A 56,216-nucleotide genomic window follows, 5' to 3' on the forward strand; every position below is an offset into this window, starting at 1 on the left:
CAATCATGACTGCGTGTCCATCACCCTTCTCTGAGCAAGGAGGGGCCTCCCCTCTCGAAAAAGCCATGCTTGGATCCCCTCGGGTTCAGGTGACTGGCCGACAATGACTGCCAGCGGATTCTCGAGGAATTGGGCATTTGCCTGTGCAAAGCGACCGACGCTGCTGATGTCTGTAGTTGAGATCCTGGGTACGCTTTGGGGATGGGTGTGCCAGTGACCGATGAGGCGCATTCCCAAGCTGTTGTACTTCCGGATCTCGTCCTTGCATCGGTTCGGGTCAAGCTCCAGCCAGGTCCAGCCGGCCCGGTCTCGGCCATCTGGTGCTGTTGCCACTGAGAGGACCAGGCCGCGTGGATCTGCTGGGTCAATGAAGAGTTGTCCACCGCGTTCGAAGTTCCACGCGCGTTGGCGATATCTGGCGAGCGACTCCAGGAGGCTTGCCGGTACGAGCACGGAGCCGTCAACGGCGGGCCAACTCCACTCCCAAAGAAGATCATTCATTAGGAACCGCCTCAGGCCACGCGCGGGTCAAGGTCATACTTGTCGCATGCTCAGGAAGGACAGGGCCGATGTAGCTTCCCCCAAGTCCTTCAGCCAGCTGCGGGTTCGACACACTACTAACCCACAGGCGTTCCTCTCCACGGTGAGCCAGGCTAGCAATTCCAACCTGTGCAACCATGCCGGCTACCCCTGACATTCCAATTTCGCCACCAGGGATGAAACTTTGCCCACACGCAGGCAACGGGACACTGCCGCCTCCTGGCCACGTTGTGAATGCGTGCTTGAACCTTCCTTTGTCCGTGAACAGATGGCGGGCATCTGCGGAGCCCGCAGGCGCGACTAGGGCATGACCGACGAGTGCGTTGGGCTCACTCCAGGATTGAATCAGTCGCCAGTTGGCGCCGTCGCTCTTCTTTCGCCAGAGTGCCACCTCTGATGCCCAGTCGGCACTGGTGACGATCACAATGTCAGCGCTTTCGAACACCTCTGGATGCGTCAGTAGCGCGAGTTCGACATGCGCCGGGATGGCGACTACCGAAACAATAGGAACATCTCGCTGTAAGCGGTCTCGCATCGCGAGCGCCTTGTTTCTACCGAGTTCATCCGTCCCCAGGACGTGACGACCCAAGTTGGCTGATGTCAGTTCATCGGGGTCAATGACGGTGAGGTGACCTACACCTGCCCGAGCTAGGTGTAGTGCAACTGGGCTGCCCAGCGATCCTTGCCCGACGATGACAATGCGGGCTTCAGATAGAAGAGGAGCGTCAATGCTCCGATCTCGCGATAGGATCTCGCGCCGATCAAGAACGTTGATGGTGGCCGAGACAATGACTAGGCTGTCCCGACTGGTCCGTGTCGCCTGCCTACGGCCCGCTCTCACCCCTAGCGTGACTCCACGATTCGGAAGCAGGGAGTGATCCCGCAGGTTCAGACAGTAGATGGCAGAGTCGCTGCCACCCGGAAGCTCCAGGGCGACCCATCTACTAATCATCGAGCTCGACTCTCCAAACCAGAATAGAAGTTTGGCGAAGTCGTCTACCGCCACATGGGGCGTGAGCCAGGCAAGCCATCCTTCTGGTGATGGGGCCTTGATCTCCGGATAGCTCGTCAACCTTAGATAGAATGCAGCGCTAGCCGGTGCCCGGATGTTCACCCGGACGCCTGCAACTCTCCTAATGTGTGCGCTGATATCGTCGGCGCTTTCAGCTATCCAGACTGGCTCAATGCCGTCATGTGACCGCATGCGTGGCACAGTGACGGCAATGAGGGATCTTGAACGCGAAGGTCGCTTCAACAGCGAGACGTTCTGATTCGAAACGGACTGCTGATTCTTCCAGTAGGAGATTGCCTCTCGCTGGAACTCCTCACTCCTGAAAGCTGGATCGGCCGTTGGGAGCGAGATTTCTATGATCTTTCCCAAGCGGGAAAGACTGTCTTTGACCACAGTCTCTGGACTTCCGTTTACAGGCTTTTGCTGGAATCCATGCAGGCACAGTCCGGTTTCCATCGCGTGCGGCCAAATCAGCCAGGGCGAAGGCTCGACCCGAAGACTCAAGGTCGATCGTGGGAATGACTGGGGAAATCCAACTCTTAGCCAGCGTTGAACCCCAGCGTAGTCGACGGGCAACGGGAGCCGGAAGACGGCAGCCTCACCAAGCCGTGGTGAAACCGGCTGCAACAGAGAGGCTCCATCGTCACCCAAGTAGGTATGGAGCGCGGCAATGCCGCGCTCCACAGGCGTGCCTGACTCAGCCAAGGCGGTCAAGCGATTCCGCCGCTTCTTGCGATTGACCACTGGACGCACCACTGCCAAACACTGCACCCATGCTCGCAATGTTCCGAGTATGTCCGGCCTTCCGTCCTGGCATGGTCCAGTCGTTCGGAATTTCGTTGTTCACTGCCGCAACGAAGGTTCCGCCAAGGGCAAAGCGTTCCTTGACTGCGTCATTGAAGGCTTCCGCGGACGGGAACTCCTGAAGTCCAATAGACATGGACTCTGTAGCGCTCGCGTGCCACTGATAGAAGGCTTGGACGTAGGCTGAGCCCTCATCGGCCCGATTCCACTTCTCGGCAAAGTTCTCGCCGCTGTCTTGCGGATTGCAGACCTGATACTGGCCATCCTCATAGCGGATGTACTTGGCCATGTTTCCCACGATCTCAAGTATTGCTTCAAGAGGCTTCCGCGGCCGCTGGTGCGAGTCTGCAGCGACATCTTCATATGCGCGTGTCGCCAGCGTTGTAATCACAGCGGAGATGGGGCGATGCTTGGGATCTCCGCTTCTAACCGCCCACTCATCGCGATGGCGCTTGAGGAGCTTGATGGCAGCACGCAAGGGGTCACTGTCGATGTACTGCTCATACTCTGGTAGCGGAGCTTGGGTGGCGGCATCCATCACCAACGCCTTCCTGGACAGCGCAGCGATGCTCTCCAGCGTGATCTCCTTCTTGGTCGCGGCATCGAGCCAGTGCATGTAAGGGATCGGGCTACTGGCTTTCCAAGCCATCAGTTCGCGATCAGGAACCTCAAGCTTTCCTTGCCCATCGGCTTCAGTATTGCCCGGCACTGCCCGAGCAGGAGTGACATCGATGTGGAAGCCCGGGTTTGTATCTGCATAGATGATTCGGACACCACGGCGGAGGAGCTTAACTTCCGCTTCCACGCGAGTTCCTTCAGAGATTCGATCATAGATCTCATCCAGTACATCTTGGGCGGACGCGCCGTCTGCATTTGGGAGCCACACAATCGCATCTGCATCCACCGTTCCAAGATCGGCTGGGGCACCTGCCAGGGGCTTGATCGTGGTTCGGAGCCCGATGGAGCCCTGAACGAAGATGTGAGCGTTACTCAGAATTGGATTGGAGGAAGCATTGAGGATCCCTTCCAGAACTCCGTAGCGGTCATCAATTTTTTCGTACTGCGCCTCGCTCAGGGAGATGGATCTTGCCGCACGAAGCAAGAAGTACTCCCAACTATCGCGCTTCGTATCGTGGTCGGTAGGCAGTGTCATGCACGATCTCCGGGGGTGATTGTGAAGGCTTCTACGAAACGTCCGTCCTGGGTCTTTTCACGGTCATAGACTACGTAGGGGTGCTGATGCTCGGTTGTCATCAGTGCGCCAAGTTCAACGCAGAAAGCGGCCGGTGCGGCGATGAACAAATGAATGGGTTCGGGGCTAGAGGCTTCAAGATGGCTCATGAGTATCTGCAGAGCATCTCTGAACGCGGAGATGGCGCCGCGGTTGCTGACAATCGAGTAACGAGGATCTTCGATCGTGAGCGTCGCAATGCGTGCGTTGGGTACTACCAGGAGCACATCCCGCTCTGGAATCTTCGCTGAGATGGAGACGACGAGTGCAACTGGCTCCGCCCCGTCATCGGGGATGTGAAGCTGGTATTCCGGTGGTGCAGCAGACGGATCGGGCCAGCGTAAGCCGTAATCGCGGCTCTTAGAGAACATCACCCGGTTGGATCGATCCCCGATAGTCTGGCCGAGCATGATCAACGCGGGGATGTCCGCCAAGCCCACCACAGCCAGAGCAGGTTGATCTCCGTAGCGGCCGCCGCGTCTCTCTAGTTGTCGCTCTAGATGATGCCGCACTTCGTCCTTGATGTTTGCCCAGTAGCGTTGATCTCGCCCATCTGCACCAGGAGACTTGAGCGTGATCTTGATGATGTCGCCAAAGGCGGACAGCCCTTCAGCAGACATCGCCATCGCGAGGTCTCGCTTGGAGATGTCGGCATTGGTGACGAAGTTGCTACCCTGGACAATCAATCCGATGGCGCGTCCGGCATCCGGCACGCTCGCCGCCAGTCGAATTCGCTCCTGAAATGCTTGATGCAGCTCTGTAAGGTCTGAAGTGGGGTAGCCATCGGCATCCCTGTCTACCCTATCGTGGCAACCAGGGCAGAGAAGCATCAAGTTGTTCGTATCGTTGGTGAGATCAGCTGCCTCCTGCGCTCCATGGCTGGGGTCAGCTCGAGGACCCTTCGGGCTAGCAGGCATGATGTGAGCAACTTCACCCCATGCCATTTCCTGGCTGACGCGGAAGTCGCAAGTAAGGTCTTGGCCGCAGAGCTCACAGTGGCCGGCGGATCTCACCCAGACAAGCTTCTTAATGTTGCCTGTGGTGTGAAATCGGCCGCTTCCGGCCGAAGCGTCTGGCGATGTTACTTCTGCGTCTTCATGAGCCTGTTCCATGTGATCCCTCCTTGACGACCCCTTCATTCTTTGGGGTGCCAAGGTGTGATTCAAGTCTCATTTTTTATGTAATCGATTACAGCGCATTCGAAGCATCAAACCCAAGGCTCACAGTAGGCCAGCGCCCTCTGCAAGCGCGATCAAATCGGCAACGAAAGATTGAATGTGATAGTGGCCTGATAGTCATTGGGAGCTGTTGAACAGGCCCCAGCAACTTCAGTCATCGTTCGCCGCTGTGGCTGGCCATTTGACCGACACCGGCAGTCGTGCCTGGGCACTTCGCCGCGCTCGCTTCCTTCGGCGGGGTCTGGCCCGAGCTTCGGCTTTGTTCTGGGCCCGAATGATGATGATGATCGTGATGACAATGGAGATTGGAAACAGTAAGGCGATGCCAGAAAATATGCTCATCTGGGCAAAGGTACTCAAATTGTCCATTCGCGATTTCCTTCGTGAGAGCTAGCGTCTCACTGCATCAAAGTCTCGGTTCCCACGATGGGCGCCTCTAGGCCGGTCGGTGCTGTGCGCGATGCAGGTGAGCTCCAAACAAGAGTCGAGAGATATGCTTCGCCGGTGGCGCAGAGCAGAACAACTGGTCTAGGTAGGCTTGTAGCTCACCTGCTGACAATGTTAGCCAATGAAAGCGCCCGCGAGTGCGGGCGATATGGCTGCATTAGGGGAAAATTTCGTGCCAAAGAGAGCTGCAATCTCCCAAGTGCGGGCAGTGTGGCTGCATTACTACTCAGGCCTCGACAGATCCTGGTACTACCTGTGAACTGCATTTCACTCTGCGCGGGCATCCATCAATTTGGTCGGTCTCATGTTGGCCGAGTCATCACCCTTCGCAGCAATCTATAGACTCCCACTTCGGGGCAGTGATCTGATTGTCCAAATCTCGCAGGAAGGGGCGACATCCTTTTGCCGACCACAGGACACGGTATTCATCCTTCGGTGTTCGGGCAATGAGTCGAAGGCGGCCCTAACGAAATTTAAGGGGCTAAGGCAAGCTCCGGTTTGAGCATTTCGAACCCAAAGCACACGATTCAACTGCGCAGAGGGTGACGACGACTCTATCGCTTTGTTCGAGCGCTAATCAGGACTCCAGCCAAAACTACGGCGGCGGCCAGCCCCTGGAGCGAAGTGAGGTGCTCAGACAAGATGGTGGCTCCCATTCCTGCGGCAAGGACTGGGACCGTAAGCTGCAGGCTGCCTGCGGACATTCGGCTGAGAAAGCCGCGAATCCAGTACCAAAGCGCGTAAGCCAAACCTGATGCGAGTGCACCCGAGCACACGGCATAAACGGTGCCAGTCAAGTCAAGCTGAAGCCCGTCAAACACGAAAGGGACAATCGCCAAGCAAAGGACGCTTGCCATCAAGAAGTTCTCGGCCGCTTGTGCAGTTACATCCTTGCGTGGGGCAATCAACGAATACGCACCCCATGCAAGGCCGGCGACGGCCATCAGAGCCGCGGGCACCATGGGAGGCGCACTCACCGATGGTCCAAGGAAGAGGATTAGTCCAGCAAGGGCCAAGGTCGGTCCCCACGGGCTTGATCTTTCGCCGCGGAGGTAGCCTGCTCCTACCATCAGGAGCTGCGCGCACGCAAAGAGGATCAGTGCGCCGGTGGCTGCGCTGATTCCTCTGTATGCGTAGGAGAACGCCAGCGCGTACACCAGTAGAAGTGTCCCGTGCCACAGGCTGGGTCTGCGCAACGACCATCCTTTGCCATGAGTGCAAGCAATGAGGATGAGTACAGCCGCACCTGATGCAAGGCGAATGAGGGTGAAGCTGGTTGGATCAATGGTGGTAGTGGTGAGCGCGAGCCTGGCCAGTAGCGAATTGGCGGCAAAGCCAACCATGGTGAGACATGCCAGCAAAATAATCACCGAGGCACTGGGCCTCCTGGATCCATCCAATCCATCGCTTCTCAAGCAAACCTCCTGTACCGCATCGGCGTCAGGCTGGTGAGCCACCAAACAGACAGACTCCAGCTAGGGTGGCGGGCCGAACTCAGCCTAGCTGAACCAGCTGGGACGAGCCAACCCCGACCAAAGAAGCAGACACCACCGGTCTCCACGTATGGCCGAGAGCGGACATCGATAGGGACAAGCAAAGGTTGAGCCCAGCGCCATCGTGTAGGAGAAGAGGAGGTCGCGGCGTGCGTTGATCTATCGCCGCGACCAGACTTCGCCATCAAGTGCAGGCAGTCAGACCGTGGAGCAAACAGAACTCGTCTGAATCATTCCTACGAAAGCATCCACCGCCGGGACTTCGTATGCCCCCTCACGACGGATGATGCTGAATGAACGCTCGATCGCAAGCGAATCTATAGGAAGGCGAACCAAACTTCCGTCCTGCAGGTCGCGCGTCACACTGATGCCTGGGAGCCACGCAATTCCTCCCCCGTGTATCGCTGCCTGCTTCAGTGCCTCGGTATTGCTGAACTCAACGATGCTACCGGCGGTGGCATTCAACTGCCGCAGCAACTCGGTGATCAACTCACGCGTTCCCGAGCCAGGCTCGCGCATCAGCAGTGGCAGTCCATTGATGTCCGAGGGCGTGGCCCGCTTGCGCCCTGCCAATGGGTGCTGGGCTGCTACCACTGGAACAAGCTCGTCACGGCTGAACTCCTTCGCGACAATGCCTTCAACGCGGATCGGCCCTTCCACAAACCCCAACGTGAAACGCAGGTCAGCCACGCCTTGTGCCACCTGCTCGGTGTTGCCCACGAACAGCGAAATTCCGACCTGGGGGAACGTTGATCGGAAATTGGCCACGAGACGGGGAAGCACATAAGTCCCGACGGTATTGCTGGCACCAATGGACAGCTGCCCAGTGCGAGCGTCGGCAAAGTCACGCATCGCTGCCTGCGCACTGTCGGCGACGGCGAACAGTCGCGCCGAATAGGCATGCAGCACCTTGCCCGGCTCGGTCAGGCGCATACCACGCGGCAGCCGCTCGAACAGCACCACCCCGAGACGCCCCTCGAAATCCTTCAGCTCTCTCGACAGCGCCGGTTGAGATACGTGCACGCGGCCGGCTGCGGCCGAGATGCTGCCGGTCTCGGCGATAGCGTGAAATATGGCCAGATGATGGAGGTTCATACGCATGGGCTGAGCTCAGAGCTGTCCGATGAAGTACTGGACGATGAGGCTGCTGGTTGCGACAGCCACCCACACGCCCAAGCCAAGGGCGATCGGGCGGATTCCGGTGGCTGCCATTCGCCGCAGGTTGGCGGAGAGACCGATGGCAGACAGCGCGAACACGATCAGCACTTCAGCCAGCATATGCAGCACCGGAAGTGCGGCTTCCGGGACCAAGCCAGCGGTGCGCAGGCCAGATGCAACAAGGAACCACAGGATGAACCACGGGAAAATCGCACCGAGCTTGAAGCCGCTCGCACCAACTGTACCGGCGCTGCGCCTCTTGGCTATGGTGGCCATCACCACGGTTAGTACCAGACAGATCGGGATGATCAGCGTCGAGCGGGTGAGCTTGACGATGGTGGCGTATCCACCAGCCAGATCACTGTAGGCGTAACCGGCCGCGACAACCGATGAAGTGTCGTTGATGGCCGTGCCGGCCCACAGGCCGAAGCCCTGGTCACTCATGTTCAACAGATGGCCCAACAGCGGGAACAGCAGCACGGCCACGAGGTTGAACAAGAAAATGGTGGAGATGGAGAACGCCGTATCATGATCGTCCGGCTTGAGGATGGGCGTGACCGCCGCAATCGCCGAGCCGCCGCAGATCGCCGTGCCTACGCCAATCAGCACTGTCATTTTTCCTTCCACGCGCAGCCAGCGGCCCAGCAGCCAGGCGCTCAGAAATGCAACCGTCATAGTTACGAGGGTCACTGAGAGTGATTCCATGCCGGTCTTCAGCACCTCAGTCAGGCTGAGCCCAAAGCCCAGGGCAATGATCGACCACTGCAGTACTTGCTTGCCGCCAAAGCGGATTCCCTCATCGAATCGGCTGCTGGGCGCTATCAGATTCTTCAGCAGGATACCGAGCACGATGCCGAAGACTGGGCCTCCCACCAGCGGCAACCAATGGCCCAGCATAAGGGCGACCGCCGCGATGCCTGCAGTCAGCAGCAAGCCAGGAAAGTTGCGTTGGATCCACGATGGGGCATGCATGAGAGGGCGGTTCATTTCAGCAACTGCATTGGAGGAGAGTGCAGTTTCGCCTTTGCATTCCCATGCATCTAATACAAATAATCTAACGCACGCATATCGAAAATGCATATATGGGGCCGTATGTTCTCCGATTGGATTGCCATGCCAACAGAGCATGGCGGCCATACTGAAGATGCATTTGTTGCACCTCCGCCAACGGCAAATACTGATCGTAACAGGTGAACTCCACCTGCAGTAGCGAGCAGAGCCGCACAAACGCGGCAAGTCCGAAGGAGGCAATCCATGAAACCCCCCATTGGCATCGTTCTGGCCCTGAGTCTTGCCGGAACAGTGCTGTCAACCGGCGCACAGGCGGCCCCCCCCTCCTGTGGTGCGCCGGATTTCACACAGGCGGCTACCCCCGCTCGTGGCGCGCAAGGTATGTCAATTCAGCTGCTTGGCACAGGGGGCCCTATCTCCGACGACGGCCGTGCCTCGTCCGGTGAGGTCATCTGGATCAACGGAAAGTCACGCGTCCTGATCGATGCGGGCGGAGGTACATATTTACGATTTGGCCAGGCAGGTGCTCGTCTTGAAGACCTCCGGTTCATCGGCATCTCGCACTTCCACACCGATCATAGTGCCGATCTTCCAGCCCTCCTTAAGGGCGCCTTCTTCGTGGGCGAGCGCAGCGAGATTGAGCTGGTAGGACCCAAGGGCTCTAAGGCATTTCCTGGCATGGTGGGGTTCTACGAGGCGATGTTCGGGCAGGGCAAAGGAGCCTTCGCTTATCTATCAGGGCTGCATGACGGCAGCGATGGACTGCAGATCCGTGTGCGTCCCTCTGAAGTCGACAGCGCCAAGGCCTCGCCGTCATTGGTCTACCAGGACGCTGAGGTCCGTGTGACGGCACTGGGCATTCCGCATGGCGATGTACCCACGTTGGCGTTCAGGATCGAAGGAAAGCAGGGAACCATCGTTGTCTCGGCTGACCAGAACGGACACCGTCCAGAGTTCGTGACGTTCGCAAAGGGGGCTGACCTGCTGGTAATGCCAGCGGCTATCGATGACGACGCAGACAGCGAGTCCAGCTTCATGCATGCCACCCCGCGGACGGTGGGTGAGCTAGCGGCTGAGATCAATCCGAAGATCCTGGTGCTGAATCACTTCATGGGCAAGTCGCTGCAGGACAAGGACAAGAACATGGCCGAGATAAAAACCATCTTCCATGGCGAGGTCCATGCCGGTCGCGACCTGTCCTGCTACACCCTCGACGCGAGCAAGGAAACCAAACCATGAAGCACTCGAACATTACTCTGTCCATCGCACTGGCCTCACTGGGATGCATTGCCGGCATGGCCGAGCACGCGACCGCTGCGGAGTCCGCCGACGTGTCCGTCGCCAAAGGCGCCGTATCGCACGGCGGGAAGTGCGCAAGCGGAAAGTGCGGTACGGAGAAGAAGTATGGAAAAGCAGACGTGCAGGGGACGCCACAGGGTCGTCTGGTGCGCGCCCGTGACGGTAAGTGTGGGCTGACCGGCGAAGGTCACGCGGTTGTTGAGACCGCTGCCCGCAAGCTCGCCGAAGGTGTCTGCGGGCAATGAGCTTGCTGCGGAGAGGCTTGGGTCTCCGTCGAGAGCATGCCAAGCAGCTGTGCCAGCGAGGAAACATGCCGGGTGTGGATTTCCTGGAAGTTGTCCCGGACAACTGGATGGGTTTGGGCGGTCAGTCGGCTGAAACCTTGCAGACACTGGCTGGCCACTACCCAATGGTTGCCCATGGCCTGAGTCTGTCGATCGGCGACGCGCAGGACATCGACTGGGGCTACCTCCGCCGGGTGCGTGAGTTCCTGGATGCATATCGCATTGATGTCTACAGCGATCATCTCAGCGCCTCACGCGATGACCAGGGCTATATGTACGAGCTCGTTCCGGTCCCGCGCTCTGCCGCAAGTGCCAGGCATATCGCAGACAAGGTTAGAAGAGTCCAAGAGTACCTGGGCCGCCGACTGTCTCTAGAGAATGTATCAAGCTACTACCGAGATCCGCATGAGATGGCTGAGGGCGAGTTCATAGCAATGATCTTGCAGATGTCCGGCTGCGCATTGCTTCTGGACATCAACAATGTCTACGTAAATTCAATCAACTTCAACGAAGACCCTAACGCCTTCCTGCAGTGCATTCCGGAAGACGCGGTGAGCTACTACCACATCGCCGGGCACGCTGAATCCGCTGGCTGCATGCCCTTACTCGACACCCATGGCAGCGACGTGTGTGAGGAGGTAGTGGATCTGGGAAAGTCAGTAGTAGCTCGTTTTGGCATGAGGCCGCTTGTGCTGGAAAGGGACAACAACGTACCGCCATTGCCAGCGCTGTGCGATGAACTTCAGCGGATATACGCCAGCCTGCTTCAGCAGGAAGGGAGTGGTTCACGATGAATCCACCCGTGTGGCAGGAATCTCTCCGTGATCGATTTGCCGCCATCAGGGCTGATCGTCTGCACCCATATGCATGGATTGTCAGAGACAACGTCCGTGAAGCTGTGCAGAGCTGCTTTCCAGAGTTCTGCAGGCTACGGGGAGGCGACGAGCTGCAGAGGGATGTGGAGCATTTCATTCGCCATCACGCTGCATCGCGTGCGCCCTACGTGGATCTGGCAACTGAGTTCATGCTCGCAACCAAGGATAAGCTCAATGAGAAGCAGAAGGTTGCTATTGAGTACGAGTGGTGCCTGATTGACTGCGATATGGACGCGCGTCATGTTCCGCCACCGCCCGCTACATCGACTGCGGTGCTGCAAGTCACAACCAATCCCACCCTGCGCCTCCTGGCCACGCCCTTCGATCTACTTGGTGGTGCTTGGTCCACCAATTCTGCAGCCGGGCCATCCTCACCGTACGTCTACGGAGTCTTCCGCGACCACCGGCACACGGTAATTACCTCCGCACTCACCCGGAACGATGTCAACCGCATGCTGTCGCTTGCGACAAGCGGAAATTGCACGCCGCCTGACGACTGGACAAAAACAAAACTCGCGCTTGGACTCCTGGTTCCTGGCCGAAGTAACAACGGAGAAACATCATGAAAACCGCTCCAACCCTGCTGAACCGTGCACTTGAATGGACCCGCAAGTTCGACTTCATTGCGCCGCTGTCGATCCGCCTCTATCTCCTCCCGACGCTCTACACCGGAGCACACGCAAAGGTCACGGGCTTCAGTGGCGTGGTCGACTGGTTTGGCGCTTCGGCAGCCAATGGGGGGCTTGGATTGCCGTTTCCCACGCTGATGGCAAGCCTGGCGGCAGGCACCGAGGTGGCCGGCGTGATTTGCCTTGCCCTGGGGCTGTTCACTCGCGTGATATCAGTGCCACTTCTTGTGCTGATGACCGTTGCAGGCCTTTCGGTGCATTGGTCACACGGTTGGGCAGCCATTGCCGACAAGACCACTGAGGCGAGTCTTCGAATGGACGGCCTGATGGCTTGGTTGGCCCATGATTTTCCCGGTCGATTCAACTACGTCACCGAGCTTGGCGATCCGGTCATCCTCAACAACGGCATTGAGTTCACGGTGACCTTCTTGCTGATGATCCTTGTGCTGTTCTTCCACGGCGCGGGTCGCTATGTCAGCGCGGACTACTGGCTGGCCCGAAAGTTTCCACGGGTCTGGCCGGCCTGAGTACCAAGGCTACCTCTAACCATCTTCTAGTGAACCTGCCAAAGAAGGAGCAATATGAACAAGCAAAGACGTAACCGCACCCTGACAATGCTGCTGCTGGCAGGCATTGTTCCGGTGGTATGCGCAGCCCCAGCCGAACCGTCCAACGTGCACGCACAGGGAGACAGACTGGTTGATGGAAAAGGGATGACGCTGTACATCTTCGACAAGGACGTGAAGGGTAGCGGAGAGAGTGCCTGTGACGAGTCCTGCCTGAAGCTGTGGCCAGCAGTCGTGGTGGACGCTGCGAGCTCCATGGATCCTCCCTATGGATCGATCTCTACTGCCAATGGCGTACGGCAATTGACCCACAAGGGGCGACCCTTGTACTACTTTGTCAAAGACAAGAAACCTGGTGACTCTCAGGGGGATGGGGTTAAGGACGTGTGGCACGTCGCACGGCCTGGATGATGTCGAACAACGGGAGGTCTAGAGTTCCTCCTGTGACTTCTAAGTGATTCCATCTGCGTGGCCATCGTGAAGGGGCGCGGTAGAACACCGCGGCCCTTCATTAGCTGGCAGACAACACATCATGTCTCCAGCCGACTGGCGAGCTGTAGTCATTCATCCAGCTCGTTCTTCAGTCTGATCGCGAGCATTCTTGCGGTCGCGAAGGTTGTACCATCCCTGCCCATCTCCAGATCAACGAAGACCTTTCTGCCCTCGCTGTGATGCAGCTTTCCGACCAACGAAAGTTCGACCTCCAGAGGAGTCGGCTGCAAAAACTCTACGGAGAGCGAGGCCGTGACATAGCGGGTCGCTATGGGACGGTCGTCAAGAACTGTCCCTTCGTCTGCGCAATGAAATGCAGCAGCGGCCGCTGTCCCGTGACAGTCAAGCAAAGAAGCTACTATGCCTCCATAAGCAAATCCGGGGACCCCGCCGCAGTAGATCTTCGGGATTGTGAACGTCGCTTGCACCTGCTTGTTGACATACCAGCTCTTGAGCCGGTGGCCATGGGGGTTGGATTTCCCGCAGCCAAAACAATGAGAGAACGCTTCCGGGTAGCGATCCTGGATGGATAAGAGACTCACAGGGATGCCTTCGTGAATTCTTGTGGATGGTCTATCTCGACAGATCGAAAGGTCAATGTTGCCTTCAATCCGCCACCGGGTACTGCAGAGTACTGAAGCCGACCGCCGAAGCGACGGCAGATTGCATGCACGATTGATACCCCAAGACCTGCGCCCTGCGTGGCATCTCGACCCATGTCTCCTCGCCAGAAGCGCCGCCCCAACTGTGCAGCCTGGTCTTCGCTGATTCCCGGTCCCTTGTCCAGGATGCTCACTTCGATGACCGAGTCGTCAGAGAACGAAAGGCGAACATCGACCATGGACTCGGCAGGTGAGTAGCGCAGCGCGTTGTCCAGGAGATTGCGAAGAGCGGTATCCAGCAGCGCCGCCGATACATCGGTCGAGCGATCATCGTCGGGCAGCGAAATTCTTATCCGATGATACTGCTCGTCGCAGAAGCGACCAACGACCTCCGAAACCACCCCGGCAACGGAGATACAAGGATCTATCGGTATGGCGACCGCCTCAGCACGAGCCAGGTTCATCAGTTGATCGAGAGTTCGATGCAGGCGTGCCGCGCCAAGCTTGGCCCGGGCTATGGAACTTGCCGCCGAGTCGGTCGACTTGTCCTCGGCCAACTGAAGGTGTGTGACAACGGCAGTCAGTGGTGTTCTCAACTCATGAGCAGCGGCATCGGTGAATGCCCTCTGGTCACTCAGCGCCTTGGACAGCCTGAAGATCAGGCCATTGAGCGCGTGGACGACCGGGCGAAGTTCAGGAGGCACGCGGCTATCGGGAACTGGACTACTGTCGTCCGGAAGCCTCGACTGAAGGTGAGAGCTGAGCGAATGCAGTGGCCGAAGGGCCTGTCCGATGCCAAACCAAAGCGCAGCAAGAGCTCCGAACAGCGCTATCAGGAACGGGATGCCCGCACCGACGAGAACCTCACGGCTGATTGCTAAACGCTGATCCATGCGGTCAGCGGTGGTGATCTGGTAGCCGCCCTCACGGAGGGTGTATACCCTCCACTGCTCGCCGTCCACGCTCTGCGTCGACGCGCCTAGCGGAAGATCCTTCAGCTCACCGCCAAGATGAGGATCGGTTAGGGCAAGAAGCTCGCCATCCAATGAACGGATCTCGCATGCAATGCCATTCCCTCCGCCAACACGGATCGCATCCACCCAGTCCTTTGAGAACGTTCGTGGTGTCAAAGATGACCGGAGCATTAGACCAGAAGCCATTCTGGCAGACATCTCCAGGCGCTGATCCAAGGAAGCATCAACCCTATCCCGCACATCTCGAATGATCCATCCTGCCGAGACAAGCCAGAGCGCAATAAGTGAAAGACCGGCAATAAGCACCGCACGAACGCGAAGGCTCATTGTCCAATCCCCCAACCAAGGCGATATCCGAGCCCGCGACTGCTCTCGATTGACTCAGCTCCGAGCTTGCGCCGGATGTTGTAGATGTGAACATTCATGGCGTTCTTGCCAACATCCTCACTCAGCCCATAGAGCTTTCGATTGAGGGATTCAACACTCGTCCACCGCCCGCGACCATTTGCGAGGTGGCTGATGAGATCTACCTCTTTGCGTGACAGGGAAACTGGAGCCCCATGGATCCAAGCGAGACCAGACTCGGGCTCAACCTTCAGCGGCCCAGCAATGATCTCGTGCACTCCACGTCCAGCCACACGTCGGATGAGCGCATGCAGCCTTGCCGAAAGCTCCCGCATGTCGAAGGGCTTGACCAGATAGTCATCCGCGCCCTTTTGCAGACCGCTTATCCGATGATCGACTCCATCACGTGCTGAAAGGATCAGCACTGGAACTTCGCCATCCATTCTTCGCAGGACGCTCAGTAGATCAAAGCCGTCGCGGTCTGGAAGGCCAAGATCAAGCACGATGGCGTCGTAGACGTTATCGACAAAGCGCGCCTCCGCCTCCGAAGCACTGGAGGCCAGGTGAGTGATGAAGCCGTGCGGCACGAGCCCTTCCTGGATGCCACAGGCAATCAGATCGTCATCTTCAATAAGCAGCACACGCATTCTGGAAGGTACCTTTGAGGTGCTCGTCATTCTAAGAGCGAAGCACCTCGACGGCACTTAGTCTGGCTTTAGTGCGATTCGTCAGGATGACCTTGTTCATGTTCCCGTCCCCCGCGCACAGCTGCGGCTTTCGAGCGCTTGCGGACATCCCCCATCAGCAGGAGCAAATCATGTTTCCCACGACCCCTCTCGGGCGAATCGTACTGGGAGTAGCCGCCCTGAGTCTGGCTTCATGTACCCAGGCAGAAGGTGCTTCAAAGCCTCCCGCAGTAACCCGCCCTGCTGTACTTGCCGCATTGGAGCGGCAAGGCGTCTCCGTAGCGGCTGAGTTTGATGCCTCGTCCGAGGTTCGCGCATACGCTGGCTCTATCAACCAGCAGCCGATGGCCATCTATGTGATGGGCGATGGATCTGCCGTAGTTGGAACCCGGCTTGGGCCTGACGGTAAGCCGGTGGACGAGGAGAAGATCCAGAAACTGGTGCTCAAGCCCATGAGCGAGGCTGTCTGGTCAAAGCTGGCCGCATCGACGTGGGTACAAGATGGCAGCCCGGATGCTCCGCGGATCGTCTATGCATTCGGTGATGCGAACTGTCCTTACTGCCACAAGTTCTGGGAGGCGGCCCGCCCCTGGGTAAAGTCGGGGAGGGTGCAGATTCGTCATGTCATGGTTGGCATCATCAAGGAGGACAGTGCCGCCAAGGCTGCTGCAATTCTCGGCGCAAAGGAGCCGGAGGCAGCGTTGAACATCAATGAGATGCATGCGGACAAGGGAGGGATACGTCCTCTCGCGAGCATTCCTCCCAAGGTAAACGAACAGCTGCAGAAAAATGCGCTCCTCATGGTCGAGCTTGGTTTCAGCGGAACGCCGGGCATCCTTTACAAAGATGCATCGGACGTGGTTCAGCGAACCAATGGCATGCCGCCGCCCCAAGCTCTGGAAGCCATCCTCGGGCCAAGGCCCTGACAGGTGCCTCCAGCTCAACCCGTACCCTTCCCTCTGCATAAAGCATTGAAAAATGAACGAGAACCGATTCCGAAAGCGCTCTGTTGCCGGCCGCGAGCTACATCCAGAGACGCTGATGATGTCCTATGGCTATGACCCGTTTCTGTCCGAAGGTGCCGTGAAGCCGCCGGTGTTCCTCACCTCGACGTTCGCCTTCAGAACGGCCGAAGAAGGTGCAGAGTTCTTTGACTTGGTCTCCGGCCGGAAGCCCACACCCGAAGGACAGTCTCCTGGGTTGGTCTATAGCCGTTTCAACCACCCCAACCTGGAGATCATTGAGGATCGATTGGCTGTGCTGGACGGATCGGATGCCGCAGCTGTCACTTCCAGTGGAATGTCCGCGATCAGCTCGGTGCTACTCGCATTCCTCCGGCCTGGAGATCAGATCGTTCAGTCGGCGCCGCTCTACGGCGGAACGGAGACACTGATTGCGAAGATTCTCCCCGAGTGGGGCATTGGTTCCGTCGGGATAGACGACGGGCTTTCCCCTGACTCGCTGCGCAGCGCACTTGAGGCTGGTGCAAAGCGAGGGCCAGTGAAGATCTGCTATGTCGAGACGCCTGCCAATCCCACTAACGACCTGGTTGACCTGCAGGTCCTCAAGAACGAGATCGATGCGTTCGCGGCACGGCATGGCTACCGCCCGCTCATCGTGTGCGACAACACGCTGATGGGCCCAATCTTCCAGCGCCCCTCACTCCACGGCGCGGACCTTTGTGTCTACTCCCTGACCAAGTACGTGGGCGGCCATAGTGATCTGGTAGCAGGCGGCGTAACTGGTCGGAGGGAGCTCATCTCCAAGGTGAAGTCCACCCGGGGTGCATTTGGTTCGCAGCTCGATCCGCACTCCTGCTGGATGATTGCACGCTCCATGGAGACGCTTGTCTTGCGCATGCGTCAGGCGGCGGCAACGGGCAGCAAGGTCGCTGATTGGCTGTGCAAGAACTCCCACCATCCTGTAACCGTGCTTCACCCGGAAACCATCGCAGACGCTCGGTATCAGGCCGTGTACACGCGACAGTGCACAGGGCCGGGCTCGACGTTCTCGTTCATCTTGGAGGGCGGCGGCGCCCAAGCATTCAAGTTCATCAACGCACTTTCGCTTTTCAAATCCGCAGTCAGTTTGGGTGGCACGGAGTCACTTGTCTGCCATCCGGCATCGACGACTCAGTCTGGCGTGCCTGCGGAGCTCCGTGCGAAGGCCGGTGTATTCGAAGGATTGATCAGACTCTCCATTGGTTTGGAGCATGAGGATGATCTCATCGCGGATATCGAGAACGCTCTGAAGAGCTGCTGATTGAACACCGCTCCGCCAGGGATTACCTGGCGGGGCTTAACCTTGAGGGGTGCAGGAATGAAAGAAGCGAAGAGTACGCAGTTGGTCTATCGACTTCTTACCGGTGTTGATGATGCTGGCTTCTGCAAGCGAGTCAGTGCTGCACTGAGAGATGGGTTTCACTTGCATGGCTCACCTGTCATGACGTTCGATGGTGAGAAGGTCATTGTTGGGCAGGCAGTCACCAGGCGCATGAGCGAATCTGAGCATGGCGATTGAGACTCTGGGAACGGAAAAAGTGAAGTTGACTAGGCGTCCGCGTGGACTGCACTGCGTATCGATGGTCGCGTTTCTGGCTATCGTCTCGCTTGGCGGTTGTGGCCAGGCTCAAGGAATTGCAGGATGGAGCATGGATCATGTCGTCTCAGACGTTCCGGTTCCTGAGCCTGTATTTGATGCGCTGGACAGGGCCTCCTACGTCCAGGATGGGAGCAGTCGAGCACCCGATATCATCTACGTCTTCTCGGACCCAAATTGCCCGCATTGTCATGCACTGTGGCATTCGCTCAGACCCTGGGTAGCCTCAGGAAGGGTCCAGGTCAGGCATATACTCGTTGGCCTAATCAGGGCAGACAGCCCTCAGAAGTCTGCAGCGATCTTCTCGTCATCGGATCCATCAGCAGCGCTGGCCATAGTGGCCGGCGGCGGGGAGGTCGAACTTGACCCGGATCTGCCCCTGCAGGCAGTTTCTGACAATCAAGCCCTAATGGAACGTCTTGGGTTGAACGCGACACCTGGGATGATCCTGCATCTGAGCGGGGGGGCAACTTCCGCCGCGATTGGTACGCCGGGCAATGACTGGCTGGTCAGCCAGTTGGGCAAGCCCTAGATCAGCTCGTTGAGCCACTCACCCCCGTGATCGTCTACTGATCCTTCGCGACCTTCTGACCAAATAGCGCTGCCGCCTTGGTCCTGAGGGCTGCTTCACTAAGCTCGCCCACATGAGTGTGAACCAAGTGTCCACCTGAGTCATAGAAGAGCGTTGTTGGGTAGACTTTCGCCCCCACCGCCTCCGCAAAGGAAGCGGTTGGATCCAGCAGTACGTTCTGGGATGAAAGTCGGTTCTGTTTGATATAAACCACTACATCAGCAGCTCCCTCCCCTTGGTTGACAAATGCAATGGTCGCACCCGGCAGCTCACGTTGGGCTCGTTGCATGGCTGGCAGCTCCCTACGACACGGAGGACACCAAGTCGCCCAGAGGTTCACGATGATCGGCTTTCCTTTCAAGCCGGAAAGATCGTAGGGTTGCCCTCCTGGATGGAGCAGTGACAGATCCGGGATGGGATCACCCTTGGGCTGCATCTGGTCGACAAGCGCCAGCGTGCCCCATCCCACTGCAGCCCCGACGATGATCGAGCTCGCTGACTTGATCATCAGTGTGTTTCTGCCACGTGTGCGCCACAGCGCGACGCTGACGGCAGCGACGAGGCCGAGCCACCCAACATAGCCTCCATCACCAATGGCCATCACAGATAGGGGCTCGGTGAGGTATTCGCGCCACCAGATCACGACGTAGCCCATCCTGGCCGTCACAACGGCTATGGCGACCGCGTCTACAGCCAGACTGATCGCGAGCGCTCGATCCTTCGAGGGCTGCCTCCGAAGAAGCATGCGCAGAGTTAGGTAAACAGATGCTGCTCCCAACAGCACAGGAAGAACAAGGGGCCAGACATGGCTCATCGACATCAGTGGCCCTCCGTCCGATTCAGCGTCGTGAGGAAGCTCTCTAGGCCCACTTCGCCGGTAATCCTTAGATCGCGTCGCTCACGTCCATCAGGATCAAAGAAGAGAATGGTCGGGGGGCCAATGACTCCGTAAGCCTGAAGGAGTTCCTGGTCGGCGCGATCGTTTTTGGTCACATCAGGGCGCACCACGTGCATGGCGGACAAGCGTGATCTAACGTCCCTATCGCTGAATACATCGCGTTCCATCACATGACAGCTGATGCACCAGTCTGCATAGAAGTCCACCATCGTCCACTTTCCTTCCAGAGCCGCATCCTGGATTTGCCTCTTTAAGTCCGAGAGTGAGGCTGTTTCAGCAAACTCCAGGGATTCAGCTTCTGTAGTGGCGTTTGCCAGGAACGCCAGTGGTCGAAGAGGATCAGGGTGACCGGCTGCCGTTCCAAGGACGATGGACATTGCCCAAGTAGCCGCCACCATCGAGGCGGCCTTGCCGAAGGAGGATGCGGCTCCCTTCATTACGTGCTTGGCGAGCGACAGAAGTGCCATCGCGGCAGCAAGAAGCAGTGTTGCCCAAAGCAGCGCAGTAGCCGATGGGGGCATGAATCGCGAGCCCATCGAGACGGCGGTAGCCAGCATGACGTAGCCAAATGCAGATCGCACACGGTCCATCCACTTCCCAGGCTTGGGTAGGACTCGAGGGCCGAACGCTGCCAGGGCAAGCAGCGGCGCCCCCATTCCCAAGCCCAGTACGAATAGTGCGGCGGCGCCAAACAAGGGGCTTCCAGACTGCCCGATGAAGAGGAGCGCGCCAGCAAGTGGCGCGGTCATGCATGGCCCAATGAGCAAGCCCGACAGCGCGCCCAGAACGACCGCGCCAGCGTAGGCCCCACCTCCCTGTCCGGCACCGAGTGAGTGCAGGCGATTGGTCAGCGCCTGAGGAAGTTGAAGCTCGAAGGCACCAAAGAGCGACACAGCAAGTGTCAGGAACACTAAGGCTAGTGGCCCAAGGAGCCAAGGTGACTGGAACATCGCTTGCAGGTTTGCGCCGGCAAGACCAGCAGCAAGTCCCATGGCGGAGTAGGTAATTGCCATCGCGAGTACATAGGCGGCAGTGAGGGCGAGCGACTTGCGGGTGGATGAGCTCGATCCGATCACGATGCTAGATACGATCGGGATCATTGGCAGCGAGCAGGGGGTGAAGGCCAGTAGTAGGCCGAACCCAAAGAACATCACCAGTGCACCCAGGCTCTTCGAGCTCAGGGCGGATGCAGCCCGCTGATCGTCAGCGAGATCTTCCGTTGCTTTGACGGGAGAATTGAGCTGAGCTGGGCTATCTTCGGCAGGCGCCGCAGCGAGGTCCACGCTCACCTGCGAGTCCGTGGGAGCTGGTGGAGCAGCACCTTGTGCGTCGACATCGGCGTGTTCGACGCGACCCGCATCGGCTGGGCGCCGCTCGGGTGAGGGGGTGACGCGTGCAGTGGTGGGGACTGGCGGAGTTGAGGCCGTCTCGGCCGCGGTGGTTCCCTGCGGTGGCAATTTCGTACGAATCTTCTGTGGTGGATAGCAGATGCCGGCCTCCGCGCAACCCTGCCAATGGATGTCCACAACTTCATCCGGCTTGCCAAAGATGCGCAGCGCAAGGGCATCGCCCTTGTATGTTTCTGTGTCGCCGAAGAACTCGTCATGCTTTGCCTCAGCTGGAGGCAATTCAATCCTCAGTGCTTTCCCAGTGCTGTCGGTTGCCCGCAGGGAGTGCTTGTAGATGTAGTAGCCGTCAGGAATGTGAACCGCTGCCGTTGCCCCATCAGCGGATGATTCCGGAGGCGCTAGCTGGAAGACCTCATTCGCCGGAAGTACCTCATTGTCAGTGCCCCACGGAAGCGGGCTTGAGCTTGCCGTCGAGAGGAACATCATCGAACCCAACAGGGCGGCCACAACCTTGGTCCAAACTCTCACGCTCTTCGCTCCGTCTACTTGGCCGTGCGAAGAGTAGGTGTGATCGCTAAATTGATAATCGCGTGTCGAACTGAACTCGTCCTGGGCGGGTGGTCCCCGAGGGCGGGGCGTATGGTGGCCACCGCATATTCCAAAAGCGTCAGCGGGGAACCCGCGCGAGTTCAACCTTTTGTTGGCGGTCTGGCTTCGCCGGGAGATCCGCTGCAGGGCAGGAATGACAGCTTTGATCCGGAAGATGTACTGCGGGCGGGTCGCCTTCAGGCAGAGTGGCTGAACAGGGCGAGCGGGCGGCAGGTTGCAGGAGGCAGGCTTTTGGCTGTGTCGCTTCGCAAAGGACAAGCGTCCGTGCACGACCTCGGTGCCGTTTGAATCAGCAGCTTGGGGCCTGTTCCACTGCCGGACGGCACTGGCTGAGTTCTTCTGCACTCCACGACCAGAGCTTTCCAATTTTGCGTATTCAGGTTGTTGTCTGTCACCTACGGGCAACGCAGACCATCTTATGGTTGATATCTATTCAGCCAAGGTCAGGCTATGCCTATTCGTGCAGCGGCATATGTCAGTGAGTCAGCCGATCTCGATCTCGGTAAGATCGATCAGATAGTCTCGGATGCAGCTGCCTTCAACCTTCAGGCAGGCGTAACCGGGGTACTTCTGTTCGACGGAGCTAGGTTCCTGCAGTACATCGAAGGTCCGGAGGACGGGCTTGGTGTTGCCCTACAGCGCGTGTACGGGGCGACATCCCACCAGAACGTCATCGAACTCAATCGAGGGAGGCTGGGGCGCCGCCAATTCCCTTTCTGGTCGATGCACTGGATTCGTGTAGACCAGATGGCATTAGGAAAGGTTGCGATCTCGGACTGGACGGGCTTCGCTCGGGCCGGCGAAGACCTAGATGGAAGGATCACGGCCGTGGATCAACTCTCGGTCATCGTCTCTCCGCATTTGATGGCCTGACGGCGTCGCAGGTCGTGCGACGCGCAAGCGTAAGCTGATCTGCATGCTTCCTTCTATCGGCTACCAGAGCTTCCGCACCGCCCCAATTCCCTCGGGCTGGGTCCAGATGGGTGGCCGCTGGGGACTGTGGTGGAACGGGCGCCAGGTCGCTAGCATCAGCCCAACCCGCGAGGGTAGCTACCGTCTGCATCTGAACGCTTTGAAGATGTGGCAGACCAAAAATGCTCCCGTCGTCAGCATCCGGCAGGGCAAGCGCTTCGCAGAGCGATGGTGCGCCGCTAGGCTGTACCCGGGCATGCCGCTGCGAGAGGCGGTAATCCGACTGACCGACAACACGCCGATTGAACCAAGGGGGCCGCTCCCGGGCCTGCCGCCTACCCGGGAGCAACAGCGGCAGGCCGAGCGTTTAGGCGCGGCAGCGGCGGCTGCTTCTGCGACGGTCATGGCTGCGCTGGAGCCGCAGCGACCTCCCGCAATAACGTACCCACGGCACACATCCGAAACTAGCCGAACGTAGCTGCCGGGGTTGGCTGGTGACTAGGAGGGCTTTCGAGACTAGGCGGATGTCCGCTTGTGGCCGAAAGCTGACATCCTTCCACATCGAATCCAGCGTTGCTACAAAGGGCGCTATTCCGACCCCATCAATCCATTCGCCCAATTGTGCTTATGCCCGAGAAACAGGAGCCTTGCTGATGTCTACGATCAATGAGCCTTGGGATGTGACGATTGCGCTGCGAGATCTATCCGCCGATCTGGCACGACATGTGCACGCGGCGACCGTCCCAACACATCGTGAGTTGAGCGAGTGGCTGCACTATATTAACCGGGCGGCTCCGGTGTATTGGGCACTTGAAAGCGCCTGTGAAGACATTGTTGAGGATGGCGTTACGGAGGCCCGAGTTCAGGCGCTAAAGCAAGCCCTGACCTATGCCCAAGGACAGGTTGAGTACTGGCATAGGAAGGATCGATGGTAGATTACCTCAATCCTATTTTTTCGCGCGCTATCTCGTTCTAAAGAGCGTGTTAGGCGGCTGATAGGGGTGCTGCGGCGCTGGGTTCTCGCTCACGCTCCGCTCAGCAGCGATGCTTTGATGAAGAAATGCCCGCCTGCCGGAAAGCACGCGACGCCTCAACTTTGGCGTCCACCCCTGCTGCTTTCATAGAAGGCCTGTTCTTGGCCGAAAGCAGACGCGTCGGCGCCAGACCGCGCGATCAAGAGTGCTAGAGTCCGCTTTCGACCTAAGGCGGACATCCGCACCTTATTGGCGCGAGTTTGCAATGATCGCCGAGCCTGCGGAGGGACTGCTATTTGCGGGCTTGTTAGCCGAGCGCAGTCGCCCTAAGATCGATCCGTATCCAAGGAAAAGACCATCACATGGTTTTTTTGGCTAAATCGTCTAGCCGGGCTCTCGGGTCTAGTTATTGGGTAGTGAGCCCACATCGATAACTTTCAGGACGCGTCATGCAAGAAGCACTAAAGCAGAAGCACAAGCTTCGTCTACTGGTTCTTCACAAGCTCTACGAGCTGAGTGGCAGTGATGTGCATAAGTTCGTTAACGGCGGTGTGCTATTCCAGGCCTGCGGAGACGAGGACGAGGGGGCCTTCAAGTCGGCAGTTGACTACTTGGAGGGGCAAGGCCTTGTTGAGGTAAGACGAGTGGTGATGGGGCTGCCAGGGATGGTACGTATCAAGCATAAAGGTATCGTCGAGGTAGAGAGCGCCTTCGCTAAGCCAGATGAGGCTACTTCGAACTTCATGCCGGTCAACATGCTCTACGTTAACCAGATGATCGGCTCCGCAATTCAGCAGGGAACTTCCTCGAGCGTGCAGACGCTAACGAGCAAAGTAAATGTGGGTGAAAGGGAGTCTCTGGCAGAGTTCGTCGAATTTGCCACGAATATTCTAGAGTCGAACAAATCCGATTCTGATCTGTGGAGGGAGTTGAAGTCAGAGGTTGAAACGCTACGGGCTCAATCCAACTCCCCAAACCCCAAGCGTTCGATCATCAAGGATGGACTTTCAAGTCTTGGCCGCCTGTGCGAGGGTGCTGCGTCTGGTGCGATCGGAGCCCAACTAGCAACATATATTCCCTCTTTGCTGGCCATCTTCGGTTGATGCCTAAAGTTCATCAGAGGGCGAAATATGGGTTCGTTAGTACTTGAGTTGCAAAGGGATGCACTTGATAGGTCAGTTAGTGCTGCTGATCTTCTTCGTAAGGCCCTGGTTGTTGCGAGGAAACTCAAAGTTACCGATCTGGTTGATTGGCTCACATATGAACTGAACGGATATCCGCAAGGCGCAGAGGTTCCCGAGTACAGGAAGCTTCGTGGTGAGCTAAAAGTTCATAACCCATATAACGGCTGGGTTCCGCTCCTGGTGTCAAACCCGGAGCATGCTGAGCTACTCTCGAAGCGTGGAACCTCTCAGGCCATTTCGGAGCTGGACAAGATTGCGAATGGGGGCAGCAGTATGGCGTATGTCCGTCTGCCTCGAAGCATTGAAAATAGCCTGATGAAAGGTATGGAATTCCCCTTGCAGCCCGCAGTAATTCTGTCTCACACCCAGATCCACGGACTTGTGGATAAAGTGCGGAGCATAGTGCTGGAGTGGGCGCTTGGGCTAGAAGAGCAAGGCATCATGGGAGAGGGGATGAGCTTCTCAGCGGAGGATCAAAAGCAGGCTGGAAACGTCACGCTTAATGTGGGGAATCTAGGGAACTTGATCGGATCAATGCAGGACTCTCAGATCCAGCAAGACACAACAAGTTCAACACAGGGGTATAGCAAAGGATTGGATCTAGAGGCTGTTGCTCAAGTTATCAGAGAGCTGCGCAGCCGCATGGATGAGGTGAACCTGGAGGTCGATGCGGGTGCTCAAATCAAGTCTGAAGTCACTTGCGTTGAAGCCCAGTTGGCAGCTCCTAGCCCTAATGTGAGTGTGATAAAGGAGAGCTTGCGAAGCACACGTGCAATTCTTGAAGGCGTTGCTAGCTCAGGGGCATTTCAAGGCATCATCACGGCGCTGGGAGCATTCCGCTAGCGCTTTCCAATAGTTCATTTATGCTGAGCCCGCTTCGCGGGTCGGCTTAATTCCAGAGTTGAGAACGTCCGCTCGGGGCCCGATGCACACACTCCATGTCAGCTCATCAGTTGAGTGGGCTCTTCGGAACAGCACTTCCTCGAAGTGACTGCAAGAACTAAGTATTGACGCGGGTGCATCCGACTGGCGAGTGGTAACGTGCATCGAATGTTCGGCCGGATCTGCCTGACGACAGCCTGCAGTCAGGCGGGAGGGCGCATTGGGGTCTTGAGGTAGCACACTCCGTTGGACTCTGCCTTGGGCCAGCGGCCCGCGCGGATGTTGACTTGGACCGACGGCAGCAGCAGCGCTGGTGCGGCCAGCGTCGCGTCCCGACGCTCGCGCATGGCCACGAACGCATCTGCGTCCACCCCATCGTGAACGTGCACGTTGCGCGAGCGTTCCTCGGCGACAGTGCTCTCCCACGCGTAACTCGCGCGGCCAGGTGCCTTGTAGTCGTGGCACATGAACAGCCGTGTGGCGGGTGGCAGCGCGAGGAGCTTCTGGATCGATTGGTACAAGGTGCGGGCGTTACCACCGGGGAAGTCGGCGCGCGCAGTGCCGTAGTCCGGCATAAACAGAGTGTCGCCCACGAACACCGCATCGCCAATCCGGTAGGACACGCATGCCGGTGTGTGGCCAGGTGTGTGTAGCACTTCCACTTCGAGCTCGCCAATAGTGAAGGTCTCGCCATCGCGCAGCAGATGGTCGAACTCGCCGCCATCGCCCGACACGTCGTTCAGGTTGAAAACCGGGCGGAACATCGCCTGTACGTCGCAGATGTGCTCCCCGATCGCAACCCGGGCACCGGTGCGCTCCTTGAGATAGGGCGCCGCGCTCAGGTGGTCTGCATGTGCGTGGGTCTCCAAGATCCAGGCTACCTCCAGCAACTGCGCAGCCGCGTCAGCCAGAACCTGATCTGCCGATGCGGTGGAAACATTGCCGCTGCGATGGTCGTAGTCGAGCACGGGATCGATCACGGCCGCCTGCCGCGTCACTGGATCTGACACCAGATAGGTCACGGTGTTCGTGGTCTCGTCGAAGAAAGCCTGGATCTGAGCAGAGGGTCGCATGGGGAGTGTCCTGCCTTGGAAGTGGTGTATTGACTATGTATTAGTTCATGCTAAATTAGCAATACATGAAATATATGGCGCCATGATGCTCAGCCAAAAGGATCAGTCGTTTTTGCAGGAAGGCGCGGCTAGGGCCGCGGCCATGTTGCGGGCGGTTGGCAATGAGCACCGCCTACTCGTCCTTTGCCTGCTGATTGAGCATGGCGAGATGACAGTCGGCACCCTGCTTGACCACGTGACCTTGAGCCAGTCCGCCTTGTCCCAGCATTTGGCCAAGATGCGCGAGGAAGGCTTGGTGGCCTACCGGCGTGAGTCACAGACCCTGCACTACCGCATTGAGAATCCGGACGTGGCCAAGCTCATCGCCACACTCAAGACCCTCTTCTGCCCATGACCCGCCACCAGAGGCTCCCATGTCACTGAAATCCATCTCGCCTCAAGCTGCAAGCGAACTCCTAGGCCGGGGAGCCGTGCTGGTGGACATCCGTGCTGCGGACGAACACGCCCGCGAACGCATAGCCACGGCACGTCATGTACCCATGGAAAGTCTGCGAAGCGGCGACCTGCAGCTTGATGGCGCGCCAGCCGTCATCTTTCATTGCCGCTCTGGCAACCGGACGCGGGTGAACTCGCCGGCGCTGGGGGCCTCGACGGCCTGCGAAGCCTACGTGCTGGAGGGCGGGCTGGACGCCTGGAAAAAGGCGGGGCTGCCCGTAGTGGTCGATGCCTCGCATCCAATCGAGCTGCAGCGGCAGGTACAGATTGCAGCGGGATCCTTGATCGTGCTCGGAGCCGTGCTCGGTGCCACGGTCTCGCCCTGGTTTCACGCGCTCTCGGGCTTCGTGGGAGCTGGGCTTCTCTTCGCTGGGGTCTCGGGGTTCTGCGGGCTGGCACGCGTACTGATGCGCATGCCTTGGAACCGTAAGGCGACGCAGCCGAGCACATGAGTGTCTGGGATTGCGTCGTGGCTGACAGCGCTACGCAAGATTCCTGCGTTTACGCCCCTAAATTCGCAGGAATATAGGGTAAGAGCGACGACACTCGTTTGGTCGTAATCAGCTGCGATCCATAGTCGCTCTTGAAGAGCGACCACCCGCAACCGCAGGTCGCCGCAGCTATCAAATTGGACGGATCATGTCCGCGAGTTGAGGCGCACAGATGTAGCCAAAAGAGCATCTCGACACTCTGCGTAAGGCCGCCGACCGACAAACTTTTCCGAAATTCGCCGTCGATTTGACGTATACGACAATCTTTTCTGAAATTCGCTGCCGATTTGTCGTTTACGACAATCTTTACGCCCCTGCATATTTAAGCCCGCCGCGCGCCCTACCGTTCGTCGGCCCATGACTTCCGGGGGGTTGACTACAGGTGTCGTCATGGCAACAGTAGCGACACGTGTAGTCAAGGGAGTGTTGTCATGCGTGGCAAGACCATCGGGGACCAGGAACTGGCCCTGCTGCAGTATGTGGATGAGCAGGCGCCGGCCAGCGTCGGCGAGGTCGCCAGCGGCTATGGCGAACCGCGCGGGCTGGCCCGGTCCACCGTGTTGACGATGATGGAGCGCCTGCGTGCCAAGGGTTACCTGCAGCGCCGGCAGCAGCAGGGCGTCTACCGTTACCAGCCCACCCGCGGCCCCGAGAGCGTGCTGCAGGGTGCCGTCGCCCAGTTCGTCGACAACACCCTGCAGGGCTCGGTGTCACCGTTCGTGGCGTACCTGTCGCAGCGGCAGAAGGTCAGCGACAACGAACTGGCCGAACTGGAAGCGCTGGTGGCCGAACTGCAATCGCGTCGCCAGGAGGACTGAGCCATGGATACCTCGATGTTGATTCCGATGCTGGAGCGGCTGGGCTGGACGAGCCTGCAGACCGTGCTGCTGGTGGCGCTGGTGTACCTGCTGTGCCGCGCGCTGCCGACACTGTCGGCAGCCACCCGTTGCCGCTTGTGGTGGCTGGTTTCGCTGCAGGCCGTGGTCGGCCTGTTGTGGAGCCAACCGCTGCAGCTGGCCTGGCTGCCCGCACCCGATGCGGTGGCAATGACGACCGTGGATCTTGCCGCGGACGCGATGTACACGATGGCACCGGAGGCATCGGCGCACCTGCTGGCGAACACGCCGATTGGTGATGTCGGCAGCACGCCGGTGGCCTGGTGGGCATTGGCACTGGCCGCGCTGTGGGCGTCCGGCGTGCTGCTGATGGCCCTGCGCACCTTCGGTGAGTGGCGCCGTTGCCGCGCGCTGCTGGCAGCGTCGTATCCGTGCGAGGACCAGGCACTGGTGCAGGCGCTGCAGCTGGCCGCGGATGCGCACGGCCTGCGTCGCGCGCCACGCCTGTGGATGAGCGACCAGGTTGACGCACCGCAGCTGGTCGGGCCGTTCCGTCCGGTGCTGCTGCTGCCGGCGGGAATGAACGCGCTGCAGGGCGATGCGCTGGATCTGGCACTGACCCACGAACTGCAGCACCTGCAGCGTCGTGACCTGCAGTGGGGACTGCTGCCGGCGCTGGCCCAGCATCTGTTCTTCTTCAATCCTCTGCTGCGCCTGGCCGTGCGCGAATACGCCCAGGCCCGCGAGGAAGCAGTGGATGCGGCCGTGGTCGGCCAACATGGCGCCAGCCGCCATGCCTATGGCCGCCTGTTGCTGCAGCTGGGTGTGGCGCCGCAGCCGCACCTCGGCGTGGCCAGCGCAGCGCCCAGCGCCACCAGCCTCAAGCGCCGCCTGCTCTCGCTGCAGTCGCACCGGGCGTGCCCGCGCCTGCTGGCCGTTGGCTTGACCCTGGTCGTGTTGGCCGTGGGTGTGGCGCCGATGCGGCTGGTGGCCGCTCCGGTCCCGCCCGCGCCGCCGGCACCGCCGCGTGCTGTGCCAGCGCCGCCGCCGCCAGCCGCGCCTGCCGCCCCCGCGGCCCCCGCGGCACCGCCAGCGGCCGCCGTGCCTGCAGAGCCTGCCGACTGGGCTGAGCCGGCTGAGCCGGAAGAACCGGCCGATGCTGACGAGTACGAGGAGCAGGACACGAGCACCCATTCGCACACCGGAACCACCATCGTCACCCATGGCCAGCTCGATCTCGGCACGCCACCGCAGCAGGCCTTCGTGTTGGTCGATCATGGCCAGGCGTTCGCCAACGCCGGCATGGATGACGTGATGCAGGCGCGCAGCCGGATTGGTGACGGCCCGGCGCTGTGGTTCCGTCAGGGTGACAAGCGCTACGTGGTGCGCGATCCGATGCTGATCCAGTCGTTGCAGCGTGCCTATGCCGGCGCCGCCGATCTGGGCCGCCAGCAGAGTGAACTGGGGCGCCAGCAGAGCGCGTTGGGCCGTCAGCAGGGTCAGCTCGGCCGCGAGCAGGGCGAGCTGGGCAGGCTGCAAGGTGAAGAGGCGCGTGAGATCGCCCTTGCCGCCGCACGGGCTGCACGCAGTGCGATCAACGATCGCGACATCAACCGTGAAGCGGCAGCCGAAGCGGCACGGGCCACCCGTGGCGCGGTGGATGATGCGGCGATTGCGCGGCAGGCAGCGGCTGAAGCACAGCGCGCGTCACAGGTTGCCCGCAACCAGGCGCTGCAGTCCGAGCGCAGCCGCGAGATGAGCCGTCTCGCCAGCCAGCAGGCCGCGCTGGGAAGCCAGCAGGCCGCGCTGGGCAGCAAGCAGGCGGCACTGGGCGAGCGTCAGGCACGCCTGCAGGCGCAGGCCGCGAAGCAGGCAGAGCAGGTAATCGCGCGTGCGCTGGCCAGCGGCAAGGCCGAGCGGCTCTGAACCGGTAGTGCCGGCCAGCGGCCGGCACTACCCCGGTTGATCAGCCGCAGCTGGCGCGCTCGATGCGGTTCTGCGCGTCCACCTGCACGGTCACGCGGTCCTGGCGGAAGTCCATGGTGACGGCCATGCCGGGCTTGACCACGCGTGCATTGCGCGCGCCACTGTCTGCCACCAGCTTCTTGATCGTCGCTTCGTCGGCGGTCTTGCCGGTGAAGCTTTCCAGCTTTTCAGGATTGCACTCCTGGGGACCGTCAGACACCTTGGCCGGCAGGCTGCCCACCTCGGCGGAGGCGTTGCCACCGGCATGGCTGCAGGCCGCCAGCGGCAGGATGGCCGCAAGCAGCAACAGGGAGGATCGACGCATGGCAGTACTCCTGGGTGACGTTCAGTAGCGGCAGTGTCGCCGGGACGTGTGTCAGCGATGTCAACGCGGCCTGAACCCGCCCTTCCCGATCATCCGCTTACCAGCGCCAGCGTCTCCCGCTCGCGCTGCTCTTCCCGCACCAGCCGCTGCAGCAGCAGCGCCAGGGTCACCACGTCCTGGTGGTTGTGGTCGGCCACCCGGCGCAGATTCAGCGCATCGCCGCCGCGCAGGAAACGCAGCCACGCAGCAGGGGCTTCCGAGCCGGGCAGATCATCCTCGCGCACCACACGCAGCAGCTGCCGCTCGATGGTGGACAGCTTGCAGTTCTCCCACGTACCGCGATAACGGCGGCGGGTGGGATACAGCAGGTCGACGTGGTCCCGTGCAGTGATGGGATCGGCCTGCCGGGCCAACCGGTACCGCGTCTTCAGCAGTGGTGCGTCGTAGCTGCGGCCGTTGTAGCTGCAGAACACGGTATGCGGCTGCAGCCAGCGGGCGAAGGTGGCCAGCATGGCTTCTTCAGCGGCCATCGTGGAGATCAGCAACTGGCGGATGCGCAGGCCCTCGCCGCGCTGCGGGCACACGTGCCAGTCGGCAGCGCCGATCATGAAGGCGCGGGTGCCGGTGCCACCGGCCAGGCCGGTGGTTTCGGTATCGAAGAACAGCAGGTCGCGCGCGGCCACGTGCTGGTCTTCGCGCTTGGCGAACGCCAGCGACAGCGGCATGGTGGGAATCGGCTGTGGCTGCAGTGACTCGATCAGGAACAGGCCGGGCGCGATCTCTTCACCGGGCAACTGCCGGTCCTGCGCACTGGCACGTGCCGGCGCCGGGCCGCCACGCGAGCGCATGCCGAGCAGGCGATGCAGGCTGCCGACCTCGGGCCGTCGCAGTGCTGGCGGCGCAGGCGTGGAGGTGGCGGTGCCGGTCGGCTTGTGGCGGATCTCCTGTTCCACCCAGGCAAACACCGAACGCTCGGCCGACGGCTGCCGCGCATCGTTGGCGGCCACGGGGGCCGGTGGCGTGTCCTGTGCCGGCGCGGCAGGCGTGGCTGCTTTCGGGTCACCGGCCTGCTTCCGCAGCAGGCGCAGCTTGTCCAGGCTCAGGCTCACGGGGCGATCAGCTCCATCGGGTCGCGTGTGCTCACCACCACGTCGGCGACATGCTGGCAGGCATCGGCATCGAACAGGTCGAGCACGCGCAGCGCCAACGCACGCGGTGAGGTTTCATCTTCTTCCTGCGCGGCCAGCACCGGGCCAACGCAGGCCGGACAACCCGCCCTGCAGTCGCAGCGCTGTACCAGTTCGCGCGCGCGCTGTACCAGCTCGGCCTGGCGCTGCCACAGCGGCTCGCTCAGACCGACGCCACCGGGGAAGTTGTCGTACAGGTACACGGTCGGCACGAACTCCTGCAGCAGTTCCACCGCGCCCGGCTCGCCATCGCTGCCACGCAGCTGGCCGCGGCCGCTCTGGTCGGCAATCGCGATCCAGGTGCCATCGCCGTTGCCCACCGACTTCTGCAGGTCGCGCGCATCGGCCATCACCGCCACCGTGGCGACGATGTGCAGCGCATAGGCGGCGCCGAGGAACCCATCCAGCGCATCCTGCTTGCTGGCGAAGGCGCGCAGCAGCAGCGCCTGCGGTAGCTGCCACCATACTGCGGTGGTGTGCAGTTCCTGGTCGGGCAGGTTGACCGGGCCGTAGCCGATGTTCTCGTGCGTGTAGTAGCGGATCTTCTTGTAGCCGGCCACGCGGCGCACCACATGCACTTCGCCATGGTGTGAATCGCCACGGCCGGCCACGCCACCATCGAAACGGTCCAGCACCTTGAGCTTGGTGAAGTCGATGCTGTCGGTGTAGTAGTCCACGTGGGTGCGGGTGACATAGGCCTTGCGGCCTTCCCAGTCCAAGGTTTCCACCTGGTAGGGGGTGGACTGCACCATGTGGATGGCGCCTTCGTACAGGGTGAGCGCGGCAGCCGAATAGTCGACCTCGGCGATGATCTGCTGGCGGCCATCGCTGCGGTCGACCACCACGAAGTTGCCGTCGGCCACCGCACGCAGGCTGACCGCGTTGGCCGGGTAGCTGTCGGCGATCCATTCCCAGCGCTCGCCTTCGCGGTGGATCACCTCGGTTTCGGCCAGTGCTTCCAGGAACACTTCCGGGTCGATCGGGCCGAAGCCATCGCCGACCCGGAACGGCAGTTCAAACGCCGCGCAGCGGATGTGGTCGAACAGGATCAACGGCTGGTCGGGCGCGATGCGTGCGTGTTCCGGCGACGCTTCGGCGAAGAAGTCCGGATGCCTTACCACGTACTGGTCCAGCGGCTGCGAGCTGGCCACCATCACCCCGAGGGCAGGCTGCTGGCGGCGGCCGGCGCGGCCGAAGCGCTGCCAGGTGGCGGCCACGCTGCCGGGATAGCCATTGAGGATCACCACGTCCAGGCTGCCGATGTCCACGCCCAGTTCCAGCGCCGAGGTGCTGACGATGCCGTCGATGTTGCCGGCACGCATCGCACGCTCGGTCTCGCGGCGCTCGGTGGGCAGGTAGCCGCCGCGGTACGCGCGGATGCGCGGTGGCTTGCGCGGGTCGTGGTCGAAGATGTCCTTCAGGTACTTGGTCAGCACCTCCACCATCAGCCGGGTCTGCGCGAACACCAGCGTCTTCAGCCCGGACTTGATCGCGATGCGGGCGATGCGGTTGCTCTGCGAGCGCGCCGAGGCACGCAGGCCCAGGTCCGGGTTGATCACCGGCGGGTTCCACAGCAGCACCTGCTTCGGCCCGCTGGGCGCGCCGGATTCGGTGATGGCGGTGACCGGCGCTTCGATCAGCGCCTCGGCATGCGCCTGCGGGTTGCCGATGGTGGCCGAGCACAGGATGAACTGCGGTTGCACCCCGTAGAACGCGCAGATGCGCTTGAGCCGGCGCAGCACGTTGGTGACGTGGCTGCCGAACACGCCGCGATAGGTGTGCACTTCGTCGATGACGATGTAGCGCAGATTCTCGAAGAACTGCGCCCACTTGGTGTGATGCGGCAGGATCGCCTGGTGCAGCATGTCCGGGTTGGAAACCACGATGTCGCCATGCAGGCGGATCGCCTGGCGGGCATCGCCGGGGGTGTCGCCATCGAAGGTGAAGGCCTTCACCCCGAGGTCGCCGGCGCGGTTGAGCTCCAGCAGTTCGGCCACTTGGTCCTGGGCCAGTGCCTTGGTCGGGAACAGGTACAGCGCCTTGGCCTTGTCCTGCATGGCGGCGCTGACCACCGGCAGGGTGTAGCACAGCGACTTGCCGCTGGCAGTGGGGGTGACGATGGCCACGTGCTCGCCACGCTGGCTGGCGTCCCAGGCCTCGGCCTGGTGGCTATAGAGCTGCTCGATGCCGCGTGCCTTCAGTGCCGCAGCCAGGGCCGGTGGCACGGAATCGGGAATCGGCGCGTAGCGGCCTTCGCGGCCGGGAATGGCGAAACTGCCGGTGATGCGATCCTGGTAGCGGCGCTGCAGGCGTGCACTGAGCAGGGCGCCATCGCGGGCGGGCAGGCCATCGCGGGTAGCGAGCTGCTGCTCCGCATCGGCGGTGCGCTTGGCGAGTTCGTAGGCCATGGGAAGAGGATTTTCGGGGGATCACATGGCACCACAGATGGGTCTCAACATGTGAGACACCGTGACGGGAGGGAGTGAATCATTCAGTGCGGCGCGCTGTGCGCTGAACGCCCGTGCCACCGCCAACGAAATCTGAAGCCCGCATCCGTATCCTTGGTCGCTGGACGCAACCAACAGGGTGGATGGCTGTGGCACGACGTGGAACGCAGGGAGCACTTCTGGCCAGCCTGCTGCTGACCGGCATCGCGCAGGCGCAGCAGGCCGCGCCGGTGACAGTGCCCGACCCTGCGCCTGCTCCCCCTGCGGACGCACCGGCAGCAATCACCGCGCCGGTTTCCAGCACCCTGCCGCAGGACAACGTCACCACCCTCGGTGAAGTGCGTGCGCTCAAGCCTGAAGACGACCAGCCGCTGGACCTGTACCGCTTCAAGAATCCGCTGAAGGCCGAGAACAACCGCTTCAGCCGCAACTGGAGCGAGCCGCCGTCGCCCGAACAGGTCAGCATGGCCGGGGGCTACATCATGATGGGCGTGGTCAAGGGCGTGATGGCGGCCGCAAAGGGAGTGAACAAGCTCACCGGTGGCCCGGACCAGATCCAGTCGGCCATCGCGCGGCCGCCACCGGAACTGAGCGCCGAGCAGCAACGGCGCGCACTGCAGTTCTGCGCGCAGCAGGACGGTTGCGGGGCACCGCCCCAGAAGTAGGCGGTATCCTGCGGACCTTCCCTTCGAGGTTGCCTGGATGCTGCGACGTACCCTGTTCCTGCTTGCCACGCTGAGCCCGCTTGCCGCCTCCGCCAGCGAGCTGACCGATGGTGGCTCCTGCCGCAATGGCGCGTTTCCTTCGGAGCAATCGGGCTTTGCCCTGGCCAAGGTGGTCGGCACGCCGCGCCTGTATCTGCTGGGTGACATGGACGGCTGCCCCGCGAAGGGCGAACCCGCCTGCCGCCAGCGCAGCTACGTGGTGAGCGGCGATACGGTGGTGACCGGGCGCGATCTTGGCGGTTACCGCTGCGCCTTCTTCCCGAACAAGGTCGGTGGCAGCGCAGGCTGGGTGGATCGCAGCAAGCTGCAGGCGTTGCCGGTTCCAGCCCCTACGCTGCAGGCCTGGTCGGGAGACTGGAAGGACAGTGACAACGGCCTGCGGATCCGCGTGCGCGACGGCCAGCTGCACGTGGAAGGCGATGCCTACTGGCCCTCGGCCAACCCGACGCCGGCCGAGCGCCCGGGCGGCCCGAACATCGGCGCGGTGAGCGCGCAGGCGGTGCCGCATGGCGCCCAGGTCGACTTCGTGGAGGACACCTGCACGGTGCACGCGCAGCTGTTGGGGGACGTGCTGATCGTGGCCGACAACAGCGAGTGCGGCGGCATGAACGTGCGCTTCAACGGCGTGTACCGGCGCGCCGGGAAACGTTGAACGGCGCATTCCGAGTCAGTAGATCCACGCCATGCGTGGATGGTGCTTGCGTTCCAATCAGCGTCGCCGCTCAAGCCACCACAGCAGCGATGCGCACAGCACGAACGCCAACCACCACGGCCAGCGCGACCCCGGCACGCGCTGGTCCGCCTGCGAGGTAGCCGGTGCGGAAGTAGCCAGCCGCTGCGCGGTGGAATCGATCATCGCTTGCCGGTGCAGCGCAGGGGCCTGCTGCGGATCGAACACGTAGCGCCAGTACGGGCGGTCGCCTTGCTGCAGGCGCTGCCAACCGGCCTGGCGCGGCCACCAGCCCGCACATCGCGCCGCGCCGGTGCTGCCGTCGACGATCAGCGGTACGCCCTTGCCGTGTGTGTCGAAGGCTTGCAGCGGTGCCTGCATGCCACACAGCGACTGGCGTTCGCCTGCCCAGGCCAGTGCCTGTGGCGACCATGGGCCTTCGGTGCCAGCCTGCGCGCGTGCCAGGGTGGCGAACACTGAGCTCCACAACTCGCCGTGGCGATCCTCGCGACCGGCCAGTACCCAGCGCCAGCTGTCAGTGATCGGCAGCATGCCGATGCGACCCTTGCCGACGGCGCGCCAACCGCCGATGGGCTTGCCGTCGCGATCCCGCAGCAGGGCGCGGCTGCCGTCGGCCTGCAGTGCCAGGTACTCCAGCGCCGGCAGCGCTGCTGCGTGCGACGCGCGGTCCGCTTCTTCGCCATCACCGGTGGGCAGGGTGCCGGCGGCAAGGGGCCCGCGACGTGCCTGCAGCATCGTGGCGTCACCCTCGGCGGGCATCGCCGCGATCTGGCTGCCGGCATCGCCCTGCAACGGCAGGCCAAGATCGCGCAGGCGTTGCCGTGTGCTGGCCGATGGCGCGCCGGTACTGCGCACCAGCAGGCCAAGGCCGTCGCGCACGGCCTGGCGCACGGCCGCCATCTGACCGGCGCCGAGTGCGGCCAGGCTGCGTTCGTCGAGCAGCAGCAGGTCGCTGCGCGCCAGCGTGGCTGCGTCCAACGCCACGCTGCCATCGCCCACGCTGAGACCTGCGCCGGTCTCGGCCTGTACCTGCACGCGGATGCCGGCATCGGTGGCCCAGCGGCGCAGGTACTTCAGTTCGGCGCCCGGTGCAGCAGCGCGCACCAGCAGGCGCAGCGGAGCGGCGGCCAGCGTCTGCTGCGGCACCGGCACGCTGTCGGCCACATGGCCCTGCGCATCCAGCAGGCGCAACTGGAACACGCTACGGCCTTCGGCGCGGGCGACGCCGCTGAGCTGCACACGGCCATCGGCTGCCAGCGGCGCACGATCGACCACGGCGCCAGCCGGGTCCAGCAGTTCGGCCTGCGCGCGTTCCACGCCGCGTGCCTGTGCGTGCACATCGAAGCGGGCACCGGGAGCTGCGTCCGCAGGCGGCTGCAGCGTGATCCAACCGTTGAGTGCAGGCGCTGCCTGCCAGCGCGTATCGGTGGGCAGTGCGGCATCGCGATCACGCGCGGCCAGACCGGCTCCGACCAGGGTCACCGTAGAGGACGGATAACGGCGCAATGCGGTGGCCAGGTCCGGCACGCGCGCTGCACCGGCCACGTTCGTTGCTTCCGGCAGCAGAACCCGGGTTGCGCCGGCCGGCAGCGCACCCGCCTTGTCGGCCTCGGCGCCGATCACCACCAGGCCGGTCGGGGCAACGCGTTGTGATGGCGGCAGCAGGCAGACGTACAGCAGCGCAGCGGCGGCGGCCTGCAGCGTGAGTACGGCGATCAGACGGCCGCGACCCCGCGTGGGCGAACGCAGCTGGCGGGCACTGGCGACGAGCACGATCAGCCCCAGCACGAGCGCGATCCACACATTCAATGCCGATGTGCTCATGGCTGGGCCTCCAGCGCGTCGAGGTAGCGCTGCCCCATGGCATCGGCTGCACTGCGTCGCATCACCTGCGGCAGTGGCCGCTGCAGTGCGCGCCACAGCTGCGCACGCAGGCGCTGTCGGCACTCGGTGCAGCTGGGTTCGATGCGCAGTTGCTCGATGGCGGCAGCCAGGTCCAGTGCGTCGGGCAGGAAGGCGCTGTTGCGCTGCTGCCAAGCGGCCAGCATGTTCAGGTCGGGCGTACCGCCCTCGTCGCCCAATCGCTGCCAGGCCTCGACGACGGCTGGGTCAAGGGGCGTGCGCGCGGCCAGCGGCAGTGCGCGGCTGGCCAACCCGGCACGGTCGCCACTCAAGCGTCGGCCCTCGTCGATCGGCGGCAGCTCCGGGCCGACGCGGGCGAGGTAGATGCGCTCGGCCTGCTGCACCTGCTTGATGAATGCCAGCGCTTTGTAGGCAAACGGCAGGGCCTGCTCGGGGCGCCCCTGGCGCAGCTCGCCTTCGGCCGACCACATCTGGTCCAGTGCTGCCTTCAGTGTGGCGCGCGTCTGCGGGTCAAGCAGTGTCGCTGCCTCGGCGTGGTCGTGGGTATGCCCGTACTCGGACAGCACGTCGGTGGCACTGCCGAACACCGGCGGCGTGTCGCTGCCGTTGGCCGCGCCGCCGTGGTCGTGGCCGTGCTCGTCATGTGCGCCTGCCTGCGCCTCGTGATCGTGCTCATGATCGTCATCGTGCGCGTCGGCCGCGGGTGTATCGCTGGTGGGCAGGTCGCTGGTCGGCGGTGGCTTCGGCGCGCCCTCGCTTTCCTCGCCCAGGAACTGGCCGTAGCGCAGGCGCAGGATGCGCTGGTCGACGCCGATCGCATCGCTGCGCTTGATGAAGGTATCGGCGGCAACGCCCCGGCGTTCGCGGATCAACGCCTCGGCATCGATGATGATCTGCCGCTGGCTGCGGAAGTACGCAGGCAGGGTCTTCTTGATGCGGCCTTCCAGTTCGGCACCGAGCACCGCTTCGGTGCTGGGCAGGCGCAGGATCACGCTGCTGCTGCGGCCGACCTGTGCTGTCGGCGCGTGATTGTCGCGCACTTCCAGTTGGGCGATCACATCGTTGCCGGGCTGTGCGCCCAGAGCGGCCAGGTCGAGGGTGTGGGCAAAGCGCCGCGCCGTCGACTCGCCACTGCCGTTGAGGGTCACGCTGCGCCGGACGAAGGTGATGTTCTCGCCGCTGCCCTGGGTGGTGGTGATCGACAGCGTCGCCTGCGGGACGACGCCATGATCGTCGCTGGCCTCGAAGCGCAGCGCCCACTGCCGCTGTCCGGGACTGCCCAGCACCAGGCTGGCAGCGGGTTCGATCACGCGTACCGTGGGCGCACGGTCGGCGACCACGTCGAGCCGATGCAGGCGGGTATCGGCCAGTGCCGGTTCGCTGACCACGCGATACAGCAGCGGGGTGCGCGCCACGTCCTGCGCCTGCCACTCGCCGTCGTGCTCGCGCAATGGCAGGCGACGGCCATCGTGGAACTGCAGCCAGGCCTTGCTGGGTGCACGGTCGAAGCGCAGCGACCAGGACAGGCGACTGTCGGCGGCGACCTTCGCGTCGAGTGCGTTCTGCGTACGCGTGGGTTGGCCGGTGTAGGCCGGTGCATCGATGTGCAGGCGGGTGGACTGCAGGCGCAGTGGACCGGCCTGGCTGCTGCCTTGTGGCGTCGCAAGGGCGGCGGTGCCCGGTGCGGCGTTGTGCGGCCAGCCCAGTGCCAGCACAGCGACGGCGATGCCGCCGATCCAGCACAGCGCCACCGCCCTGCGCGGCCAACGTGGTCGCAGCTCGGGGAGGTTGCGTTCAAGCGCCGCCAGCACGTGCGTGCGCTGGCGTTGCTGTAGTGGATTGAGCGTGCCGGCGTTAGCGAACAGCAGGTCGGCGCTGTCCTCGCTGGCGCCACTGGCATCCAGCCGGCGCTGCAACCAGTGCCGGTCCAGCTGCCGGGCGCGCGTGGTTGCCACGGCCGCAACGAGGAGCAGGGCCACGGTCGCCACGACGCAGGCGATATCAAAACCCGACAGGCGCAGCGCCAGTGCCGCCGCTGCCAACGCCCATGGCAGGCCCAGCAGCAGAGTGATCGCGGCGCGGCGCCGGCGTGCGCGCTGCCATGCCTGCTGCAGCGTCTTCATGGTGCAGCCCTGCGTCGCGCGCTGCTCGCCATCCAGCGCTCAAGCGCGAACAGCAGCACGATCATCAGCAGCAGCCAGGAGGTTGGTTCACGCAGGGGCGGCGTTGCGGGGGGCAATGTCGTGCGACTCGGCGCCTGGTCCTGCGCATCACCCAGGTGCGGGGTCGATGGCGGTTGCAGGGCCTGCAGCAGGTCGCGGGGCAGGCGGTCATCGCGGAGTGCATGGTTGCCGGCCGCGTTCCATTCGCCGCGCAGATGCAGCAGGCGGCCTTGGCCGATGCGCTGCTGCCACAGCAGCGGTGCATTGTCTGCATCACGCAGCAGGACGGCTGCGCCCGCGGGCGGCTTGGCAGCGGTCAGCACCGTGCCGCCCTGCTGCAGCCAGCGCTGCCAGGTGCCAGGCAGTACATCGGCGCCGGTCCACACGCCAATCTCGCCGCGACCCGGCAACGCATCGTCGGCCAAGGGCGCCGCCAGTGGTTGCGTACTCCATGCGCGCTGCAACGCGCCCAGCCAGTGCTGCGCTGCCGCTGGGGCATCACTACGCGTACGCAGGCGTGGCGCCACGGCGGCGTGCGGCACTGCAGTGACGGCCAGCGTGTGCGGCTGCCACTGCACCTCGCGCGACAGCTGCAGGCGGGCACCATCAAGGCCTGGCAAGGGATCGGGTACGTGTACGGTCAGCGCGGTGCTGGCCGGCAGCTGCGCATCCAGCTCGCGCAGCAGACTGGGCAGCGAAGCAACGTCTACTGGCTTGGGCTGGTCGATGGGCGGAAAGCCCGGCGCCAGCCAATGCCAGTTGCGTGCATCGGCGCTGCCGCGCAGTGCGGTCGCGTCCAGGCCCGGTGCCACCACCGTCCACGCCGCTGGCACCGGTGCAGGACCGGTCAGCGCCGGACGCGCCAGCAGCAGGGCCAATGCGGCCAGCAACAGCAGGCGCACCAGCAACAGCGGCCAATCATCGAAGCGGATGCGCTGGCGTGGCCGTACCTGGGCGCGCAGCCAGCGCAGCGCGGCGAAATCCAGCGGCGTATAGGGATGACGACGGGCGAGGTGGATCAGCAGTGGCAACAGCCATGCGGCCAGCGCGGCCAAGCCCAGCGGAAACAGCAGGCTCATGCGCCGCCCCTGCGGCCGAACAGCGCCTGCAGCGGTTGGTCCAGCGGCTGGTCGAGCCAACCGGTGGCGGTGGCGATGCCACTGGACTGCAACCGCGCCCGCAGCGCGGCATGGGCCTCGGCGAAGCGCTGCAGGTAATCAGCGCGGATCGCGGCGCCATCGCCGAGCAGTTCCTCGCCCGTTTCCGGATCGCGGAAGCGGTGACCAGCATCGAAGGGGAAATCGCGTTCGTCGGCGGTCAGCACCTGCAGCAGCATCACCTCGCGGCGCGCGCTGGACAGCTGCTCCAGCAGCACGATGCCCGCGTCATCGAAGCCATCGCCGATGGCCAGCAGCAGATCGCCGGGGCGAACGCGCTCCCACAATGGCCGCAGGCGCTCGGCGGCCGGCCATCCGCCACGTGCCTGCAGGGCATGCAGTTGCAGGTGCACGCGGTCGCGCTGGCGCGCGCCATGCGCGGCCGGTACCAGTTGCAGGCCTTCGCCATCGATGGCCAGCAGGCCGAAGCGATCACCCTGCTGCAGCGCCAGCTCGACCACGCAGGCTGCCAGTTGCCGCATGTGGTCCAGGCGGCTGCGTGCCGGTGCCGCGCGATCGGCCTGGGCCGCCGAGGCAGTGGCATCGAGCAGCAGCCAGACGGTGATCGGGCTTTCGCGCTCGGATTCACGCACGAAGAAGCGGTCCGAGCGCGCGTACAGCTTCCAGTCGATCTGGCGCAGTTCGTCGCCGGGCTCGTAGGCACGGTACTGGGCGAACTCGAGGCCGGCACCGCGGCTGCGGCTGGCGTGCTGGCCGATGCCGCTTGCACCGCTGGCCAGGCGCGGTCGCAGCCGCAGCGCACGCAGCCGCGCACGCAGGTCGGGTGGCAGCAGCAGCGGCGTGCCGGCGGTCACCAGTGGATCAACCCGGGAATGGAACGGCCTGCAGCAGTGCGGCGACTACATCGTCAGCCCGTTTCTGCTCGGCCTCGGCGGCGAAGGACAGCAGCAGGCGATGACGCATCACCGGTGCGGCCAGCGCCTGCACATCCTCGCGGGTGGCGGCGAAACGTCCCTGCAGCAGTGCGCGCGCCTTGGCGGCCAGCACCAGCGACTGCCCGGCACGCGGGCCCGCACCCCATTTCACCCACTGGTTGATCGCCGCCGGTGCGCCCTCGCCGGGACGGCTGGCGCGGACCAGGCGGGTGATCCAGGCCAGCACGTCGGGGCTGACATGCACCTGCCGTACCGCCGCCTGCAGCGCGATCACCGCGTCGGCATCCATCACCTTCGGCACGCTTTCGGTGGAACTACCGGTGGTCTGTTCCAGGATCTGCCGCTCTTCTTCCTCGCTGGGGTAATCGACCAGCACGTGCAGCAGGAAGCGGTCCAGCTGTGCTTCGGGCAATGGATAGGTACCGGCCTGTTCGATCGGATTCTGCGTGGCCAGCACGAAGAACGGCGCCGGCAGCGTGTAGGTCGTGCCGGCGTAGCTGACCGTGCGTTCCTGCATCGCTTCCAGCAGCGCCGCCTGGGTCTTCGGCGGGGTACGGTTGAGCTCGTCGGCCAACAGCAGGTTGGTGAAGATCGGGCCCTGCTGGAAGCGGAAATGGCGATGGCCGGTACCGTGGTCTTCTTCCAGCAGTTCGGTGCCGAGGATGTCGCTGGGCATCAGGTCCGGGGTGAACTGCACGCGCCGGAACTGCAGTTCCAGTGCCTGCCCCAGCGAGCGAACCAGCAGGGTCTTGCCCAGCCCCGGCGCGCCTTCCAGCAGGCAGTGACCACCGGCCAGCAGGCCGATCAGCAACTGCTCGACCACCGTGTGCTGGCCGACCACGGCGTGGGCGAGCGCAGCGCGCAGATCGTGCAGGCGCGGCAGCAGGGTATCGAGGTCGGGGGAGGTCATGGGCGTAGTCCGTTCAATTGTTCAATGCATACATCACGATGTTGACGCCGAAGCGGGTGTTGTCTTCGGCCAGGAAACGCTTGTTGCGCCAGTCATAGTCCCACTCGCAGCCGTAGTCCTTGTTGCTGTAGAGCAGCCCCAGCCGACCGTCGACCTCGATGCCTTTCAGGTAGTCGTGCACCAGGTCATCGCCCCAGCCGTTGAGCTCGAAGCTGGTGGCCGGCGGGCCGTCGGGGAAGCGGAAGAAGCTGCGGTACAGCGCGTGGCTGTTGGGCAGCTTCTGCAGCGCCTTCGGCCCGAACAGCCGGCCCATCTGCGCTTCGAACGAGGTGGCAAACAGGCCATCGATATCGTGGTTGCAGTCGTCGACGAAGACGAAGCCCCCATTGCGCACGTAGCGCACGAAGTTCTGCCGTTCGGCGGCGTTGAACTCGACCAGGGTGTGCCCGGCCAGGTAGCAGAATGGCGCCTCCAGCATGCGCGGGTCGGCCAACGCCACCACGCGTTCCTGCGGGTCCACCCGCAGGGAGGTGTAGTCGATCAGCGAGGTGATCAGGTTGGACGGCATGCGCGCATCCACGTCCCAGTCACCGGAGTCGTACTGCAGGCGGGTGAACCAGAAGTCGTAGCGCGAACTGCGCGGGCCTGCCTGTGCCCATGCCGGCAGCGCCGCCGCCGAAGCGGCAGCGGCCAACCAGCGCAGGCAGGCCCGCCGATCCATCAGACCGCGTCGGACAACGAGGTAAAGGTGAAATCGCGCAGCTTCATCGGCGGAATCATCATCACGAAGTTGGATTCGTCACCGGCCACGCGTACCGGCTTGCCCAGCTCTTCGATGTTGTTGAGCATGATCACCGGCGATTCGTTGAAGCGGAAGTTCTTCACCGGGTGCTTGATCTGCCCGTTCTCGATGTAGAAGGTGCCATCGCGGGTCAGGCCGGTCAGCAGCACGGTCTGCGGATCGACCATGCGGATGTACCAGGTGCGGGTGACCAGGATGCCCTTCTGGGTGCCGCGCACCAGCTCGGCGGTGTTCTTCTCGCCACCGCTCATCAGCAGGTTGCCGGGCGTGGCCTTGGCGGTCTTGCCCTGCTTCTGTGCCCAGAAACGCGAGTAGTCGAGGTTGGCGATCTTGCCGTTCTCGATGATGGCGATACGCTCGCGCGGCATGCCCTCGTTGTCCCACGGCAGCACCGGCGCATCCGGATGCCACGGGTCGGCATGCATGTTCACACGGGGATCGTAGACCTGCTCGCCCAGCTTGTTGCCGCCACCCTTCTTCGACAGGAAGCTGCGGCCTTCATCGGCCGAGCGTGCGCTGAAGAAGTTCATCATGAAGCTGATCAGGCCCGCGGCCGCCGCCGGTTCCAGGATCACCGTGTACTTGCCGGGCTCCAGCGCCTTGGCTTCCTGCGACTCGGTCGCCTTGCGCATGGCGATGCGGATGTCCTGGTCGGCCTTGAAGTCGGCCGCGTCCTTCAGGTTGCGACCCACCCAGCCCGAGCCACGGCCGTCTTCGGTGCGCACGGTGCAGGTGTAATCGAAGTTGGTGGTGCGCTGGTAGCCGAAGTTGCCGTTGCTGTTGGCCGTAGCGTAGAAGCCTTGGCCATCCTCGAGGAAGCCCGCAGCGATGAGACCGTTGCCACGGCACGGCGCGATCGAATCGGCGGCGACCTTGGCGCGGAACGCCGGATCGATGGCGGCAGTGGATTCGCTGAAGGTCGGGCTGGCGCGGTAGCTCTGCTTTCCGATGGCCGGCATGAACTCCGGGTTCTCCGGGGCCAGGCGGGCCAGGTCTTCGGCGCGGCGGACCACGCGCTGCAGCGCGGCGTCGTCGAACTCGTTGATCGAAGCAGTACCCACGCGCTTGCCGAAGGCCACGGTAACGGCCAGTTCGGTGTTGTCGACGATGCCACTGGTGGATACGTTGTTCAGGGCGAAACGGATGTTGCCGTTGATCGACCCTGCCAGTACGGCGGTGCACTCATCGGCCTTGGACAGGGCGATGACCTTGTCGAGGATGGCCTTGGCCTGGGCTTCGGTGAAGATACTCATGGTGTAAGGGCTCCTGACCGGTCAGCCGAGGCTGCGTGCGGTGTTGATGACGTTGATGCCGTTGAAGCGCGCGGTCGAAGACCCGTGCGAGACCGCCGATACCTGGCCGGGCTGGCCCTTGCCGTCGAAGAACGAACCGCCCAGGCGGTAATCGCGCTCGTCGGCGACGGCGCTGCAGGCATTCCAGAACTCCGGCGTGCGGATCTGGTAGGCCACGTCTTCAAGCATGCGGGTGATCTTTCCGTTCTTGATCTCGTAGAACAGCTGGCCGCCGAACTGCGCGTTGTAGCGCTGCTGGTCGATCGAGAACGAACCGTCACCGATGATGTAGATGCCGTTCTCCACGTCCTTGATCATGTCCGAAACGCTCAGCGGCGACTTGCCCGGCGCCATCGACACATTGGCCATGCGCTGGAACTGCACGCTGGACCACGAGTCGGCGTAGCAGCAGCCATCGGATTCGGTCTTGCCGAGGATGTGGGCCTGGTCGCGGATGGTCTGGTAGTCCACCAGCTTGCCGTTGCTGATCAGGTCCCAGCGCTTGCACTTCACGCCTTCGTCGTCGTACGCCACCGCGCCGAGGCTGCCCGGCTGGGTCTTGTCGGCGAAGATGTTGACGTGCTCGCTGCCGTACTGGAAATGCTGCTCACGCTTGTCCAGGGTGGCGAAGCTGGTGCCGGCGTAGTTGGCTTCGTAGCCGAGCACGCGGTCCAGTTCCAGCGGGTGGCCGATCGACTCGTGGATGGTCAGCCAGGTATGCGACGGATCCAGGATCAGGTCGTACTTGCCAGGCTTCACCGACGGCGCCTTCAGCTTCTCCTGCGCCTGCTTGGCCGCCGCGATGGCATCTTCCTTCATGTCGTAGGACGAACCGTAGTTGACCACGCCATTGGGCGTCAGCACCTTGCCGGCAGCGGCGCCATCCAGGTACTCGTAGCCCAGGCCCATCGGCGCGGACAGGCCTTCGCGGGTGCGGAACTTGCCGCTGGCCTTGTCGATGGCGGTGATCGTCATCGGTGCCCAGATGCGGTGCACGTCCTGGTCGATGTAGGAGCCGTCGGTGGAGGCGAAGTACTTCTGCTCGTTCACCAGGAACAGCATCGAATTGACGAAGCTGGCGCCGGCGCCCATCGCCGCGGCGTTGACGTCCAGCAGCAGGTCGACCTTCTCCTTGATCGGTACCTCCATTGCATTCTTGCGGATCGGCGTCTTCCAGCTGACCTCGCCCACGCCCGGCGCCTTGGCCAGCTGCACCGGCGCGGTCTGCACGCCCGCGTTGGCCTTGGCGATGGCCGCCGCCCGCTGCGCGGCACGAGCCACGTCGGCGGTGCTGAGTGCATTGGTGGCGGCAAAGCCCCAGGCGCCGTTGACGATCACGCGGATGCCCACACCGGTGGACTCGGTGTTGACCACGTTCTGCACCTTGTCTTCGCGGGTGATCACGAACTGCCGCAGGTAGCGGCCGATGCGCACGTCGCAGTAGGTGGCGCCGGCGCTGCGTGCGGCCTGCAGGGCGGCGTCGGCCAGTCGCTTTTTCAGCGCAGGGTCGAGGCTGGACTGCAGCTGCTCGGCGGCGATCGCCTTGCCGAAGAACGACGGCACGATCAGGCCGCCAGCGGTAAGCCCGGTCAGGGCCAGGAAGTCACGTCTGTGCAAGGCTGCTCTCCATGAAGGACGGGTGGCTCAAGCGCCGAGACTGCGCGCGGTGTTGATGATGTTGATGCCGTTGAAACGGGTGGTGGACGAACCGTGCGAGACCGCTGACACCTGGCCGGGCTGGCCCTTGCCGTCGAAGAACGAACCGCCGAGGCGGAAATCGCGCTCATCGCAGATGGCGGTGCAGGCGTTCCAGAACTCCGGCGTGCGGATCTGGTAGGCCGCATCTTCGACCATGCCGGTGATCTTTCCGTTCCTGATCTGGTAGTACAGCTGGCCGCCGAACTGAGCGTTGTAGCGCTGCTGGTCGATGGAATAGGAGCCACGGCCGTGGATGTAGATGCCGTTCTCCACGTCCTTGACCATGTCCTCGACGCTGAGCGGTTTCCTGCCCGGCGCCAGCGAGACATTGGCCATGCGCTGGAACTGCACGCTGGACCACGAGTCGGCGTAGCTGCAGCCATGCGAGGCGTCGCGGCCGAGGATGTGCGCCTCATCGCGGGTAGCCTGGTAATCGACCAGGATGCCGTCGCGCACCAGGTCCCAGCGCTGGGTCTTCACCCCTTCGTCGTCGTAGCCGACCGCACCGAGGCTGCCCGGCTGGGTCTTGTCGGCGAAGAAGGTGACGATGTCGCTGCCCCAGCGGAAACCGGCATCGCGCTTGTCCAGCGTGGCGAAGCTGGTGCCGGCGTAGTTGGCTTCGTAGCCGAGCACGCGGTCCAACTCCAGCGGATGACCGACGTTCTCGTGGATGGTCAGGAACAGGTTGGACGGATCCAGCACCAGGTCGTACTTGCCGGGCTTCACCGACGGCGCCTTCAGCTTCTCGCGTGCGTGGCGGGCGGCGGCGATGGCGTCCTCGACCGGATCGTAGGAATCGCGGTACGCGGTGATGCCACCGGGCAGCTGCACCTTCCCGCGCGCGTCCCCGTCGAGGAATTCGTAGCCCATGCCCATCGGCGAGGACAGACCGGCGCGGGTGCGGAACTTGCCGCTGGCCTTGTCGATGGCGGTGGCGGTGAACGGCAGCCAGATGCGGTGGATGTCCTGGTCGATGAACGAGCCGTCGCTGGAGGCGAAGTACTTCTGTTCGTTGACCAGGAACAGGGTGGAATTGATGTAGTCGGCGCCCGCATTCATCGCGGCCGCATTGAGCGCCAGCAGCAGCTCGACCTTGTCCTGGATCGGCACTTCCATCGCATTGCGGCGGATCGGCGTCTGCCAACGCACCTCGCCCACCGACGGGGTGGGCGCCAGCTGCACCGGGCGGGTCTGGATGCTGGCGTTGGCGCGGGCGATGGCCGTGGCCTGCTCGACGGCGGTGCGCACTGCCGCTTCGGTCTGCTGGTGAGTGGCGGCGAACCCCCAGGCCCCGTTGACGATCACCCGCACGCCCACGCCGGAGGACTCGCGGTTGGTCACGTTGCCGACCTGGTATTCGCGGGTGATCACCGACTGGTTGAGGTAGCGACCGATACGCACGTCGCAGTAGCTGGCCTTGGCCGAGCGCGCGGCGGCAAGGGCGACCTCGGCAAGGCGTCGGCGCTTGGCCGGGTCGACCGGGGCCAGCAACTGCTCGGCGGCGATCAGCCGCGAATGCGGCAGGACCAGGCCCGCCAGGCCCAGACCGGAAAATGCCAGGAACTCACGTCGTTGCACTGCGTCTCTCTCTCACTTCCGTGCGGCCGGCAAAGGACCGATCCGATCACGTCAACTCCCCGACTTTCGCCAGCGGCGGGCATTCGGGCAAGTGACTGCAGTCATGGTAGGGGTGGGTTTCGGCAGGGCTGCGCCCTGCACCTGCAGAGGCCAGGGCCAGAGCAACGTCAAAAGCTGGCATTCCGTGGGTTGGCGGGGCGGTGTCGGATTGCGGGGACGCCGCAAGTACGTCCCTGTAGGCTTGGCCGCGGCATCCATGCCGCGGACACCCCGCAATCCGACACCGCCCTGCCTCTGACAGATTCCTGCGGCTGTTGGTAGGTGTCGACCTTGGTCGACACATCTTTCAGATATCGAAATAAATCTGGGGTCAGATCCCGTTGCATAGCAACGGGATCTGACCCCGTGCCGTTCCGACAGATCGCGGTCAACTGTCGAAGGCGGGGTGGGTCCGGTTGAGGGGGTGCGAGCGGCATGGATGCCGCGACCAAGCCCCCACGGATGGGTCTACGGCGTCCCCCTCAACCGGACCCACCCCGCCAACCCACAGGAAACCAGCTTTTGCTGTTGCTTCGGCTGTTGCTTCGGCCGTTGCCGTTGCCTCTGCGGGTGCAGGGCGCAGCCCTGCCGAGCAACACCCCCTCGTGCACAATGAGGCCGACCCCGCCTGGACGCCGTCTCGATGTCGAGCAAGCCGTATTCAGAAGCCTGCGAGCGCAATCGCGAACCCATCGCCGCTGCGCTCGACCCGTGGATGGGCGACCGCCACCGGGTGCTGGAGATCGGCAGCGGCACCGGCCAGCATGCGGCCTTCTTCGCCGAGCGCTGGCCATGGCTGCGCTGGCAGCCCAGCGACCATCCGGACCATCTGCCCGGCATCCAGGCCTGGCGCGCCGAGGCGGCGCTGTTGAACCTGCTGCCGCCGGTGGCGCTGCAGGTCGAGCTGCCACCGGCGGCCGGCCTGAGCCTGCCGGAAGGCAGCACGTTCGATGCTGCATTCACTGCCAACACCCTGCACATCATGAGCTGGGAACACGTGCAGGCGCTGTTCGCCGCATTGCCGGCACTGCTGCGCCATGGCGCGCTGCTGGCGGTGTACGGGCCGTTCAATTACGGCGGTCGCTACACCAGTGACAGCAACGCGCAGTTCGATTCATGGCTGAAGGCACGTGATCCGCGCAGCGGGATCCGGGACAGCGAGGCAGTGCAGGCGCTGGCGGCCGACAACGGCTTTACCCGCCTGGGGGATGTGGCGATGCCGTCCAACAACCGCCTGCTGCTGTGGCGGTTGGGCTGATCAGGCGTCGGGGGCCATGCTGGAAAGGCGGGTCGCCGCAGCACGCAGTCCCTTGAAAACAGGTTCGGACACGGTCGAAGGGAAGCCGCTTGGAAGCTGGCGTGTGACGTGTTCGATGGCGGGCTCCACGGAAGCGATCAACGCTTCGATCCATGGCTCTGCGCCATCGGCTACGCCACAGGCACGTGCGGTTTCGTTCCAGTGCCGGCGTCGCACAAGATGCAGTTTTCGATGGCGGTTCTTGCCCTCTACCGCCATGGCAAGCTGCGCGTTGTGCGGATCGAGTTGATTGGGCCCCCGGCCGAGGATGGGATATACCGACAGCACGTCGTAGACAGGAGTCAGACGGAAACGCCCACCCGCGTCGATGTGGACGCTGAAGTTCTTTGCGTGGCCGTCGGTCGCGGCAAGCATCCAGAACAGGATCTGCGTCTTGAAGAAGGTTGCTCGATCCTCAGGCTGCTCGGATTGCCGAAGCAGATCCATGATGGCCACGATGCCGGGGCCGCCATCGGATTCGTACTTCCGGGCAGCGGGGAGGCCAAAGACCTGACACATATCTTCCTGCGGCAAGCGAAGCCACCACACGCGATCCGCAGCCAGTCGCCGGTCGAAACGTTCGACGATCAGTGCACCTTGATCTTCAAAACGCCCCATCTGCGTATCCGCGACGGGAATTCCAAAGGCTGCCAGCAGGTGCATGCACAGCCACTCGTTCTCCACGGACTGGTGCATGTCCGCACGCATGTTGCCGACGATACCCAACGGCAGCTTGAAGATGTGCGTGGACGGCGTACTTCCGGTAGGAATGCACCATTGACCATCGTGCAGCAGCAGGCCGGTCTTTTCCTGCGCTCCAGCGATGGAAATGCGGAACGCATCGTCGCTGGAAGAAGTGCCAGGCAATGCACTTGTTGTGACCTGGCGCAGGACTTCAGCGACGCCTGAGTCATTCAATGGTTCGAACGTTATCCGCTGGATGGCATCCGGTGTGCGCGAATGTGGCAACAGCTGCACCGCGCCCACACAATCCCGGCCAATGGCTTCAAGCAGATCGAACGTATTGCTGCTGCGCGTGGCGAACCGGTCGCGGATCCGGTTGCGGATGGTGACGTTATCGGGGAGAAGATTGTCGAAGTAGTCGTTGACCACCTGACCTTGATGGCTTTCACCGTCGGGCAGCAGGGGGAGCGAAAGGGACAGCGGTCGCGACTGCGTCGAACCAATCCATTGGCTGAGGTAGGAAAGGCGGGATGCCCGGTTCCGCGCATCATCCCAGAGCGCTACCTCGACACCATTCATCCAGACCCGCAACGTACCCATGGCTTACCACTCCGAAGTCGACGTGTTTTCCCGGGGACTTCGCTGCTGCAGGCTGATTTCCAGGCCCAACACGGCCCAGACTCGCATCAATCGCTCGAAGCTGGCAGACGCTGGATCGCGTTCCAATGCGCCGACTGCCTGGCGGGAGATGCCCAGTCGCTCGGCAAGCTGTGCTTGACTCAGCCCGGCCTGGCGTCTGAACGCGCGCATCAGCGGCGCAAGTTGCTGCGGTGTTCTCACCGTATGCGGCGGCCTGTCCATACCGGCAGTCCTCGGGAAAGATGACCGTACGCCATCACGTACGCAAAGGATAGGTTGCTTTACGACACACAACCTATCTCTTTCCTGCGCCACAGGCAACCTATTGATTGCATTCTCAAAAGGCAATCAATAGGTTTCTTTTTGCGGTGTGCTACTACGCCACCTGCACGATATGCAGTGCCTTCGGGTTGCGCCACTGCGCCAGCAGCACCGCTTCGCGGGCCTTGGCCTTCTCGAAATGGGCTTCCTTGACGTGGCCGAAGCCGCGGATGTGCTCGGGCACGCTGGCGATCTCCACCGCCAGCGCCAGGCGGTCATCATCCAAGCCGTCCAGCAGCACCTGCACGGTCGCCTCGTAATCGGTGATCAGCTGGCGCTCCATGCGGCGTTCCTCGGTGCGGCCAAACACATCCAGGCGGCCGCCACGCAGGAACTTCAGCTTCGCCAGCAGGCCGAACGCCTTGAACATCCACGGGCCGTACTCCTTCTTCAGCAGCCGGCCCTGCTCGTCCTTCTTCGCGAACAGCGGCGGTGCCAGATGGAAGCGCAGCTGGTAATCGCCCTCGAACTGCTGCTGCAGGCGGCGCTGGAAATCGCCGCTGGTGTAAAGGCGCGCCACTTCGTATTCGTCCTTGTACGCCATCAGCTTGAACAGGTAGCGGGCCACGGTTTCGGTCAATGCGGTGGACCCACCGATGCGCTCGGCTTCGGTCGCGCGCACGCGTTCGACCAGCGTGCGGTAGCGGTTGGCGTAGGCGGCATCCTGGTAGTCGGTCAGGAATGCCGAGCGGCGCTCGATCATCTCGTCCAGCGAGCGCGACAGGCGCGCGTCGTCCAACGGCAGGAAGGCGACATCGCCACCATGGGTCGGCAACCCACGCAGCTCGCGCTCGTCGCCGGTGTTACGCGGTGCGGCGGTAGCGCCCCACTCGTTGCCTTCCCATTCGCCCGGCGGCAGTGCATGCAGCGGGCCCGGCGTGTTCTCGGTGTCGGTATGGCGGTTGCGCACCACGCCTGCCGCCTGCTGCACGGCCTGCGGATCGACCGCGGCCAGGCGGCCCCAGGCAAAGGCCTGCTGGTTCATCGCCACCGCGGCGCCGTTGAGCTCGATGGCACGCATCAGCGACTCGAACGACAGCGGCACCAGGCCCTGCTGCCAGGCGTAGCCGAGGATGAACAGGTTGGCGGCGATCGCATCGCCGAGCAATGCGGTGGCCAGCTGGGTCGCGTCCAGCAGCAGCGGCTCTTCGCCACCCAGGGCCACGCGCACGCCGGCGATGATGTCGGCGGCGGGGAACTGCATGTCCGGGCGGGTGGTGAACGTGCCCGGCATCGCTTCATAGGTGTTGAGCACCACCTGCGAACGGCCGGCACGCACTTTCGACAGTGCCCAATAGTCGTTCACAACCACCATGTCGCAGCCCAGCACCAGGTCGGCTTCGCCAGCGGCAATGCGCACGGCGTGGATATCCTCGGGGCGGCGGGCGATGCGGATGTGCGTGGTCACCGCGCCACCCTTCTGCGCCAGGCCGGTCTGGTCGAGCACCGAGGCGCCCTTGCCCTCAAGGTGACCGGCCATGCCCAGCAGGGCGCCGATGGTCACCACGCCGGTGCCGCCAACGCCGGTGATCAGGATGTTCCAGGGCTGCTCCAGGGTGCCGCGCACCACCGGTGCCGGCAGGTTGTCCAGCAGGGTGGAGGCATCGCGCTTGCTGCCCTTGCGCGGCTGTCCACCGTGCACGGTGACGAAGCTCGGGCAGAAGCCGTTGACGCAGGAATAGTCCTTGTTGCAGTTGGACTGGTCGATGTCGCGCTTGCGCCCGAACTCGGTTTCCTTTGGCAGCACCGACACGCAGAAGCTCTTCTTGCCGCAGTCGCCACAGCCTTCGCAGACCAGCGAATTGATCATCACCCGCTTCTGCGGATCTTCCAGCTTGCCGCGCTTGCGGCGACGGCGCTTCTCGGTGGCGCAGGTCTGTTCGTAGATCAGGATCGAAACACCCTTCACTTCGCGCAGGCGCTTCTGCACCGCGTCCAGCTCGCTGCGGTCATGGAACTCCACGTCGCTGGGGAAATGCTCGCGCTGGCGCGTCCACTTGGTGATGTTGTCCGACAGCACCATGATGGTGTGGATGCCCTCGGCACGCATCTGCCTTGCGATGTCCGGCACGCTCAGCGGACCGTCCACCGGCTGCCCTCCGGTCATCGCCACCGCGTCGTTGTAGAGGATCTTGTAGGTGATGTTGACGCCTGCCGCGATCGCCTGGCGGATCGCCAGCGATCCGCTGTGGAAATAGGTGCCGTCGCCCAGGTTCTGGAACACGTGCTGGGTATCGGTGAACGCGGCCTGCCCGGCCCACGTCACGCCTTCGCCACCCATGTGGGTGAAGGTGTCGGTGCTGCGGTCCATCCAGGTCACCATGTAATGGCAACCGATGCCGGCCAGCGCGCGCGAGCCTTCCGGCACGGTGGTGGAGGTGTTGTGCGGGCAGCCGGAGCAGTAGTGCGGAACGCGCGGGAAGCTGGCGCGTGGCAACGCAAGCTCGGCTTCCTTTTCCTGCATCCACTGCAGGCGCTGCTCGATGGAGTCGTTGTTGAAGAACTTCTGGATGCGACGACCGATCACGCCGGCGATGGTGGCCGGGGTCAGTTCGCCGGTCGACGGCAGGATCCACTCGCCGGCCTCGTCGTACTTGCCGACGATGGACGGGCGCTGGCCCCAGCTGGCCGGCCAGTTGAAGAACTGCTCCTTCATCTGGCGCTCGATGAAGGCGCGCTTCTCCTCCACCACGATGATGTCTTCCAGGCCCTGCGCGAAGCGCGCGATGCCTTCCGGCTCCAGCGGCCATGTCATGCCGACCTTGTACACGCGGATGCCGATGTCGGCGCAGGCCTGCTCGTCCAGGCCCAGGTATTCCAGCGCCTGCAGCACGTCCAGGTAGCTCTTGCCGGTGGTGACGATGCCGAGCCGCGCACGCGGCGCGTCCATCACCACCTTGTCGATGCCGTTGGCACGTGCGAAGGCCTGCGCGGCTTTCACCGCGTAGCGGTGCAGGCGCATTTCCTGGTCCAGCGGCGGATCGGGCCAGCGGATGTTGAGGCCGCCGGCGGGCATGTCGAAGTCTTCCGGCAGCACGATGCGCCGGGCCAGTGGATCGACCTCGACCGAGGCCGACGATTCCACCGTCTCGGCGATCGTCTTGAAACCGACCCAGCGCCCGGTGTAACGGCTCATCGCCCAACCGAGCAGGCCCATGTCGAGGATGTCCTGCACACCGGCCGGGTTCAGCACCGGCATCATCGCGCTGACGAATTCGTCCTCGCTGCCATGCGGCAGCGTCGAGCTGCGGCAGGCGTGGTCATCGGCGGCCAGTGCCAGCACGCCGCCATGGCGCGAGGTGCCGGCGGCATTGGCGTGCTTGAACACGTCGCCACAGCGGTCCACGCCCGGGCCCTTGCCGTACCACATGCCGAACACGCCCTTCACGTTGGCGCCGGGGAACAGGTTGGTCTGCTGGGTGCCCCACACCATGGTCGCGCCCAGGTCCTCGTTGAGGCCGGGGGTGAACTTCACCTTGGCCGCTTCCAGGTGCTTGCGCGCGCGCCACAGCTCCAGGTCGAAGCCGCCCAGCGGGCTGCCACGATAACCGCTGATGAAACCGGCGCTGTCGATGCCGGTGGCTTCGTCGCGCAGGCGCTGCATCAGCGGCAGCCGCACCAGCGCCTGCACGCCACTCAGGTAGATCCGTCCTTCGTTGCGGGTGTACTTGTGGTCGAGCGTGTAATCACGGTCGAGCAGGTCGGCGGAGGCGGGTGAGGTGAGTTGCGCGGTACTGGTCATGGCTGGCCTGGTCAGGATCGGCTGGCACCGGCCGCGCAGGTACACGCGGCGGGAAAGGCGCGAATTGTAACAGTGGGGGGCAAAAGCCCCGGCACTCGCGCCAAGGACGTGCTGGGGTTAGGATCGGGGTGAGAGAGGGAGGGTTGGTGTTTCAACCTTGGGGGAATCTGGATGTCAGTTGCAGGACAGTTCCTGGCCGGCGTGTTGCTGGTCTCGGGAGCGGCCACTGCGTGGGCCGCGCCGGCATTGCCGGCACCGCAGGAGTTCTATTTCGACAGCGACGCCGCTGCCGCGCCGATCACGGTGGTGCAGGGTGAAGGCGAAGATCTGGTGGCACAGCTGCTGAAGCACCGCGAGCGTGGCCGCAAGGGGCTGGAAGCTACGGCGCAGCTGGCGTCGGTCGCCATTGCGCAGGGGCGCGCGGAACTGGGCGACAAGCTCTATCGCGAGGCATTGGCCGAAGCGCCGGTGCAGAGCGCGCTGGGCCGCAGCGTACGCTGGAACTATGGCTGGGACCTGTTGCGGCAGGGCCAGGCGCTGGCCGCGCTGGAACAGTGGCAGGCCGCTGCCGGCACCCTGCGCAGCAATCCCGGCTGGGTTCCGCCGAGCTATGCGCTGGCGCTGTGGCGGGCCGGCCAGCAGCAGGAGGCGGTGAAGTGGTATGCCGCTGCCGTGCGCACCGAGCCGGCGCAATGGCGCGACAGCAGTCGTTACGCGCAGCTGTTGCCGGGCTGGCGCGATGACGAACGCGCGACGTTGGCCGAAGTACAGCAGGCCTGGGCGGCCGCGCCACCCGCCTGGCCCTGAGGGTGGGGGTTCGGCCGGGTTGCACCCGGCACCCGCAGAGGCAACAGCCAAAGCCAAAGCGGCTTGCTGAGGGATGGCGGGGCGGTGTGGACAGGCAGGACACGCCGTGAACCCGTCCCTGGGGGCTCGTTGGCGCCATCCATGGCGCCAACGGTCCTGCCTGCCCACACCGCCCCGCCTTCGACAGATTCCCGCTGCTGTTGGTAGGTGTCGACCTTGGTCGACACGTACATCCACGCCATGCGTGGATGAATCTGCATTGGAATCGAATGATCGATATCTGATCGGAATGCAGCCGAGCGTGGGCTCGGCGCTACAGAAAGCGGCAAGCCAACCGCTTTTGCTTTTGCTCTTCTTTTTTCTTTTCCGTGGCTGGCCGCCCACGGAAACTGTCCGTGGCCGGGCGGGTAGGCTGCGCAGGGGCGTGAGCCGCATGGATGCGGCGACCGAGCTTACAGGGACGTACTTGCAGCGACCCCTGCGCAGCCTAT

Annotated in this window: 51 protein-coding genes (1 of these 51 only partly in view); 23 read left to right on the top strand and 28 right to left on the bottom strand. The window is 62.9% G+C overall.

The genetic code is table 11. The features are described 5' to 3' along the window. A protein-coding gene (locus QP457_RS00465; RefSeq protein WP_205405440.1) for a 3'-5' exonuclease crosses the window boundary here: on the top strand, nucleotides 1-9 show its 3' portion. Its footprint begins 537 nt before the window's first position; the window shows 9 of its 546 coding nt (coding positions 538-546); its start codon lies beyond the left edge, outside the window; its stop codon occupies nucleotides 7-9. A gap of 484 nt (nucleotides 10-493) precedes the next feature. Here QP457_RS00465 and QP457_RS00470 read toward each other — a convergent pair whose 3' ends face one another. From QP457_RS00470 to QP457_RS00500, 7 genes are all read right to left on the bottom strand, one after another. Then, complete coding sequence (locus tag QP457_RS00470) at nucleotides 494-2,008, bottom strand: ThiF family adenylyltransferase (protein WP_240196571.1); 1,515 nt, start codon at nucleotides 2,006-2,008, stop codon at nucleotides 494-496. Nucleotides 2,009-2,249: 241 nt separating this feature from the next. Next, nucleotides 2,250-3,509 carry a nucleotidyltransferase gene (locus QP457_RS00475; RefSeq protein WP_205405438.1) on the bottom strand — a complete coding sequence of 420 codons (1,260 nt, stop codon included), beginning with the start codon at nucleotides 3,507-3,509 and terminating at the stop codon, nucleotides 2,250-2,252. Beyond that, a complete protein-coding gene (locus QP457_RS00480) occupies nucleotides 3,506-4,699 on the bottom strand; it encodes an SAVED domain-containing protein (RefSeq protein ID WP_205405437.1) in 1,194 nt (397 codons plus the stop codon). The genes QP457_RS00475 and QP457_RS00480 overlap by 4 nt, the downstream gene beginning before the upstream one ends. Before the next feature lie 216 nt (nucleotides 4,700-4,915). Beyond that, entirely contained in the window at nucleotides 4,916-5,134 is a 219-nt protein-coding gene (locus QP457_RS00485; protein WP_205405436.1) for a hypothetical protein, read from the bottom strand. Between the two features lie 632 nt (nucleotides 5,135-5,766). Further along, a complete protein-coding gene (locus QP457_RS00490) occupies nucleotides 5,767-6,582 on the bottom strand; it encodes a DMT family transporter (RefSeq protein ID WP_205405435.1) in 816 nt (271 codons plus the stop codon). Between the two features lie 321 nt (nucleotides 6,583-6,903). Beyond that, entirely contained in the window at nucleotides 6,904-7,806 is a 903-nt protein-coding gene (locus tag QP457_RS00495) for a LysR family transcriptional regulator (protein WP_205405434.1), read from the bottom strand. Nucleotides 7,807-7,815: 9 nt separating this feature from the next. Further along, entirely contained in the window at nucleotides 7,816-8,850 is a 1,035-nt protein-coding gene (locus tag QP457_RS00500; RefSeq protein ID WP_205405433.1) for a putative sulfate exporter family transporter, read from the bottom strand. Between the two features lie 267 nt (nucleotides 8,851-9,117). Here QP457_RS00500 and QP457_RS00505 point away from each other — a divergent pair, with 267 nt between their 5' ends. Genes QP457_RS00505 through QP457_RS00530 form a run of 6 tightly spaced genes read left to right on the top strand, consistent with a single transcriptional unit; the run spans nucleotide 9,118 to nucleotide 12,938 of the window. Further along, nucleotides 9,118-10,113 carry an MBL fold metallo-hydrolase gene (locus tag QP457_RS00505; RefSeq protein WP_205405432.1) on the top strand — a complete coding sequence of 332 codons (996 nt, stop codon included), beginning with the start codon at nucleotides 9,118-9,120 and terminating at the stop codon, nucleotides 10,111-10,113. After that, nucleotides 10,110-10,418, top strand: coding sequence for a hypothetical protein (locus QP457_RS00510; protein WP_205405431.1), 309 nt, complete (start codon nucleotides 10,110-10,112; stop codon nucleotides 10,416-10,418). The genes QP457_RS00505 and QP457_RS00510 overlap by 4 nt, the downstream gene beginning before the upstream one ends. Continuing rightward, on the top strand, nucleotides 10,415-11,251 hold the full coding sequence (locus QP457_RS00515; protein ID WP_205405430.1) for a DUF692 domain-containing protein: 837 nt from the start codon (nucleotides 10,415-10,417) through the stop codon (nucleotides 11,249-11,251). Before QP457_RS00510 ends, QP457_RS00515 begins: the two co-directional genes overlap by 4 nt. Then, on the top strand, nucleotides 11,248-11,898 hold the full coding sequence (locus QP457_RS00520; RefSeq protein ID WP_205405429.1) for a putative DNA-binding domain-containing protein: 651 nt from the start codon (nucleotides 11,248-11,250) through the stop codon (nucleotides 11,896-11,898). The genes QP457_RS00515 and QP457_RS00520 overlap by 4 nt, the downstream gene beginning before the upstream one ends. Beyond that, nucleotides 11,895-12,488 (top strand): DoxX family protein, encoded by a 594-nt coding sequence (locus tag QP457_RS00525; RefSeq protein ID WP_205405428.1) that lies wholly within the window; start codon nucleotides 11,895-11,897, stop codon nucleotides 12,486-12,488. The genes QP457_RS00520 and QP457_RS00525 overlap by 4 nt, the downstream gene beginning before the upstream one ends. Before the next feature lie 54 nt (nucleotides 12,489-12,542). Beyond that, nucleotides 12,543-12,938: a hypothetical protein gene (locus QP457_RS00530; RefSeq protein ID WP_205405427.1), complete on the top strand. Its 396-nt coding sequence runs from the start codon at nucleotides 12,543-12,545 to the stop codon at nucleotides 12,936-12,938. A gap of 149 nt (nucleotides 12,939-13,087) precedes the next feature. Here QP457_RS00530 and QP457_RS00535 read toward each other — a convergent pair whose 3' ends face one another. From QP457_RS00535 to QP457_RS00545, 3 genes are read right to left on the bottom strand one after another with little or no spacing between them, the layout of a single operon-like run. Then, complete coding sequence (locus QP457_RS00535) at nucleotides 13,088-13,561, bottom strand: PaaI family thioesterase (protein ID WP_205405426.1); 474 nt, start codon at nucleotides 13,559-13,561, stop codon at nucleotides 13,088-13,090. Continuing rightward, nucleotides 13,558-14,922 (bottom strand): ATP-binding protein, encoded by a 1,365-nt coding sequence (locus QP457_RS00540; protein ID WP_205405425.1) that lies wholly within the window; start codon nucleotides 14,920-14,922, stop codon nucleotides 13,558-13,560. Before QP457_RS00540 ends, QP457_RS00535 begins: the two co-directional genes overlap by 4 nt. Further along, nucleotides 14,919-15,587 (bottom strand): response regulator, encoded by a 669-nt coding sequence (locus tag QP457_RS00545; RefSeq protein WP_205405424.1) that lies wholly within the window; start codon nucleotides 15,585-15,587, stop codon nucleotides 14,919-14,921. The genes QP457_RS00540 and QP457_RS00545 overlap by 4 nt, the downstream gene beginning before the upstream one ends. A gap of 170 nt (nucleotides 15,588-15,757) precedes the next feature. On the opposite strand from QP457_RS00545, the gene dsbG (QP457_RS00550) reads away from it, so the two are divergent. The 4 genes from dsbG (QP457_RS00550) to dsbG (QP457_RS00565) are packed head-to-tail and all read left to right on the top strand — an operon-like array spanning nucleotide 15,758 to nucleotide 18,756. Beyond that, nucleotides 15,758-16,552 (top strand): thiol:disulfide interchange protein DsbG, encoded by a 795-nt coding sequence (gene dsbG, locus QP457_RS00550; protein WP_240196570.1) that lies wholly within the window; start codon nucleotides 15,758-15,760, stop codon nucleotides 16,550-16,552. A gap of 52 nt (nucleotides 16,553-16,604) precedes the next feature. Then, complete coding sequence (locus QP457_RS00555; RefSeq protein ID WP_205405423.1) at nucleotides 16,605-17,888, top strand: cystathionine gamma-synthase family protein; 1,284 nt, start codon at nucleotides 16,605-16,607, stop codon at nucleotides 17,886-17,888. A gap of 57 nt (nucleotides 17,889-17,945) precedes the next feature. After that, complete coding sequence (locus tag QP457_RS00560) at nucleotides 17,946-18,146, top strand: DUF1737 domain-containing protein (protein WP_205405422.1); 201 nt, start codon at nucleotides 17,946-17,948, stop codon at nucleotides 18,144-18,146. Further along, a complete protein-coding gene (gene dsbG, locus QP457_RS00565) occupies nucleotides 18,136-18,756 on the top strand; it encodes a thiol:disulfide interchange protein DsbG (protein ID WP_205405421.1) in 621 nt (206 codons plus the stop codon). Before QP457_RS00560 ends, dsbG (QP457_RS00565) begins: the two co-directional genes overlap by 11 nt. A gap of 34 nt (nucleotides 18,757-18,790) precedes the next feature. On the opposite strand, the gene QP457_RS00570 is transcribed toward dsbG (QP457_RS00565), so the two are convergent. Next, nucleotides 18,791-19,615: a TlpA disulfide reductase family protein gene (locus tag QP457_RS00570; protein ID WP_205405420.1), complete on the bottom strand. Its 825-nt coding sequence runs from the start codon at nucleotides 19,613-19,615 to the stop codon at nucleotides 18,791-18,793. Continuing rightward, a complete protein-coding gene (gene dsbD, locus QP457_RS00575) occupies nucleotides 19,615-21,549 on the bottom strand; it encodes a protein-disulfide reductase DsbD (RefSeq protein ID WP_205405419.1) in 1,935 nt (644 codons plus the stop codon). The genes QP457_RS00570 and dsbD overlap by 1 nt, the downstream gene beginning before the upstream one ends. Before the next feature lie 552 nt (nucleotides 21,550-22,101). Here dsbD and QP457_RS00580 point away from each other — a divergent pair. From QP457_RS00580 to QP457_RS00600, 4 genes are all read left to right on the top strand, one after another. Further along, nucleotides 22,102-22,524 carry a BLUF domain-containing protein gene (locus QP457_RS00580; protein ID WP_205405418.1) on the top strand — a complete coding sequence of 141 codons (423 nt, stop codon included), beginning with the start codon at nucleotides 22,102-22,104 and terminating at the stop codon, nucleotides 22,522-22,524. Between the two features lie 692 nt (nucleotides 22,525-23,216). Then, nucleotides 23,217-23,498 (top strand): hypothetical protein, encoded by a 282-nt coding sequence (locus QP457_RS00590; RefSeq protein WP_205405417.1) that lies wholly within the window; start codon nucleotides 23,217-23,219, stop codon nucleotides 23,496-23,498. A 488-nt stretch (nucleotides 23,499-23,986) separates the two neighbouring features. Then, entirely contained in the window at nucleotides 23,987-24,640 is a 654-nt protein-coding gene (locus tag QP457_RS00595; protein WP_205405416.1) for a hypothetical protein, read from the top strand. A 27-nt stretch (nucleotides 24,641-24,667) separates the two neighbouring features. After that, complete coding sequence (locus QP457_RS00600) at nucleotides 24,668-25,564, top strand: hypothetical protein (protein WP_205405415.1); 897 nt, start codon at nucleotides 24,668-24,670, stop codon at nucleotides 25,562-25,564. A gap of 242 nt (nucleotides 25,565-25,806) precedes the next feature. Here the strand turns inward: QP457_RS00600 and QP457_RS00605 are convergent, their stop codons facing one another. Continuing rightward, entirely contained in the window at nucleotides 25,807-26,676 is an 870-nt protein-coding gene (locus QP457_RS00605) for an MBL fold metallo-hydrolase (RefSeq protein WP_205405414.1), read from the bottom strand. An 82-nt stretch (nucleotides 26,677-26,758) separates the two neighbouring features. Here QP457_RS00605 and QP457_RS00610 point away from each other — a divergent pair, with 82 nt between their 5' ends. The 4 genes from QP457_RS00610 (at nucleotide 26,759) to QP457_RS00625 (ending at nucleotide 30,424) form a co-directional block, all read left to right on the top strand. Then, nucleotides 26,759-27,070 carry a metalloregulator ArsR/SmtB family transcription factor gene (locus QP457_RS00610; protein WP_205405413.1) on the top strand — a complete coding sequence of 104 codons (312 nt, stop codon included), beginning with the start codon at nucleotides 26,759-26,761 and terminating at the stop codon, nucleotides 27,068-27,070. A gap of 19 nt (nucleotides 27,071-27,089) precedes the next feature. After that, the gene (locus QP457_RS00615; RefSeq protein WP_205405412.1) at nucleotides 27,090-27,623 is read left to right on the top strand and encodes a rhodanese family protein; all 534 of its coding nucleotides are present in this window, start codon (nucleotides 27,090-27,092) and stop codon (nucleotides 27,621-27,623) included. Between the two features lie 470 nt (nucleotides 27,624-28,093). Continuing rightward, a complete protein-coding gene (locus tag QP457_RS00620; RefSeq protein ID WP_025876036.1) occupies nucleotides 28,094-28,480 on the top strand; it encodes a BlaI/MecI/CopY family transcriptional regulator in 387 nt (128 codons plus the stop codon). 3 nt (nucleotides 28,481-28,483) lie between these two features. Next, nucleotides 28,484-30,424: a M56 family metallopeptidase gene (locus tag QP457_RS00625; protein ID WP_205405411.1), complete on the top strand. Its 1,941-nt coding sequence runs from the start codon at nucleotides 28,484-28,486 to the stop codon at nucleotides 30,422-30,424. Between the two features lie 40 nt (nucleotides 30,425-30,464). On the opposite strand, the gene QP457_RS00630 is transcribed toward QP457_RS00625, so the two are convergent. The 3 genes from QP457_RS00630 to QP457_RS00640 form a co-directional block, all read right to left on the bottom strand. Further along, nucleotides 30,465-30,788 carry an I78 family peptidase inhibitor gene (locus QP457_RS00630; RefSeq protein ID WP_205405410.1) on the bottom strand — a complete coding sequence of 108 codons (324 nt, stop codon included), beginning with the start codon at nucleotides 30,786-30,788 and terminating at the stop codon, nucleotides 30,465-30,467. 89 nt (nucleotides 30,789-30,877) lie between these two features. Next, nucleotides 30,878-31,897, bottom strand: a complete 1,020-nt coding sequence (locus QP457_RS00635) for a ribonuclease H-like domain-containing protein (RefSeq protein ID WP_205405409.1) — start codon at nucleotides 31,895-31,897, stop codon at nucleotides 30,878-30,880. Further along, nucleotides 31,894-34,383 (bottom strand): DEAD/DEAH box helicase, encoded by a 2,490-nt coding sequence (locus QP457_RS00640; protein ID WP_191078496.1) that lies wholly within the window; start codon nucleotides 34,381-34,383, stop codon nucleotides 31,894-31,896. Before QP457_RS00640 ends, QP457_RS00635 begins: the two co-directional genes overlap by 4 nt. Nucleotides 34,384-34,565: 182 nt before the next feature. Between QP457_RS00640 and QP457_RS00645 the strand changes: the two genes are divergently transcribed. Continuing rightward, a complete protein-coding gene (locus QP457_RS00645; RefSeq protein WP_089241765.1) occupies nucleotides 34,566-35,087 on the top strand; it encodes a hypothetical protein in 522 nt (173 codons plus the stop codon). A gap of 37 nt (nucleotides 35,088-35,124) precedes the next feature. Further along, nucleotides 35,125-35,799, top strand: a complete 675-nt coding sequence (locus QP457_RS00650; protein ID WP_180164657.1) for a hypothetical protein — start codon at nucleotides 35,125-35,127, stop codon at nucleotides 35,797-35,799. Nucleotides 35,800-35,856: 57 nt separating this feature from the next. Here the strand turns inward: QP457_RS00650 and QP457_RS00655 are convergent, their stop codons facing one another. The 9 genes from QP457_RS00655 to QP457_RS00695 are packed head-to-tail and all read right to left on the bottom strand — an operon-like array spanning nucleotide 35,857 to nucleotide 48,196. Continuing rightward, nucleotides 35,857-37,662 carry a hypothetical protein gene (locus QP457_RS00655; RefSeq protein ID WP_205405408.1) on the bottom strand — a complete coding sequence of 602 codons (1,806 nt, stop codon included), beginning with the start codon at nucleotides 37,660-37,662 and terminating at the stop codon, nucleotides 35,857-35,859. Next, nucleotides 37,659-39,824: a hypothetical protein gene (locus QP457_RS00660; protein WP_205405407.1), complete on the bottom strand. Its 2,166-nt coding sequence runs from the start codon at nucleotides 39,822-39,824 to the stop codon at nucleotides 37,659-37,661. Before QP457_RS00660 ends, QP457_RS00655 begins: the two co-directional genes overlap by 4 nt. Continuing rightward, the gene (locus QP457_RS00665; RefSeq protein ID WP_205405406.1) at nucleotides 39,821-40,942 is read right to left on the bottom strand and encodes a BatA domain-containing protein; all 1,122 of its coding nucleotides are present in this window, start codon (nucleotides 40,940-40,942) and stop codon (nucleotides 39,821-39,823) included. Before QP457_RS00665 ends, QP457_RS00660 begins: the two co-directional genes overlap by 4 nt. Further along, the gene (locus tag QP457_RS00670; RefSeq protein ID WP_205405405.1) at nucleotides 40,939-41,835 is read right to left on the bottom strand and encodes a DUF58 domain-containing protein; all 897 of its coding nucleotides are present in this window, start codon (nucleotides 41,833-41,835) and stop codon (nucleotides 40,939-40,941) included. Before QP457_RS00670 ends, QP457_RS00665 begins: the two co-directional genes overlap by 4 nt. A 7-nt stretch (nucleotides 41,836-41,842) precedes the next feature. Continuing rightward, entirely contained in the window at nucleotides 41,843-42,826 is a 984-nt protein-coding gene (locus tag QP457_RS00675) for a MoxR family ATPase (RefSeq protein ID WP_180164649.1), read from the bottom strand. Nucleotides 42,827-42,839: 13 nt separating this feature from the next. Beyond that, nucleotides 42,840-43,547, bottom strand: a complete 708-nt coding sequence (locus QP457_RS00680; RefSeq protein WP_025876014.1) for a DUF4159 domain-containing protein — start codon at nucleotides 43,545-43,547, stop codon at nucleotides 42,840-42,842. Continuing rightward, entirely contained in the window at nucleotides 43,547-44,881 is a 1,335-nt protein-coding gene (locus QP457_RS00685; RefSeq protein ID WP_205405404.1) for a TldD/PmbA family protein, read from the bottom strand. Before QP457_RS00685 ends, QP457_RS00680 begins: the two co-directional genes overlap by 1 nt. Before the next feature lie 21 nt (nucleotides 44,882-44,902). Then, entirely contained in the window at nucleotides 44,903-46,537 is a 1,635-nt protein-coding gene (locus QP457_RS00690; RefSeq protein WP_205405403.1) for a TldD/PmbA family protein, read from the bottom strand. Nucleotides 46,538-46,564: 27 nt separating this feature from the next. Continuing rightward, on the bottom strand, nucleotides 46,565-48,196 hold the full coding sequence (locus tag QP457_RS00695; RefSeq protein ID WP_205405402.1) for a TldD/PmbA family protein: 1,632 nt from the start codon (nucleotides 48,194-48,196) through the stop codon (nucleotides 46,565-46,567). A gap of 682 nt (nucleotides 48,197-48,878) precedes the next feature. On the opposite strand from QP457_RS00695, the gene QP457_RS00700 reads away from it, so the two are divergent. Next, entirely contained in the window at nucleotides 48,879-49,493 is a 615-nt protein-coding gene (locus QP457_RS00700) for a DUF938 domain-containing protein (protein WP_205407029.1), read from the top strand. Here the strand turns inward: QP457_RS00700 and QP457_RS00705 are convergent, their stop codons facing one another. The 3 genes from QP457_RS00705 to QP457_RS00715 all read right to left on the bottom strand — a co-directional run bounded on the left by QP457_RS00705 (nucleotide 49,494) and on the right by QP457_RS00715 (nucleotide 54,918). After that, nucleotides 49,494-50,816 carry a type II toxin-antitoxin system HipA family toxin gene (locus QP457_RS00705; RefSeq protein WP_205407028.1) on the bottom strand — a complete coding sequence of 441 codons (1,323 nt, stop codon included), beginning with the start codon at nucleotides 50,814-50,816 and terminating at the stop codon, nucleotides 49,494-49,496. Between the two features lie 3 nt (nucleotides 50,817-50,819). Beyond that, nucleotides 50,820-51,077, bottom strand: coding sequence for a helix-turn-helix transcriptional regulator (locus QP457_RS00710; protein WP_089241740.1), 258 nt, complete (start codon nucleotides 51,075-51,077; stop codon nucleotides 50,820-50,822). 154 nt (nucleotides 51,078-51,231) lie between these two features. After that, entirely contained in the window at nucleotides 51,232-54,918 is a 3,687-nt protein-coding gene (locus tag QP457_RS00715) for an indolepyruvate ferredoxin oxidoreductase family protein (protein ID WP_205407027.1), read from the bottom strand. A gap of 171 nt (nucleotides 54,919-55,089) precedes the next feature. On the opposite strand from QP457_RS00715, the gene QP457_RS00720 reads away from it, so the two are divergent. Then, nucleotides 55,090-55,725 carry a tetratricopeptide repeat protein gene (locus tag QP457_RS00720; protein WP_180164639.1) on the top strand — a complete coding sequence of 212 codons (636 nt, stop codon included), beginning with the start codon at nucleotides 55,090-55,092 and terminating at the stop codon, nucleotides 55,723-55,725. Nucleotides 55,726-56,216: the final 491 nt, after the last annotated feature.

The organism is Stenotrophomonas sp. As-7 (genome assembly GCF_030291015.1).
Taxonomy (GTDB): Bacteria; Pseudomonadota; Gammaproteobacteria; order Xanthomonadales; family Xanthomonadaceae; genus Stenotrophomonas; species Stenotrophomonas lactitubi.

What these genes read in the sequence shown, in the direction of transcription:
- QP457_RS00655 (WP_205405408.1), bottom strand. Translation starts at nt 37,662, where the DNA reads ATGAGCACATCGGCATTGAATGTGTGGATCGCGCTCGTGCTGGGGCTG.
- QP457_RS00700 (WP_205407029.1), top strand. Translation starts at nt 48,879, where the DNA reads ATGTCGAGCAAGCCGTATTCAGAAGCCTGCGAGCGCAATCGCGAACCC.
- QP457_RS00555 (WP_205405423.1), top strand. Translation starts at nt 16,605, where the DNA reads ATGAACGAGAACCGATTCCGAAAGCGCTCTGTTGCCGGCCGCGAGCTA.
- QP457_RS00525 (WP_205405428.1), top strand. Translation starts at nt 11,895, where the DNA reads ATGAAAACCGCTCCAACCCTGCTGAACCGTGCACTTGAATGGACCCGC.
- QP457_RS00720 (WP_180164639.1), top strand. Translation starts at nt 55,090, where the DNA reads ATGTCAGTTGCAGGACAGTTCCTGGCCGGCGTGTTGCTGGTCTCGGGA.
- QP457_RS00715 (WP_205407027.1), bottom strand. Translation starts at nt 54,918, where the DNA reads ATGACCAGTACCGCGCAACTCACCTCACCCGCCTCCGCCGACCTGCTC.
- QP457_RS00500 (WP_205405433.1), bottom strand. Translation starts at nt 8,850, where the DNA reads ATGAACCGCCCTCTCATGCATGCCCCATCGTGGATCCAACGCAACTTT.
- QP457_RS00640 (WP_191078496.1), bottom strand. Translation starts at nt 34,383, where the DNA reads ATGGCCTACGAACTCGCCAAGCGCACCGCCGATGCGGAGCAGCAGCTC.
- QP457_RS00520 (WP_205405429.1), top strand. Translation starts at nt 11,248, where the DNA reads ATGAATCCACCCGTGTGGCAGGAATCTCTCCGTGATCGATTTGCCGCC.
- QP457_RS00540 (WP_205405425.1), bottom strand. Translation starts at nt 14,922, where the DNA reads ATGAGCCTTCGCGTTCGTGCGGTGCTTATTGCCGGTCTTTCACTTATT.
- QP457_RS00510 (WP_205405431.1), top strand. Translation starts at nt 10,110, where the DNA reads ATGAAGCACTCGAACATTACTCTGTCCATCGCACTGGCCTCACTGGGA.
- QP457_RS00625 (WP_205405411.1), top strand. Translation starts at nt 28,484, where the DNA reads ATGGATACCTCGATGTTGATTCCGATGCTGGAGCGGCTGGGCTGGACG.
- QP457_RS00665 (WP_205405406.1), bottom strand. Translation starts at nt 40,942, where the DNA reads ATGAGCCTGCTGTTTCCGCTGGGCTTGGCCGCGCTGGCCGCATGGCTG.
- QP457_RS00580 (WP_205405418.1), top strand. Translation starts at nt 22,102, where the DNA reads ATGCCTATTCGTGCAGCGGCATATGTCAGTGAGTCAGCCGATCTCGAT.
- QP457_RS00595 (WP_205405416.1), top strand. Translation starts at nt 23,987, where the DNA reads ATGCAAGAAGCACTAAAGCAGAAGCACAAGCTTCGTCTACTGGTTCTT.
- QP457_RS00570 (WP_205405420.1), bottom strand. Translation starts at nt 19,615, where the DNA reads ATGTCGATGAGCCATGTCTGGCCCCTTGTTCTTCCTGTGCTGTTGGGA.
- QP457_RS00470 (WP_240196571.1), bottom strand. Translation starts at nt 2,008, where the DNA reads ATGGAAACCGGACTGTGCCTGCATGGATTCCAGCAAAAGCCTGTAAAC.
- QP457_RS00545 (WP_205405424.1), bottom strand. Translation starts at nt 15,587, where the DNA reads ATGCGTGTGCTGCTTATTGAAGATGACGATCTGATTGCCTGTGGCATC.
- QP457_RS00620 (WP_025876036.1), top strand. Translation starts at nt 28,094, where the DNA reads ATGCGTGGCAAGACCATCGGGGACCAGGAACTGGCCCTGCTGCAGTAT.
- QP457_RS00660 (WP_205405407.1), bottom strand. Translation starts at nt 39,824, where the DNA reads ATGAAGACGCTGCAGCAGGCATGGCAGCGCGCACGCCGGCGCCGCGCC.
- dsbG (WP_240196570.1), top strand. Translation starts at nt 15,758, where the DNA reads ATGTTTCCCACGACCCCTCTCGGGCGAATCGTACTGGGAGTAGCCGCC.
- QP457_RS00645 (WP_089241765.1), top strand. Translation starts at nt 34,566, where the DNA reads ATGGCTGTGGCACGACGTGGAACGCAGGGAGCACTTCTGGCCAGCCTG.
- QP457_RS00590 (WP_205405417.1), top strand. Translation starts at nt 23,217, where the DNA reads ATGTCTACGATCAATGAGCCTTGGGATGTGACGATTGCGCTGCGAGAT.
- QP457_RS00705 (WP_205407028.1), bottom strand. Translation starts at nt 50,816, where the DNA reads ATGGGTACGTTGCGGGTCTGGATGAATGGTGTCGAGGTAGCGCTCTGG.
- QP457_RS00685 (WP_205405404.1), bottom strand. Translation starts at nt 44,881, where the DNA reads ATGAGTATCTTCACCGAAGCCCAGGCCAAGGCCATCCTCGACAAGGTC.
- QP457_RS00560 (WP_205405422.1), top strand. Translation starts at nt 17,946, where the DNA reads ATGAAAGAAGCGAAGAGTACGCAGTTGGTCTATCGACTTCTTACCGGT.
- QP457_RS00630 (WP_205405410.1), bottom strand. Translation starts at nt 30,788, where the DNA reads ATGCGTCGATCCTCCCTGTTGCTGCTTGCGGCCATCCTGCCGCTGGCG.
- QP457_RS00515 (WP_205405430.1), top strand. Translation starts at nt 10,415, where the DNA reads ATGAGCTTGCTGCGGAGAGGCTTGGGTCTCCGTCGAGAGCATGCCAAG.
- QP457_RS00675 (WP_180164649.1), bottom strand. Translation starts at nt 42,826, where the DNA reads ATGACCTCCCCCGACCTCGATACCCTGCTGCCGCGCCTGCACGATCTG.
- QP457_RS00600 (WP_205405415.1), top strand. Translation starts at nt 24,668, where the DNA reads ATGGGTTCGTTAGTACTTGAGTTGCAAAGGGATGCACTTGATAGGTCA.
- QP457_RS00495 (WP_205405434.1), bottom strand. Translation starts at nt 7,806, where the DNA reads ATGCGTATGAACCTCCATCATCTGGCCATATTTCACGCTATCGCCGAG.
- QP457_RS00610 (WP_205405413.1), top strand. Translation starts at nt 26,759, where the DNA reads ATGATGCTCAGCCAAAAGGATCAGTCGTTTTTGCAGGAAGGCGCGGCT.
- QP457_RS00650 (WP_180164657.1), top strand. Translation starts at nt 35,125, where the DNA reads ATGCTGCGACGTACCCTGTTCCTGCTTGCCACGCTGAGCCCGCTTGCC.
- QP457_RS00615 (WP_205405412.1), top strand. Translation starts at nt 27,090, where the DNA reads ATGTCACTGAAATCCATCTCGCCTCAAGCTGCAAGCGAACTCCTAGGC.
- QP457_RS00605 (WP_205405414.1), bottom strand. Translation starts at nt 26,676, where the DNA reads ATGCGACCCTCTGCTCAGATCCAGGCTTTCTTCGACGAGACCACGAAC.
- dsbG (WP_205405421.1), top strand. Translation starts at nt 18,136, where the DNA reads ATGGCGATTGAGACTCTGGGAACGGAAAAAGTGAAGTTGACTAGGCGT.
- QP457_RS00475 (WP_205405438.1), bottom strand. Translation starts at nt 3,509, where the DNA reads ATGACACTGCCTACCGACCACGATACGAAGCGCGATAGTTGGGAGTAC.
- QP457_RS00505 (WP_205405432.1), top strand. Translation starts at nt 9,118, where the DNA reads ATGAAACCCCCCATTGGCATCGTTCTGGCCCTGAGTCTTGCCGGAACA.
- QP457_RS00680 (WP_025876014.1), bottom strand. Translation starts at nt 43,547, where the DNA reads ATGGATCGGCGGGCCTGCCTGCGCTGGTTGGCCGCTGCCGCTTCGGCG.
- QP457_RS00485 (WP_205405436.1), bottom strand. Translation starts at nt 5,134, where the DNA reads ATGGACAATTTGAGTACCTTTGCCCAGATGAGCATATTTTCTGGCATC.
- QP457_RS00530 (WP_205405427.1), top strand. Translation starts at nt 12,543, where the DNA reads ATGAACAAGCAAAGACGTAACCGCACCCTGACAATGCTGCTGCTGGCA.
- QP457_RS00710 (WP_089241740.1), bottom strand. Translation starts at nt 51,077, where the DNA reads ATGGACAGGCCGCCGCATACGGTGAGAACACCGCAGCAACTTGCGCCG.
- QP457_RS00480 (WP_205405437.1), bottom strand. Translation starts at nt 4,699, where the DNA reads ATGGAACAGGCTCATGAAGACGCAGAAGTAACATCGCCAGACGCTTCG.